This window comes from Serratia sp. Nf2 (assembly GCF_003028435.1).
GTDB classification, from domain to species: domain Bacteria; phylum Pseudomonadota; class Gammaproteobacteria; order Enterobacterales; family Enterobacteriaceae; genus Serratia; species Serratia marcescens_L.
This window is the reverse complement of sequence record NZ_PYTW01000006.1, coordinates 225,372-282,810: the sequence shown is the minus strand read 5'-3', so window position 1 is coordinate 282,810 and position 57,439 is coordinate 225,372. Positions and strand designations below refer to the sequence as shown.

The 57,439-nt window shown below is 56.3% G+C and carries 53 protein-coding genes and 2 pseudogenes (2 of these 55 only partly in view); 30 read left to right on the top strand and 25 right to left on the bottom strand.

From position 1 onward, the window contains the following. From mglB to C9411_RS15785, 5 genes are all read right to left on the bottom strand, one after another. Window positions 1-733, bottom strand: partial view of a galactose/glucose ABC transporter substrate-binding protein MglB gene (gene mglB / locus C9411_RS15805; protein WP_063988873.1) — the 5' portion only. 260 nt of this gene lie to the left of the window's left edge; 733 of the gene's 993 nt are visible here — the first part of the coding sequence; the start codon lies at window positions 731-733; its stop codon lies beyond the left edge, outside the window. A 264-nt stretch (window positions 734-997) separates the two neighbouring features. After that, window positions 998-2,035 carry an HTH-type transcriptional regulator GalS gene (gene galS / locus C9411_RS15800; RefSeq protein ID WP_107227452.1) on the bottom strand — a complete coding sequence of 346 codons (1,038 nt, stop codon included), beginning with the start codon at window positions 2,033-2,035 and terminating at the stop codon, window positions 998-1,000. 126 nt (window positions 2,036-2,161) lie between these two features. Then, window positions 2,162-3,334 carry a DUF418 domain-containing protein YeiB gene (gene yeiB, locus C9411_RS15795; protein ID WP_107227451.1) on the bottom strand — a complete coding sequence of 391 codons (1,173 nt, stop codon included), beginning with the start codon at window positions 3,332-3,334 and terminating at the stop codon, window positions 2,162-2,164. Between the two features lie 79 nt (window positions 3,335-3,413). Then, window positions 3,414-4,079, bottom strand: coding sequence for a GTP cyclohydrolase I FolE (gene folE / locus C9411_RS15790; RefSeq protein ID WP_004938969.1), 666 nt, complete (start codon window positions 4,077-4,079; stop codon window positions 3,414-3,416). Window positions 4,080-4,322: 243 nt separating this feature from the next. Continuing rightward, a complete protein-coding gene (locus C9411_RS15785) occupies window positions 4,323-5,480 on the bottom strand; it encodes a YbfB/YjiJ family MFS transporter (RefSeq protein WP_107227450.1) in 1,158 nt (385 codons plus the stop codon). Between the two features lie 105 nt (window positions 5,481-5,585). Between C9411_RS15785 and C9411_RS15780 the strand changes: the two genes are divergently transcribed. The 3 genes from C9411_RS15780 to fghA are packed head-to-tail and all read left to right on the top strand — an operon-like array spanning window position 5,586 to window position 8,518. Then, a complete protein-coding gene (locus tag C9411_RS15780; protein WP_107227449.1) occupies window positions 5,586-6,506 on the top strand; it encodes a LysR family transcriptional regulator in 921 nt (306 codons plus the stop codon). Window positions 6,507-6,536: 30 nt separating this feature from the next. Continuing rightward, entirely contained in the window at window positions 6,537-7,661 is a 1,125-nt protein-coding gene (locus C9411_RS15775) for an S-(hydroxymethyl)glutathione dehydrogenase/class III alcohol dehydrogenase (protein ID WP_063988868.1), read from the top strand. A gap of 14 nt (window positions 7,662-7,675) precedes the next feature. Then, window positions 7,676-8,518, top strand: a complete 843-nt coding sequence (fghA, locus tag C9411_RS15770) for an S-formylglutathione hydrolase (protein WP_077038636.1) — start codon at window positions 7,676-7,678, stop codon at window positions 8,516-8,518. A 38-nt stretch (window positions 8,519-8,556) separates the two neighbouring features. Here fghA and C9411_RS15765 read toward each other — a convergent pair whose 3' ends face one another. The 8 genes from C9411_RS15765 to C9411_RS15730 form a co-directional block, all read right to left on the bottom strand. Next, a complete protein-coding gene (locus C9411_RS15765) occupies window positions 8,557-8,871 on the bottom strand; it encodes a CcdB family protein (protein ID WP_107227448.1) in 315 nt (104 codons plus the stop codon). Window positions 8,872-8,873: 2 nt separating this feature from the next. Then, window positions 8,874-9,110 (bottom strand): type II toxin-antitoxin system CcdA family antitoxin, encoded by a 237-nt coding sequence (locus tag C9411_RS15760; RefSeq protein WP_029988820.1) that lies wholly within the window; start codon window positions 9,108-9,110, stop codon window positions 8,874-8,876. A 107-nt stretch (window positions 9,111-9,217) separates the two neighbouring features. Beyond that, window positions 9,218-10,126 carry a glutathione ABC transporter permease GsiD gene (gsiD, locus tag C9411_RS15755; RefSeq protein ID WP_172837460.1) on the bottom strand — a complete coding sequence of 303 codons (909 nt, stop codon included), beginning with the start codon at window positions 10,124-10,126 and terminating at the stop codon, window positions 9,218-9,220. 9 nt (window positions 10,127-10,135) lie between these two features. After that, window positions 10,136-11,056: a glutathione ABC transporter permease GsiC gene (gsiC, locus tag C9411_RS15750; RefSeq protein WP_038880960.1), complete on the bottom strand. Its 921-nt coding sequence runs from the start codon at window positions 11,054-11,056 to the stop codon at window positions 10,136-10,138. A gap of 52 nt (window positions 11,057-11,108) precedes the next feature. Beyond that, window positions 11,109-12,644 carry a glutathione ABC transporter substrate-binding protein GsiB gene (gene gsiB / locus C9411_RS15745; protein ID WP_107227447.1) on the bottom strand — a complete coding sequence of 512 codons (1,536 nt, stop codon included), beginning with the start codon at window positions 12,642-12,644 and terminating at the stop codon, window positions 11,109-11,111. A 23-nt stretch (window positions 12,645-12,667) separates the two neighbouring features. Beyond that, window positions 12,668-14,542, bottom strand: a complete 1,875-nt coding sequence (locus C9411_RS15740) for a dipeptide ABC transporter ATP-binding protein (RefSeq protein ID WP_107227446.1) — start codon at window positions 14,540-14,542, stop codon at window positions 12,668-12,670. Window positions 14,543-14,561: 19 nt separating this feature from the next. Further along, window positions 14,562-15,518: an isoaspartyl peptidase/L-asparaginase family protein gene (locus C9411_RS15735; protein ID WP_063988864.1), complete on the bottom strand. Its 957-nt coding sequence runs from the start codon at window positions 15,516-15,518 to the stop codon at window positions 14,562-14,564. 358 nt (window positions 15,519-15,876) lie between these two features. Further along, on the bottom strand, window positions 15,877-16,413 hold the full coding sequence (locus tag C9411_RS15730; protein ID WP_060421380.1) for a DUF924 family protein: 537 nt from the start codon (window positions 16,411-16,413) through the stop codon (window positions 15,877-15,879). A gap of 157 nt (window positions 16,414-16,570) precedes the next feature. Between C9411_RS15730 and moeA the strand changes: the two genes are divergently transcribed. Continuing rightward, a complete protein-coding gene (moeA, locus tag C9411_RS15725) occupies window positions 16,571-17,809 on the top strand; it encodes a molybdopterin molybdotransferase MoeA (RefSeq protein ID WP_107227445.1) in 1,239 nt (412 codons plus the stop codon). 2 nt (window positions 17,810-17,811) lie between these two features. After that, a complete protein-coding gene (gene moeB / locus C9411_RS15720; protein ID WP_107227444.1) occupies window positions 17,812-18,567 on the top strand; it encodes a molybdopterin-synthase adenylyltransferase MoeB in 756 nt (251 codons plus the stop codon). 194 nt (window positions 18,568-18,761) lie between these two features. On the opposite strand, the gene C9411_RS15715 is transcribed toward moeB, so the two are convergent. Next, window positions 18,762-19,073 (bottom strand): NIPSNAP family protein, encoded by a 312-nt coding sequence (locus C9411_RS15715; RefSeq protein ID WP_107227474.1) that lies wholly within the window; start codon window positions 19,071-19,073, stop codon window positions 18,762-18,764. A 473-nt stretch (window positions 19,074-19,546) separates the two neighbouring features. On the opposite strand from C9411_RS15715, the gene C9411_RS15710 reads away from it, so the two are divergent. The 8 genes and pseudogenes from C9411_RS15710 to C9411_RS15675 all read left to right on the top strand — a co-directional run. Then, window positions 19,547-20,791: a SidA/IucD/PvdA family monooxygenase gene (locus C9411_RS15710; protein ID WP_107227443.1), complete on the top strand. Its 1,245-nt coding sequence runs from the start codon at window positions 19,547-19,549 to the stop codon at window positions 20,789-20,791. 15 nt (window positions 20,792-20,806) lie between these two features. After that, window positions 20,807-21,193, top strand: a complete 387-nt coding sequence (locus C9411_RS15705) for a cupin domain-containing protein (protein ID WP_107227442.1) — start codon at window positions 20,807-20,809, stop codon at window positions 21,191-21,193. After that, the gene (locus tag C9411_RS15700; RefSeq protein ID WP_107227441.1) at window positions 21,186-22,730 is read left to right on the top strand and encodes a class I tRNA ligase family protein; all 1,545 of its coding nucleotides are present in this window, start codon (window positions 21,186-21,188) and stop codon (window positions 22,728-22,730) included. Before C9411_RS15705 ends, C9411_RS15700 begins: the two co-directional genes overlap by 8 nt. Next, entirely contained in the window at window positions 22,720-23,775 is a 1,056-nt protein-coding gene (locus tag C9411_RS15695; RefSeq protein ID WP_107227440.1) for an FAD-dependent oxidoreductase, read from the top strand. Before C9411_RS15700 ends, C9411_RS15695 begins: the two co-directional genes overlap by 11 nt. After that, window positions 23,772-24,992: an MFS transporter gene (locus C9411_RS15690; protein WP_107227439.1), complete on the top strand. Its 1,221-nt coding sequence runs from the start codon at window positions 23,772-23,774 to the stop codon at window positions 24,990-24,992. The genes C9411_RS15695 and C9411_RS15690 overlap by 4 nt, the downstream gene beginning before the upstream one ends. After that, window positions 24,989-26,230, top strand: a complete 1,242-nt coding sequence (locus tag C9411_RS15685) for an acetyl-CoA carboxylase biotin carboxylase subunit family protein (protein WP_107227438.1) — start codon at window positions 24,989-24,991, stop codon at window positions 26,228-26,230. The genes C9411_RS15690 and C9411_RS15685 overlap by 4 nt, the downstream gene beginning before the upstream one ends. Further along, window positions 26,227-27,114 carry an ABC transporter substrate-binding protein gene (locus tag C9411_RS15680; protein WP_107227437.1) on the top strand — a complete coding sequence of 296 codons (888 nt, stop codon included), beginning with the start codon at window positions 26,227-26,229 and terminating at the stop codon, window positions 27,112-27,114. The genes C9411_RS15685 and C9411_RS15680 overlap by 4 nt, the downstream gene beginning before the upstream one ends. A gap of 132 nt (window positions 27,115-27,246) precedes the next feature. Next, window positions 27,247-27,357, top strand: a pseudogene (locus C9411_RS15675) (molybdopterin-synthase adenylyltransferase MoeB); the annotation flags it as partial. A gap of 51 nt (window positions 27,358-27,408) precedes the next feature. On the opposite strand, the gene C9411_RS15670 reads toward C9411_RS15675, so the two are convergent. Continuing rightward, window positions 27,409-29,001: an ABC-F family ATPase gene (locus C9411_RS15670; RefSeq protein WP_107227436.1), complete on the bottom strand. Its 1,593-nt coding sequence runs from the start codon at window positions 28,999-29,001 to the stop codon at window positions 27,409-27,411. A 181-nt stretch (window positions 29,002-29,182) separates the two neighbouring features. Between C9411_RS15670 and C9411_RS15665 the strand changes: the two genes are divergently transcribed. The 3 genes from C9411_RS15665 to C9411_RS15650 all read left to right on the top strand — a co-directional run bounded on the left by C9411_RS15665 (window position 29,183) and on the right by C9411_RS15650 (window position 32,314). After that, the gene (locus C9411_RS15665) at window positions 29,183-29,827 is read left to right on the top strand and encodes a hypothetical protein (RefSeq protein ID WP_107227435.1); all 645 of its coding nucleotides are present in this window, start codon (window positions 29,183-29,185) and stop codon (window positions 29,825-29,827) included. A gap of 905 nt (window positions 29,828-30,732) precedes the next feature. Then, complete coding sequence (locus tag C9411_RS25620; protein WP_146158883.1) at window positions 30,733-31,641, top strand: hypothetical protein; 909 nt, start codon at window positions 30,733-30,735, stop codon at window positions 31,639-31,641. Between the two features lie 358 nt (window positions 31,642-31,999). After that, window positions 32,000-32,314 carry a hypothetical protein gene (locus C9411_RS15650; RefSeq protein ID WP_107227433.1) on the top strand — a complete coding sequence of 105 codons (315 nt, stop codon included), beginning with the start codon at window positions 32,000-32,002 and terminating at the stop codon, window positions 32,312-32,314. An 85-nt stretch (window positions 32,315-32,399) separates the two neighbouring features. Here C9411_RS15650 and C9411_RS15645 read toward each other — a convergent pair whose 3' ends face one another. Together C9411_RS15645 and C9411_RS15640 are read right to left on the bottom strand one after the other, a co-directional pair. After that, the gene (locus tag C9411_RS15645) at window positions 32,400-33,575 is read right to left on the bottom strand and encodes a hypothetical protein (protein ID WP_107227432.1); all 1,176 of its coding nucleotides are present in this window, start codon (window positions 33,573-33,575) and stop codon (window positions 32,400-32,402) included. An 18-nt stretch (window positions 33,576-33,593) separates the two neighbouring features. Next, entirely contained in the window at window positions 33,594-34,775 is a 1,182-nt protein-coding gene (locus C9411_RS15640) for a nucleoid-associated protein (protein ID WP_107227431.1), read from the bottom strand. A 960-nt stretch (window positions 34,776-35,735) separates the two neighbouring features. Here C9411_RS15640 and C9411_RS15635 point away from each other — a divergent pair. Then, a complete protein-coding gene (locus tag C9411_RS15635) occupies window positions 35,736-37,040 on the top strand; it encodes an MFS transporter (protein WP_107227430.1) in 1,305 nt (434 codons plus the stop codon). A 22-nt stretch (window positions 37,041-37,062) separates the two neighbouring features. Here the strand turns inward: C9411_RS15635 and cynR are convergent, their stop codons facing one another. Further along, window positions 37,063-37,962, bottom strand: coding sequence for a transcriptional regulator CynR (cynR, locus tag C9411_RS15630; protein WP_107227429.1), 900 nt, complete (start codon window positions 37,960-37,962; stop codon window positions 37,063-37,065). 114 nt (window positions 37,963-38,076) lie between these two features. Here cynR and C9411_RS15625 point away from each other — a divergent pair, with 114 nt between their 5' ends. The 4 genes from C9411_RS15625 (at window position 38,077) to C9411_RS15610 (ending at window position 40,280) form a co-directional block, all read left to right on the top strand. Next, window positions 38,077-38,730, top strand: coding sequence for a carbonic anhydrase (locus C9411_RS15625; protein ID WP_063988854.1), 654 nt, complete (start codon window positions 38,077-38,079; stop codon window positions 38,728-38,730). Between the two features lie 19 nt (window positions 38,731-38,749). Continuing rightward, entirely contained in the window at window positions 38,750-39,220 is a 471-nt protein-coding gene (gene cynS / locus C9411_RS15620) for a cyanase (RefSeq protein ID WP_063988853.1), read from the top strand. Between the two features lie 234 nt (window positions 39,221-39,454). After that, window positions 39,455-39,712: a YjhX family toxin gene (locus C9411_RS15615; protein ID WP_004939031.1), complete on the top strand. Its 258-nt coding sequence runs from the start codon at window positions 39,455-39,457 to the stop codon at window positions 39,710-39,712. A gap of 61 nt (window positions 39,713-39,773) precedes the next feature. After that, on the top strand, window positions 39,774-40,280 hold the full coding sequence (locus C9411_RS15610) for a GNAT family N-acetyltransferase (RefSeq protein WP_107227428.1): 507 nt from the start codon (window positions 39,774-39,776) through the stop codon (window positions 40,278-40,280). Between the two features lie 32 nt (window positions 40,281-40,312). On the opposite strand, the gene C9411_RS15605 is transcribed toward C9411_RS15610, so the two are convergent. Further along, complete coding sequence (locus tag C9411_RS15605) at window positions 40,313-40,810, bottom strand: ATP-binding protein (RefSeq protein WP_063988851.1); 498 nt, start codon at window positions 40,808-40,810, stop codon at window positions 40,313-40,315. A 168-nt stretch (window positions 40,811-40,978) separates the two neighbouring features. Then, window positions 40,979-41,887, bottom strand: a complete 909-nt coding sequence (locus C9411_RS15600) for a LysR family transcriptional regulator (RefSeq protein ID WP_233221917.1) — start codon at window positions 41,885-41,887, stop codon at window positions 40,979-40,981. A gap of 120 nt (window positions 41,888-42,007) precedes the next feature. Here C9411_RS15600 and C9411_RS15595 point away from each other — a divergent pair, with 120 nt between their 5' ends. Further along, window positions 42,008-42,739 (top strand): isochorismatase family protein, encoded by a 732-nt coding sequence (locus tag C9411_RS15595; protein WP_107227426.1) that lies wholly within the window; start codon window positions 42,008-42,010, stop codon window positions 42,737-42,739. Window positions 42,740-42,779: 40 nt separating this feature from the next. On the opposite strand, the pseudogene C9411_RS15590 reads toward C9411_RS15595, so the two are convergent. Then, window positions 42,780-43,118 (bottom strand): annotated as a pseudogene (locus C9411_RS15590) (antibiotic biosynthesis monooxygenase); the annotation flags it as partial. Window positions 43,119-43,285: 167 nt separating this feature from the next. On the opposite strand from C9411_RS15590, the gene C9411_RS15585 reads away from it, so the two are divergent. The 5 genes from C9411_RS15585 (at window position 43,286) to C9411_RS15565 (ending at window position 49,016) form a co-directional block, all read left to right on the top strand. Continuing rightward, window positions 43,286-43,969, top strand: coding sequence for a helix-turn-helix transcriptional regulator (locus C9411_RS15585; protein WP_107227425.1), 684 nt, complete (start codon window positions 43,286-43,288; stop codon window positions 43,967-43,969). A gap of 74 nt (window positions 43,970-44,043) precedes the next feature. After that, window positions 44,044-44,751, top strand: a complete 708-nt coding sequence (locus C9411_RS15580) for a glutathione S-transferase N-terminal domain-containing protein (RefSeq protein ID WP_063988847.1) — start codon at window positions 44,044-44,046, stop codon at window positions 44,749-44,751. 130 nt (window positions 44,752-44,881) lie between these two features. Then, entirely contained in the window at window positions 44,882-46,309 is a 1,428-nt protein-coding gene (phoA, locus tag C9411_RS15575; RefSeq protein ID WP_063988846.1) for an alkaline phosphatase, read from the top strand. A gap of 461 nt (window positions 46,310-46,770) precedes the next feature. After that, window positions 46,771-48,351 carry a malate dehydrogenase (quinone) gene (gene mqo / locus C9411_RS15570; RefSeq protein ID WP_063988845.1) on the top strand — a complete coding sequence of 527 codons (1,581 nt, stop codon included), beginning with the start codon at window positions 46,771-46,773 and terminating at the stop codon, window positions 48,349-48,351. A 206-nt stretch (window positions 48,352-48,557) separates the two neighbouring features. Further along, entirely contained in the window at window positions 48,558-49,016 is a 459-nt protein-coding gene (locus C9411_RS15565) for a helix-turn-helix domain-containing protein (RefSeq protein ID WP_107227424.1), read from the top strand. 73 nt (window positions 49,017-49,089) lie between these two features. Here C9411_RS15565 and C9411_RS15560 read toward each other — a convergent pair whose 3' ends face one another. From C9411_RS15560 to C9411_RS15545, 4 genes are read right to left on the bottom strand one after another with little or no spacing between them, the layout of a single operon-like run. Then, window positions 49,090-50,157 (bottom strand): fimbrial protein, encoded by a 1,068-nt coding sequence (locus C9411_RS15560; protein ID WP_204275812.1) that lies wholly within the window; start codon window positions 50,155-50,157, stop codon window positions 49,090-49,092. A 14-nt stretch (window positions 50,158-50,171) separates the two neighbouring features. After that, entirely contained in the window at window positions 50,172-52,766 is a 2,595-nt protein-coding gene (locus C9411_RS15555) for a fimbria/pilus outer membrane usher protein (RefSeq protein ID WP_107227423.1), read from the bottom strand. 12 nt (window positions 52,767-52,778) lie between these two features. Further along, a complete protein-coding gene (locus C9411_RS15550; protein WP_033646826.1) occupies window positions 52,779-53,465 on the bottom strand; it encodes a molecular chaperone in 687 nt (228 codons plus the stop codon). Between the two features lie 48 nt (window positions 53,466-53,513). Continuing rightward, entirely contained in the window at window positions 53,514-54,056 is a 543-nt protein-coding gene (locus C9411_RS15545) for a fimbrial protein (protein WP_033647475.1), read from the bottom strand. 514 nt (window positions 54,057-54,570) lie between these two features. On the opposite strand from C9411_RS15545, the gene C9411_RS15540 reads away from it, so the two are divergent. The 3 genes from C9411_RS15540 to C9411_RS15530 form a co-directional block, all read left to right on the top strand. Then, window positions 54,571-55,287: an EAL domain-containing protein gene (locus tag C9411_RS15540; RefSeq protein ID WP_047568560.1), complete on the top strand. Its 717-nt coding sequence runs from the start codon at window positions 54,571-54,573 to the stop codon at window positions 55,285-55,287. Window positions 55,288-55,308: 21 nt separating this feature from the next. Then, window positions 55,309-55,899 (top strand): LuxR family transcriptional regulator, encoded by a 591-nt coding sequence (locus tag C9411_RS15535; protein ID WP_004939094.1) that lies wholly within the window; start codon window positions 55,309-55,311, stop codon window positions 55,897-55,899. Window positions 55,900-56,084: 185 nt separating this feature from the next. Beyond that, on the top strand, window positions 56,085-57,439 hold the 5' portion of the coding sequence (locus tag C9411_RS15530) for an FMN-binding glutamate synthase family protein (RefSeq protein ID WP_063988840.1). Its footprint extends 271 nt past the window's final position; 1,355 of the gene's 1,626 nt are visible here — the first part of the coding sequence; its start codon is at window positions 56,085-56,087; its stop codon lies off the right edge, out of view.

Here is a 57,439-nt window from a genome sequence, read left to right as displayed (position 1 = left end):
TCAGCGCTTCCACCGCGCCCATCGCCATGGCGTCGTTGTTGGCAATCACCACTTCAATCTTGTTGGCGTTCGGGCCGGAGAGCCAGGCGTCCATCTTGTCTTTCGCCTGCGCGGTATCCCACATCGCGGTATCCATCTGCAGTTGCTGGGTCTTGATGCCTTTTTCGTTCAGCGTTTTCACCACGTAGGTGGTGCGCGCTTCGGCATCCGGGTGGCCCGGCTCGCCTTTCAGCAGCACGAACTGGATCTGGCCGTCTTTGTTCAGATCCCAGGCCGGGTTGGCTTTCCAGTGTTTGGCGATCAGCTCGCCCTGGATCACGCCGGATTCTTTGGAGTCGGTGCCGACGTAATATGCCTTATCATAGCTGTCCAACGCTTTGCGGGAAGGCTCTTTGTTGTAGAACACTACCGGGATATCGTTTGCGCGCGCCTTATCGATAACCACCGGTGCCGCGGCCGGGTCGACCAGGTTAATCGCCAGCGCTTTCACGCCCTTGGCCAGCAGCACGTCGATCTGATCGTTCTGCTTGGACTGGTCGTTCTGCGAGTCATTCATCAGCAGGGTGACGTCCGGTGAAGCCTTGGCGTCTTTCTCAATAGCCTTGCGCACCACCGACATGAAGTTGTCGTCGTACTTGTAAATCGTGACGCCAATACGGGTGTCAGCATGGGCTGCGGCGCCAAACATCATGGCTGCGGCCAGGGCGGCCAGGGTGAAAACCTTCTTATTCATTGTCAGTCTCCGGTTCTGTGTAGGGTATTACTCGTCTTTAAGCCAATGGTCACCGGCAGTGCGCACACCCCAGGCCAGGCGATTTCCACTCAACACCTGTCGTCCGTGGATCTTGTTATTTCCGAGAAATGCTGTGTCAGCGCGAGATAAAGGTTGCAGCGGCAAGGGCCTTTGCGCCGGAAAACGCCTAGAGCATAGACGGCGTGATGTTAATATTCTGTGAATTTTCTCACAGATTGAAAACGGTTACACAAGATTAAATCGTCAGAGAGTGACCGTCGCCTCACTTTGCCAAGGGGCGACAGAATGGCGCCGCACCAGCGTCGGCATGAACAGATGAGCGGCCTGCGGCTCCACCAGGCCTGCTGCGCCCTGCAATGCCAGCTCGGTGGCCAGCGTGGCCATCGAGACGATCGGATAGCGCACCGTGGTGAGCTTGGGGCTGGTGTAACGCGCGATGGGGATGTCATCGAAGCCGATCAGCGAGAAATGCTGCGGCACTGTGATACCGTTTTCTTTCAGCACCGCCATGGCGCCGGCAGCCATGGCGTCGTTGTAGGCGAACACCGCACTCAGCTGTAGATTACGCCCCAGCAGCTCCACCATCGCCGCCTCGCCGCCCTGCAGATCCGGCGAACCGTAGGCGCGCCAGTTGTCGGGCGTGGCCAGCCCGGCGGCGGTCATCGCCTGCGCATAGCCCTGCTGGCGCAGCGGCCCGTCTTCGATCGGGTGATTGGAGCCCAGATAACCGATGCGCCGATGGCCCTGCGACAGCAAAAGACGCATCGCCATTTCCGCGCCGCAGACGTTATCCAGCCCGACGCAGCGCGGCTCATAACCGGGGATAATCCGGTTGATCAGCACCATGCCCGGCACCTGTTCCAGAAAACCGATCAGTTCGGCGTCGCTCAGGGCTTTGGCGTGAACAATCAGGGCGTTACAACGCTGTCGGATCAGCACTTCGATCGCGTGGCGCTCTTTGTCCGCCTGATGATAGCTGTTGCCGATCAGCAGGTATTTGTGGTGTTTCTGCGCCACCGTGTCTACCGCTTTCACCAGCGCGCCGAAGAACGGGTCGGAGACGTCCATCACCACCACGCCCAGGGTATCGCTGCTTTGGGTCGCCAGCGCCTGCGCATTGGCGTTGGGGCGATAGCCCAGATCCGCCACCGCCTGCAGCACCTGCTCGCGCGTCTCCTTGCTGGTCAGCGCGCTGTGGTTCAGCACGCGGGAGACGGTCGCCACGGAGACCCCGGCGCGTTTCGCCACGTCGCGAATGGTGATCGGATGAACTGGAGGCATGCGGGATCCTGAAATCGGGGTAGTGGCCGGTGGCGCTATCCTACCCCGATTGGCCCGCTGCTCGCGTGAATTACGTCACAGGAAAGAAAACGTTTACATACATTTTTTTAACCTGCCGGCAGGCGCTCACTTCAACGCCCTGGGTTCCGCTGCGCCGGCGGCCAACTGCGTCAACCGGCGCCACAGCCACTCCATCGGCCCCTGCTCGAAGTAACGCAGCCACAGTGCGGAAAACGCCAGGTTGGCCAGCCAGACCAGCGGCACGAATGCCAACAGCTGCAGCCGGTCGAACTGCTCATAGAGACCGAAGCGATAAAACAGCGTGGTGCAGATCAGCGTTTGCAGCAGGTAGTTGCTCAGCGCCATACGTCCCACCAGGGTCAGCCAGTGGGCGATGCGCATGCGCGACAGCGTGGGCCAGAAACCGTAACACAGCGCCAGATAGCCCATCGCCTGCAGCGGGGCGCCCAGCTCGCGCGGGACCTGCAGCAGGAAACCGCTCCAGCGATAGTCCCAGTGGACCTGCCATTGCAGCGCCACCGCCGGCAGCTGGATCAGCACCGAAAGCGGCAGTAGCCACGCCGCCTGCCGCAGGTAATAGCCGGAGGAATAACTGCCGCGCAGCCAGCCGCTGCGCATCAGCCCGGCGCCGAACAGCATCAGCCCCGCCAGCTCCCAGCCATACTGCGCGCCGATGGCCAGCAGGCTGGACGAGAGCAAATCGGTGCGGCTGCGCCAGGCTTCGAAACCGCCCTGCAGCTTCCAGAACTTCTCGTACTGCAGCTCCGCCACGCCCGGCTGCCAGAAGCTGCCCGGTTCACCGTGCGAGATAAAACCGAGCAGCAGCAGCACCGCCACACCGATCAGGTAGAGCACCACGCCGGTTTTCAGCAGCTGGAAGGTTTCCCTGGCTTCGCGGATCATGCGCCAGCACACCAGGCCGATCAGCCCGTAGGCCAGCAGAATATCGCCGTCCCACAGGAAGATGGCGTGCGCAAGGCCGAACAGCACCAGCCACGACAGCCGCGCGCGGATCCAGCTTTTGCCGCGCCGCAGCAGCATTTGCAGCCCGGCGCCGAACAGCAGCGCGAACATCGCCAGGAACTTGGCCTGGGCGAAGAGATCGAGCAGCGCCCAGGTCCAGGCATCGCGCGACGACGGCATACCCAAATAGGCCGGGTTGAGGTAGGCGGCCTTCGGCAAGCCGAAGGCGCTAATGTTCAGCAATAAAATGCCGAGGATGGCGATGCCGCGCACGCAGTCCAACGTGGCGATGCGCGGCAGAGGGTGACTGTTCATTTTTTATCGCTGTCTTCCGCTCATGAAAAAGGCGCCCGCAGGCGCCTGTTGTCGTCGTGCGGGTCGCCCCGCAACGCCATCAGCCCTGGTGATGGCGCACCGCGCGCAGGAACTCCTGACGGGTGTTCTGGCTGGACTTGAACAGCCCCCCCAGCGAGGTGGTAGTCGTGGCGCTGGTCGCGTCGCGAATGCCGCGTGCCTTGACACAATAATGGACCGCATCGATCGATACCGCCACGTTATTGGTGCCGAGCAGAGTCTGCAGCGCCACCAGGATCTGCTGGGTCAGGCGCTCTTGCACCTGCGGACGCTGGGAGAAAAACTGCACGATGCGGTTGATCTTCGACAGGCCGATCACCGAGTCTTTCGGGATATAGGCCACGGTGGCCTTGCCGTCGATGGTCACGAAGTGGTGCTCGCAGGTGCTGGTCAACGTGATATCACGCACCGTCACCATCTCATCCACCTTCATCTTGTTCTCGATGACGGTAATTTTCGGGAAGTTGGCGTAGTCCAGCCCGGAGAAGATCTCGTCGACATACATTTTGGCGATGCGATGCGGCGTCTCCGCCAGGCTGTCATCGGACAGATCGAGATTCAGCAGCTGCATGATTTCGGTCATGTGCTCTTTGATGCGGCGCTTGCGCGTTTCGCGATCCAGCACTTCCCCGCGCAGCGGCGTCTCCAGACCACGCTCTTCCAGTGCCGCATGCACCAGCGCGGCTTCTTTACTTAATGATGTCATGTCTTTGTTCTCCTGCGGACGGAACCCGCCGGCGGCCTGGTAGGGCGTGCGGCCGGCGAATTGCTTGCTCTCGTGACGGCAGAGTTTTCGTGGTGGATAACGTGAACCCGGTCAAGATTTTGCCCCACTGTAGATGAGAGCGCGGCGATTATCCAGTGATAGTGCTTCATCCGCAGGTGAAATATTCGCATTTAGCACAATCAGGCCGGCTGCAGGATTCCACGTTTTTTGTATGGATTTTAATCACCGCATCGCCGTTTTTTGCGCCAACCGCCGCGCCGGGGTATTCACCATCAGCGCACCGGCCACCAACAGTGCCGCCACCGCCACGTACAGCGCAGGTTCCAGTCGATGGGTCAAGGCGGTCGACAGCGCCGACAGCATCGGCCCGACCAGTTGGCCGATCGCATAACCGGTAGTCAGCAATCCGGCCATGTAACGCGCATGGCGCGGCGCCAGTTCACGGCCGTGCTGAAGGGCGAGCTGCACCACGCAGAGAAAACCGCCGCCGGTCAGCAACGCCCCCAACGCCAGGCCGGCCACGCCCGGCACCACTTCGGCGCTCAGCACGCCCAGCGCCTGTATCCACAGCGTGATCGCCAGCCGGGTCTGGGTGGTCAGCCGGTGGCGGGTCAAAATACCGATAACGATCCCCAGTACCGCCGCGCCGCCGAACACCGGCCAGACGAACTGCGCAAACAGGCTGTCGGGAAAGCGCGCGGCCGCCATCTGCGACAAGAACGTCGCCGGCAGGATGTAGCCGAAACCGGCCAGGCTGTAGCTCCACACCAGGCGTTTGAGCGCCGGCGTCAGCAGCAGCGGCTCCGGGGCCACGTCCGGGCGATGCAGCTCACCGCTGCGCGGCAGAAAGGCGCTAATCCCCCCGACCAACACCAGTGCCAGCCCGCCATATACCAGCCAAGCCTGCGCCGCCGTCAGCCCCAGCGTGTTGATGCCCACCGCCAGCATGCCGCTGAGGAAGATACCGGCACCCGGCCCGGCGAACACCGCCGCACTCAGCGCCGGCCGGCCGTAGTGCGCCAACCGCTCGTTTGTCCAGGCCGCCACCAGTACCATCGCCCAGCCGCTGGCCCAGCCGATGACGAAACGCAGCGCACCGTGCGTCCATTCATCCTGCGCCAGCGCCGACAGCAGCGTCAGCGCCACCGCGCCCCACACGCCAAGCCACAGGCGCCGCTCGACGTGGCGCGTGGCGCGCATCGCGTCGTAGGCGCCGCACAGGTAGCCCAGGTAGTTGATCGCCGCCACCAGCCCGGCGCCGGTGAGGCTGAACTGGTGTTCCGCGATCATCAGCGGCACCTGGGGAGTGAAAGCGAAGCGGCCGATACCCATCGCGACGATCAGCGCGGCAAAACCGCTCAAGGCAATACGTAAAGCCATACCGGTATCCAAAAGGTTAAAAGAAAGTTGCCAGTATCATGCCGCAGTATTAAACTCACAAAAACTGAATAATAGTTATCAAGTTCATCACGAAACGAGAACATTATGGATCTGACCCAGCTTCGCATGTTCTGCTGCGTGGCGGAAACCGGCTCGGTCGCCCGCGCCGCCGAGCAGCTGCACCGCGTGCCGTCGAATTTGACCACCCGGTTGCGCCAGCTCGAGCAGGAGCTGGGCGCCGATCTGTTTATCCGCGAAAAACAGCGCCTGCGCCTGTCGCCGATGGGCCATAACTTTCTGTGCTACGCCAACCGCATCCTGGCGCTGAGCGACGAGGCGATGAGCATCACCCACGCCGGCGAACCGGCGGGCAACTTCGCCCTCGGTTCGATGGAGAGCACCGCCGCCACCCGCCTGCCCTCGCTGCTGGCGGCTTACCACCAGCGCTTCTCGCAGGTTTCGCTGTCGCTGACCACCGGCACCTCCGGCGAAATCGCCGATCGAGTGCGCGCCGGCACGCTGGCCGCGGCGCTGGTCGACGGCCCGGTGTCTTATGACGAGCTGAACGGCTGCATCGCCTATCCTGAACATATGGTGGTGATCTCCTGTCTCGATCACGCGCCGATCCACAGCGCCAAAGACGCCAACGGCGAAACGCTGTTCGCCTTTCGCGCCAGCTGTTCCTACCGCCTGCGGCTTGAGGCCTGGTTCAAGCGCGAAGGCGCGCGGCCGGGGCAGATCATGGAGATTCAGTCCTATCACGCCATGCTGGCCTGCGTCGCCAGCGGCGCCGGGCTGGCGATGATCCCGCATTCGGTGCTCAGCCTGCTGCCGGGCCATGAGCGGGTCCGGGTTCACACCCTGCCGGCGGACGTGGCCGACACCGCCACCTGGCTGCTGTGGCGCCGCGATGCGTTCGGGCCGAACGTGCGCGCGCTGAAAGAATTGATTATTGAACAGACGGAAACCACCGCTGTTGATGAAAGCACCCCCAACGATTTATCAGACGTTGTCGATATCGCCTGATTTAAAAAGAAAACCACTGAGGAGACTATGATGGAGATGATCAAAACCCGCGCCGCCGTTGCCTGGGGCCCGAACCAGCCGCTGAAGATCGAAGAAGTCGAGCTGATGCCACCGCAAAAAGGCGAAGTGCTGGTGCGGATCGTCGCCACCGGCGTTTGTCACACCGACGCCTACACCCTGTCCGGCAAAGATCCGGAAGGCGTGTTCCCGGCAATCCTCGGCCACGAGGGCGGCGGCGTGGTGGAAGCGGTCGGTGAAGGCGTCACCAGCGTGGCGGTCGGCGATCACGTGATCCCGCTCTATACCCCGGAGTGCGGCGAGTGCAAATTCTGTAAATCCGGCAAGACCAACCTGTGCCAGGCGATCCGCGCCACCCAGGGCAAAGGGCTGATGCCGGACGGCACCACCCGCTTCTTCAAGGATGGCAAGCCGATCTTCCACTACATGGGCACGTCCACCTTCTCCGAGTACACCGTGGTGCCGGAAATCTCACTGGCGAAAATCAACAAGGAAGCGCCGCTGGAAGAAGTGTGCCTGCTGGGCTGTGGCGTGACCACCGGCATGGGCGCGGTGATGAACACCGCCAAAGTGCAGCCGGGCGACACCGTGGCGATCTTCGGTCTGGGCGGCATCGGCCTGTCGGCGATCATCGGCGCGCAGATGGCCGGCGCGGGCCGCATCATCGGCATCGACATCAACACCAGCAAGTTCGATCTGGCGCGCAAGCTGGGCGCTACCGATCTGATCAACCCGAAAGACTATGACAAGCCGATTCAGGACGTGATCGTCGAGCTGACCGACGGCGGCGTCGACTTCTCCTTCGAGTGCATTGGCAACGTTAACGTGATGCGTTCCGCGCTGGAATGCTGCCACAAAGGCTGGGGCGAATCGGTGATCATCGGCGTCGCAGGCGCGGGCGAAGAGATCTCGACTCGTCCGTTCCAACTGGTCACCGGCCGCGTCTGGCGTGGTTCGGCGTTCGGCGGCGTTAAGGGCCGTTCGCAGCTGCCGGGCATCGTCGAGCGCTATCTGGACGGCGAATTCGCACTGAACGACTTTATCACCCACACCATGGGGCTGGAGCAGATCAACGAAGCGTTCGATTTGATGCACGAAGGCAAATCGATCCGCACCGTCATCCACTTCGACCAATAAGCCAGGAGGCAGAGATGACGTTGTCATTGGAACTTCTCGAAGAGCACCGCATGTTCGGCGGCTGGCAGCAGCGCTATCGCCACGCGGCGCAGAGCCTGAATTGCAACATGACATTCAGCATCTACCTGCCGCCGCCGCGTGATGACAACCCGCCACCAGTGCTGTACTGGCTGTCGGGGCTGACCTGTAACGACGAGAACTTCACGTTGAAAGCCGGCGCGCAGCGCATCGCCGCCGAGCTGGGCCTGGTGCTGGTGATGCCGGACACCAGCCCGCGTGGCGACGAAGTGCCGAACGACGAAGGCTACGATCTGGGCCAGGGCGCCGGGTTCTACCTGAACGCCACCCAGGCGCCGTGGGATCGCCATTTCCGCATGTACGACTACATCAGCGCCGAACTGCCGGCGCTGATCGAACAGCACTTCAGCGTCAGCGATCGTCAGTCGATCTTCGGCCACTCGATGGGCGGCCACGGCGCGCTGATGATGGCGTTTCGCAACCCGCAGCGCTTCCGCTCGGTATCGGCGTTCGCGCCGATCGTCAACCCGTGCCAGGTGCCGTGGGGCCGCAAGGCGTTCACCGCCTATCTGGGCAGCGACGAAAACCAGTGGCTGCAGTACGACAGCTGCCATCTGCTGGCCAGCGGCGCGGAAAAAATGCCGGTCCTTATCGACCAGGGCGACGACGACCAGTTCCTGGCCGACCAGCTGCAGCCGGCGCGGTTGGCGGAGCTGGCGCGCCAGCGCGACTGGCCGCTGACGCTGCGCATCCAGCCGGGGTACGATCACAGCTACTTCACCATTGCCACCTTCGTGGAAGATCACCTGCGCTTCCACGCCGAGCACCTGTTCCGCTGATAAAAAATCCGGGCGGTTATTAACCCGTCCGGATTTCTTCAAATACCGTCAAAAAGAAAGTCGATGGCGGCTTTTATCCTGCTCCGATACTGGGAAACATCACAAAACTCGGCCCCCAAAGCCCGAACCGGGATGCTGGCCATTTCATATGTCATCACGGCATACTCGTTGTCATCAATCAATCTGATCAGCGGGATCAAGCGCTCCGGCCGCGTACTCCCCGGGTATTTTTCAACGGGCAACAAAGGGATCACAACTCGACGATTTAATTGCCCAATGATATCGCTCGTCACATCAAGCAACAGGGGATAAACCGCGCTGTTTCCCCTATTCGCATACACTGTAAATTGCATCGCTAAAACGTCCTGTATTCGTCGCTAAAGCAACCATGCTCATCATTAAATCGGTTAAGCGCTTCAAGCGCCTCTCGGTTTTCTTCCTGCCATTTTATCCTCTCATGCTGACGCAACTCAGCATCTAAAGCAGCCGTTAGCGTCGCGCTGAGATTAATCCCCGCCTCACGCGCACGGCTCAACAAACTGCGTTCCAGCGTCATGGTCACACTTTGCGTCGTTCGTTGTTTTACTGGCATCGGCACCTCTCTCACTCATCTTCGTGCAAACAACACGGTTTATTGAACGGATAATAGCACTGAGACGTCATTTTAACCCGTTCAAATATGCGCCATACGTTAAAGCATCACCCCTTCAGCTTCGGATCGAGCGCGTCGCGCAATCCGTCGCCCAACAGGTTGAAGGCCAGCACGGTGATGAATATCGCCAGGCTGGGGAAGATCGCCACGTGCGGCGCAATCACCATATCGGCGCGCGCCTCGTTGAGCATCGCTCCCCACTCCGGCGTTGGCGGCTGGGCGCCCAGGCCCAGAAACGACAGGCTGGCGGCGGTGATGATCGAGGTGCCTATGCGCAGGGTGAAATAGACCACGATCGAAGACAGGGTGCCCGGCAGAATGTGCCGCAGGATGATGGTCCAGTCCGAGGCGCCGATGCTGCGCGCCGATTCGATATAGGTCAGGTGCTTCAGCACCAGCGTATTGCCGCGCACCAGGCGGGCGAAAGCCGGAATGCTGAAGATCGCCACCGCGACGATCACGTTGGCCATGCCGCTGCCCATGATCGCCACCACGCCGATCGCCAGCAGAATGCCGGGAAACGCGAACAGCACGTCGCAGACGCGCATCGTGAGGCGATCCCACCAGCCCTCATAGTAGCCGGCCAGCAGCCCCAGCAGGGTGCCGATCGCCCCGCCTGCCAGCACCGAGAACACCCCGGCCGCCAGCGAAATGCGCGTGCCCATCAGGATGCGGCTGAAGATATCGCGCCCTAGGGAATCCACGCCCAGCCAGTGCATCAGCGAAGGCCCCTCGTTCAGCCGGTCATAGTCGAAGTAGTTTTCCGCATCGAACGGTGCCAGATAAGGCGCCAGCAGCGCCGCCGCAATCAGCAGCAGCACGAACAGGCCGGCGACCAGCGCCGCCCGCTGGCGGCGAAAACGCCGCCAAAACTCGCCCCACGGCGTGCGTACCGCGTTAGGGTCGATAAGCGGCATCGCCTTCAGTGCGGCGTTGCGCCGCCAATGCTTAATCATGCCGCGTCCTCATTGATAACGAATCGCCGGGTTGATCGCCGCGTACAGCATATCCACCAGCAGGTTGATCAGGATGAACTCCAGCGAGAACAGCAGCACCTCGGCCTGGATCACCGGGTAATCGCGCATCTCCACCGAGTCTACCAGCAACCGCCCCAGCCCCGGCCAGTTGAACACCTTTTCCACCACGATCGAACCGCCGAGCAGGAAGCCGAACTGCAGCCCCATCATGGTCACCACCGGGATCATCGCGTTGCGCAGGCCGTGTTTCATCACCACCACGCTTTCCCGCACGCCCTTGGCGCGCGCGGTGCGCATGTAGTCCTCCTGCAGCACCTCGACGAACGAAGCGCGGGTGAAGCGCGCCATCACCGCTGCCACCGCCGCCCCCAGGGTGATCGAAGGCAGAATGTAGTGTCGCCAGCTGTCGGCGCCCACCGTCGGCAGCCACCCCAGTTCGACCGAGAACACCTGCATCAGCAGCATGCCGAGCGCAAAGGCCGGGAACGAGATCCCCGACACCGCCAGCGTCATGCCGAGGCGATCCGGCCAGCGGTTGCGCCACACCGCTGACACCACGCCGATCGCCAGGCCGAACGCCACCGCCCACAGCATGCTGGTGACGGTCAGCCAGAAGGTCGGCATAAAGCGCGAGGCGATCTCTTCGCTCACCGGGCGTTTGGACACCATCGAGATGCCAAAGTCGCCCCGCAGCGCGTTGACGAAGAAGTGCGCGAACTGCTGCGGCAGCGGCTTATCCAGCCCCAAATCCTTGCGCACCAGCTGCACCACCGCCTCGTCGGCCTCCGGCCCCGCCGCCAGACGCGCCGGATCGCCCGGCAGCAGATGGACGAACAGGAACACCAGCACCGCCACGATCAGCAGCGTCGGGATCAGGCCCAGCAGTCGTTTCAGAAAATAATTGAGCATCTCATTCCTTCCCCCGCCCGCCGCCGTCTGGCCGCAGGCGGGGATGGGCGCCTTATTTCAGATCGGCGTTATCAAAGTTGAACGAGGTATCCGGCATCACGTAGAACCCGCTCAGCTGTTTGCTGTTGGCCGACAGCAAACGTTCGGTCGCCAGGAAGATCCAGGGCGCGTCGGCCCAAATGCGATCCTGCGCGTCCTGATACAGTTTCTGCTTCTCGGCGCGATCGGTAGTCGCCAGCGCGTCGGTCAGATCCTTGTCCACCTGCGGGTTGCTGTAGAACGCGGTGTTGAACTGCTTCGGCGGCGCCGCCTGGGTAGAGAACAGCGGCGACAGCGCCCAGTCCGCTTCCCCGGTCGAGGCCGACCAGCCGGTGTAGAACATCCGCACGCCGGTGTCTTTCACCCCGACGCTCTCCACCTGCGCCGCACGCTGCCCGGCATCCATCGCCGTCACCGTCACTTTCACCCCCACCTGCGCCAGCTGCTGCTGGGTGAACTGCAGCACCTTCTGCGCGGTGCTGTGGTTGTGGGAAGACCACAGCGTGGTGGTGAAGCCGTTCGGGTAACCGGCCTCTTTCAGCAGCTCGCGCGCCTTGGCCGGATCGTACGGCCACGGCTTATAGCGGGCGGCGAAGTCAATGGCCGGCGGCACCGGGCCTTCCGCCGGCACCGCGTAGCCGGCGAACGCCACCTTGATCAGCGCGTCCTTGTTGATGGCGTAGTTCAGCGCCTGGCGCACCTTCGGGTTGTCGAACGGCTTTTGGGTGACGTTCATGCTGATGTAACGCTGCAGGATCGACGGCGCGGCCACCACGTCCAGCTTGGCATTGCCCTCCAGCACCTTGGCCTGCTCGTAGGGGATCGGGAAGGCGAAGGTCGCCTCGCCGGTCTGCAGCATCGCCGCGCGGGTGTTGTTATCCACCACCGGGCGCCAGGTGATGCTGTCGAGCTTCGGCAGCCCCGGCTGCCAGTAGCCGTCGAACTTCTTCACCTTGACGAAATCGGTCTGATTCCAGGTCACGAATTGATACGGCCCGGTGCCGACCGGATGGAAACCGATCTCCTTGCCGTATTGCTTCAGCGCCGCCGGCGAGATGATCGCCGCCGCCGGGTGCGCCAGGTTGTTGACGAACGCCGAGAACGGCGCCTTCAGCACGATCTTCACCGTATTGGCGTCCACCGCCTCGGTTTTGTCGATCATCTTGAACAGGTTGTAGCGCTTGAGGTGACTGTCCGGATTGCTGGCACGATCGAGGTTGATCTTCACCGCCTCGGCGTTGAACGCGGTGCCGTCGTGGAATTTAATCCCCTGGCGCAGTTTGACGGTATAGGTCAGGCCGTCTTTGCTGACCTCATAGCTGTCCGCCAGCACGTTCACCAGCTTCATGTCCTTATCGAAGCCGAACAGCCCCTGATAGAAAGACTTGGCCACCGCCTGCGACAGCGTATCGTTGGCGTCGTAAGGATCGAGGGTGGTGAAGTTGGAGGCCACGGCGATCACCGCGTCCTTCGCCGCCCAGACCGGGCCAGTTCCCGCCGCCAGCAGTACGGCGGCCAACAGCGCATTGCGTTTGAATGTGTGCTTCATGTCGCTTGTCTCTCCTGAGGTCTTTAAAAAGCACCGGCGATCGGGTGGCGGGCGACAAAGTGCCCGGCGCCAACCTGCACCAGCGGTGCGGTAACGGATTCATCGCCCAGCGCGCGCACCGGGCTCGGGATCTCATCGGCCGGCAGCGGCTGCCGTTTGTGGGCATGCGCGGGATCGGCCACCGGCACCGCCGCCATCAGCTTGCGGGTGTAGGGGTGCTGCGGATTGTCGAACACCGCCTGCCGTGGGCCGATCTCGACGATCTGCCCGAGGTACATCACCGCCACCCGGTGGCTGATGCGCTCCACCACCGCCATGTCGTGTGAAATAAACAGAAAAGCGATGCCGAACTCGCGCTGCAGATCGAGCAACAGATTGACGATCTGCGCCTGAATCGACACGTCCAGCGCCGAGACCGCCTCGTCGGCGATCACCACTTTCGGGTTCAGCGCCAGCGCGCGCGCGATGCAGATGCGCTGGCGCTGGCCGCCGGAAAATTCGTGCGGGTAGCGGCGCGCATGCTCCGGCAGCAGGCCGACGCGTTCCAGCAGCCAGGCCACCCGTTGCTCCGCCTCCCGGCCGCGCATCACGTTGTGCACCAGCAGCGGCTCCATGATGGAAAAACCGACCGTCAGGCGCGGATCGAGCGAGGCGTAGGGATCTTGAAAGATGAACTGAATATCGCGCCGCAGGTGCTGCAGCGCCGGCCCCTTCAACTGATCGATTCGCCGCCCGGCGAAGGTGATGGTGCCGCTTTGGCTGTCCACCAGCTTCAGCAGAGAGCGCCCGGTGGTGGACTTGCCGCAGCCGGACTCGCCCACCAGCCCCAGCGTCTCGCCGGGGTAAAGATCGAAACTGACGTTTTCTACCGCGTGCACCCGGCGAGTGACCCGATTGAACAACCCGCCGCGCAGATCAAAGCGCGTAACCAGATGCTCCACCCGCAGGATCGGCGCAGCGCCTGGCGGCACGGTATCCTGCGGTGCCGTATCCCCCTCGCCGTCCGGCAGCGGAAACTTCGCCGGCAGCGGCCGATCGGCCATCGCCCCCAGCTTCGGCACCGCCGCCAACAGCGCTCGGGTATAGGCCTGCTGCGGCGCGGCAAACAGCTCGCGCACCCGATTCTGTTCCACCTGCTCGCCGCGGCGCATCACCAGCACCCGATCGGCGATCTCTGCCACCACGCCCATGTCGTGAGTAATGAAGATCACCCCCATCTGCATCTCCCGTTGCAGCACACGGATCAGCTGCAGGATCTGCGCCTGAATGGTGACGTCGAGGGCGGTGGTGGGCTCATCGGCGATCAGCAACGCGGGTTTACAGGAGAGCGCCATGGCGATCATCACCCGCTGGCGCATGCCGCCGGAAAGCTGGTGCGGGTAGCGCCCCAGCACCTCTTTGGCCTCCGGAATACGCACCAGATCGAGCATGCGTAGCGCCTCTTGGCGCGCGCTGCGGCGATCCATGCCCTGATGCAGGCGCAGCGATTCGGCGATCTGCTCGCCGACCGGAAACACCGGGTTGAGCGAGGTCATCGGCTCCTGGAAGATCATCGCCATGTCGGCACCGCGCACCGTGCGCAGCGTGCTCTGCGAGGCGTTCGCCAGATCGAGCAGCGCGCCGTCGCGCCGGCGCAGCGTCATGGCACCGCTGACGATGCGCCCGCCGCCCTGCTCCACCAACCGCATCAGCCCCAGCGAAGTCACCGATTTACCGGAGCCGGACTCACCGACGATCGCCAGCGTCTCGCCGCGATCGAGATCGAACGACAGGTTGCGCACCGCTGCCACGGCGCCGTCCGCTTGAGGAAAGCTGATGCTCAGATCGCGCACCGTCAGCACCCGCTGCGGCGGCAATGACAACCCATCGCCGGCGGGCCGGAATGAAACGTCGGTCATACACCCTCCCGGTGAACGCTTAGCGATAAATCCCGACGGACGGCGCATCGCCGACATAACCAAAACCGCGATACATCCCCTCGCAGTTGAACGGCAGCGCGAGATTGCCGTGGCGATCGACGGCGATCATGCCGCCGCTGCCGCCCAGTGCAGGCAACTTTTCCATCACCACCCGATCGCTGGCCGCCTGCAGGCTGAGGCCACCGTATTCGATCAGGGCGGAGACGTCATAGGCCGCCACACCGCGCATGAAGATTTCGCCGGTGCCGGTGCTGGAGACCGCTACCGTCGCGTTGTTGGCATAGCAGCCGGCGCCGATGATCGGCGTGTCGCCCACCCGCCCGGCCTGCTTGTTGGTCATGCCGCCGGTGGAGGTGGCGGCGGCGAGGTTGCCCAGCGCATCCAGCGCCACCGCGCCGACGGTGCCGAATTTGCGATCGGGATCGAGCGGATCGCCGGCCTGCGCCGCGCCGTCGTGATCGAGCAATACCCGGCCCTGCTCCGCCTGGGCGCGGTGCAGCTGATCAAAGCGTTCCTGGGTAAAGAAGAAGTCAGGGGCGACCATTTCCAGGCCGTGGGCGGCGGCAAACTTCTCGGCGCCTTCGGCGGCAAACAGCACGTGTTCGCTGTTTTCCAGCACCGCGCGCGCCGCCAGCACCGGGTTGCGGATATGGCTGACGCCGGCGACGGCGCCGGCATCGCAGGTGCGGCCGTCCATCACGCAGGCGTCCAGTTCGTGAGTGCCCTGATGGGTAAACACCGAGCCTTTGCCGGCGTTGAACAGCGGGCACTCTTCGAGCAGTCGCACCGCTTCGGTCACCGCGTCCAGCGCGCTGCCGCCCTGTGCCAATATCGCCTGCCCAGCGGCCACGATCTCGGACAGCGCCTGGATATACAGCCGTTCTTTTTCCGCACTTAGCGCCGCCCGGGTAATTGCGCCCGCGCCGCCATGAATGGCAATCACTGGTTTGCTCATTTGCCTGACACCCTGTGTTAATCCCGCCGTTGCACAGCGAATAAGCTGAGCGCGGTATCATTATTATTTAGTCTTTTTCGACTCTATTTAGTCCTACAGTGGAAGTACAGCATAACGTCCACGTCCCGCTTTTAGCGTAGTCCGCTTAGACCATTTCGCACCTTGAAATAGCTTATTGGAATAAAAACAGCAGGTTATAAAAAGCAGCGAACCGCCGATCGTGCGGCTGAGATTATTGGTAATTTCGCGTGCGGAAATAGCGGCATGGCGTGAGGAAATAAACGTTCGCGCTGAATAACGCTTATTGTGGCACCCGACCTGCTGTTTTTTCCCCGGTCGGGCGCAGATGATCCGATGATTAAAAACCCGATCCAGGCTGCTGTAAAAAGGCCTCTTCTTCCGGCGTGCTGGTGCGCCCCAATATCGCATTGCGATGCGGGTAGCGGCCGAAACGATCGATGATCGCCTTATGGCGCAGCTCGAACTCCAACTGGTCGCCGTTGTTGAGCTCGGTGTACAGCACCAGCGCCTGCTGGTGGATCAGCGGCGATTCCGAATGCATGAATGGCAGATAAAGGAAGCCGCGCTGCTCGCGGCTCAGCCGTTCGCACTCGCCGCTGCGGATCGCCTCCTGCGCCAGGATCAGCGCCATGCCGTCGCAGGCGAACGACTGCGGCGTACCGCGGAACAGGTTGCGGCTGAACTGATCGAGCACGATCACCTCCGCCAGGCGCCCTTCGATGGTGTCGCGCCAGTGCGCCAGCTCCCCCGCCGCCGCCGCCCGCCAGATTTCGCCGAAACGGCTGTGCAGCAGACGATCGAAATCGTCGTCCTTTTTGAACCACATGATCGGTTCGATCTCGTCGAACCAGAACTCGATAACCTGTTTATGCATCATGATTCTCCTCTGTTTTACGCAGTTTATACCCGATCGCCCCGGCGCCGCAGTGCGAAAGATGGCGGGCATAACCCGTTCTCCCCCCCGGCGTTCTCTGCCATAATACCCGCACTTTGTCGCTATTTTAGCGCACCCTGATTACGGAGTTCCCTTTATGGATCATTGCCATACTTCCGATCTCATCTCCCTGGAGCAAGCGCTGGAAAAAATGCTCGGGCAGATCGCCCCACTACAGCAAACCGAATCCGTTGCCCTGACCGCCGCCGCCGGCCGCATCACCGCCGCGCCGGTGGTCTCGCCGCTCGACGTGCCGCCGTTCGCCAACTCGGCGATGGACGGTTATGCGCTGCGCCTCGCCGATCTGGCGGCCAATGCGCCGCTGCCGGTCGCCGGGAAAGCCTTCGCCGGTGCGCCGTTCGACGGCCAATGGCCGGCCAACAGCTGCGTGCGCATCATGACCGGCGCGCCGATCCCCGCCGGGGCGGACGCGGTTGTCATGCAGGAGCAGGCAGAAGTGAGCGACCAGGGCGTGCGTTTTAACGCGCCGGTTGAAGCCGGCCAGAATATCCGTCTGGCGGGTGAAGACATTCTCCGAGGCGCGAGCGTGTTGCCGGCCGGCGTGAAGCTGGGCGCCGCGCAGCTGCCGCTGCTGGCTTCACTCGGCGTCGCCGAAGTGCAGGTAATGCGTAAGCTGAAGGTGGCGGTGTTCTCCACCGGCGACGAATTGCAGCCGGTCGGCCAGCCGCTGCAGGCGGGCCAAATCTACGACACCAACCGTTTCGCGGTGCGCCTGATGCTGGAACAGCTGGGCTGCGAGGTGCTCGATCTCGGCATTATCCGCGACGATCGCGATGCGCTGCGCGCCGCTTTCGAACGGGCGGACAGCCAGGCCGACGTGGTCATCAGCAGCGGCGGCGTCTCGGTCGGCGAGGCCGACTACACCAAACAGATGCTCGACGAGCTGGGCCAGGTCAGCTTTTGGAAGCTGGCGATCAAACCCGGCAAACCCTTCGCCTTCGGCAAGCTCGGCCACGCCTGGTTCTGCGGCCTGCCGGGCAACCCGGTTTCCGCCGCCCTGACCTTCTACCAGCTGGTGCAGCCGCTGCTGGCGAAGCTGGCCGGCCACAGCGACTGGCGCCTGCCGCCGCGCCTGCGCGCGCGCGCGCTGACCCCACTGAAGAAATCGCCGGGCCGCCTCGATTTCCAGCGCGGCGTGTTCAGCAGCAACGCCGCGGGCGAACTGGAGGTCAGCACCACCGGCCACCAGGGCTCGCACGTCTTCAGCTCCTACAGTCAGGGCAACTGTTTCATCGTGCTGGAGCGCGAACGCGGTTCGGTGGCGGTGGGTGAAACGGTGGAGATCGAGCCGTTCAACGCCCTGCTGAGGAGCTGAGCATGCTGCCGGAATTGACCGACGCCGAAGCGCTGCGCTACAACCGCCAGATCGTGCTGCGCGGCTTTGACTTCGACGGCCAGGAGAAGCTGAAGGCCGCCCGCGTGCTGATCGCCGGGCTGGGCGGGCTGGGCTGCGCCGCCGCGCCTTACCTGGCGGCGGCCGGCGTCGGCCATCTGGTGCTGGTGGATTTCGACACCGTCTCGCTCTCCAACCTGCAGCGCCAGATCCTGCACCGCGACGATCGCATCGGCCAGAGCAAAGTCGCCTCCGCCAAGCGCGAACTGAGCGCCATCAACCCGCATATCCGCATCGACGCGATCGACGGCCGACTGGAAGATGAGGCAGTTGCGGCAGAGATCGCCGCCTGCGATCTGGTGCTGGACTGCACCGACAACGTGGCGGCGCGCGACGCCCTGAATCGCCGGTGCCACGCGCAGCGCAAGCCGCTGGTTTCCGGCGCGGCGATCCGCATGGAAGGCCAGCTCAGCGTGTTCACCTATCAGCCGGGCGAGCCCTGCTACCGCTGCCTGAGCCGGCTGTTCGGCGACAGCGCCCTCACCTGCGTAGAAGCGGGCGTGATGGCGCCGCTGGTCGGCACCATCGGCACCCTACAGGCGATGGAAGCCATCAAGCTGCTGGCCGACTATGGTCAACCGCTGCGCGGCAAGCTGTTGATGTTCGATGCGATGAGCATGCAGTTCCGGGAGATGAAACTGCCAAAGGATCCGCACTGCGAAGTGTGCGGCGGGGAATGACGAGTTCGTCATGAGTGCCTTGAGAAGTCGATGTTGGAAAATCGTGGCATAATATATTTTCCGATACTTTTATGTAAGTAAAGCACCTCTGAGCTATGCAGTTTTATCACAATTAAGCTGAAAAAATATGAGAATCGGCAACAAGCTCACCGGAATACATATGGGTTGCTGCTCTAATTATCACTGAGTGCGTATTAGATCAACGGATCAGCCGGCATGACCACACGATGGCTGCCGCTGATCATATTAACAATTGCGCTGCGTGGACCTTCACGCCAGCGGACATCCGAATAAAATTGAGTAAGCTGGCTTTCCATTTCTGACACGTTTAGAAATGACCGCACCAGATAATAATTATCAGGATCATGGAGTGAATTACCAAAGCGTAATACGTTCACCCCAATTTTCAGGTGCAGAGGTACACTCTGATCTTTCATCAGATCGTGAAATACAGCACCTGTTCCGGGTTTTAACGTGTATTGGAGCACTTCGATCACTGTTGTCATGCTGTTTACCACCTCATTACCTCTGTTCGTCATCATGACCTGATTAATATATCAAGCCTACCGATATGGTGAGATTACTCCTTCTGAGTCATTACTATACAGTAAAATTCCTTTCACTGCATGGGCAGTTATAATTATAAAAACCATAATAAACATTCATTAAATTTATAGCACCTTAAATTAATCCTGCTATTTAGCGTTTAAACAACCCTAAGAAATACTGTTCATACATGCGGATTATCCTGTCGCTAAAGCGCATTTCAAAATGTTACTCTGAAGTTAATGTTTGTGGCTTTATGTGTATTGTTTGAAAATTTATGGAGTGCTAGTTTCTCTTCACCATACAAATAACATGGTTGTTTAAAATAACATAATTAGCAGAAGAAGTTTTTTACAGGGAATGACAGGTGGCAATCATCCGCAATCAATAATGTGGAGTTTGTTATATACAAAATGGATTTAGGAAAAATTTTATGCAACACACCGACCTATTAATGATTGGCTGCGGCCCGTCAAACCTCGCTGTGGGTATCGCACTTGAAGAGTGTACTGAAACCCACAATATCAATTCGTCTCTTATTTTGGAGAAAAGCGACTCTGTTTGCTGGCACCGGGGGATGTTATTTCCCGAAGCGCAATCTCAGGTTTCCTTTCTGAAAGATCTGGTTACGCAACGCGATCCGACCAGCCAATTCAGCTTTCTCAATTTTTTGCACAAAACCAAACGATTGGACAACTTTGTCAACCTGCAGACGTTTAATCCCTACCGTAAAGAGATTTCGGATTATTTACAGTGGGTGGCAGATGGTCTGGCAAAAACACAGGTTGTTTACAATAGCAAAGTAGTGGCGGTGAGGCCGGAACTTGCACCGGAAGGGAAAATTACCGGCTGGCATGTAACCGTTGAAAATGGTGACAGCTATCTTGCCAATCACCTTATTTTCGGAGCGGGTCGCGATCTCAACATACCGGCAGTTTTTGAGCATGTGTCACCGGATAATGTGATCCACAGCGCCAATTACCTGACGGCCCTTGAACGCATAAATAGCGACAGCATTAGCAGCATCGCAGTGATCGGTGGCGCACAAAGCAGTGCAGAAATGTATCAATCCTGCATTGAACATTTCCCGGTAGCCAATATCACTATGATCATGCGATCCATCGGGCTTGTGAATTATGAAGGAAGCCAATTCACAAACACGTTATTTCAGAACGATTATATCAACACGTATTTTAATTGCGACAATACGACCCGCGAAAAGACTCTGGCGGCGATGCATACCACCAATTATTCCGGCGTGGCTCCATCAACCTTGTCAGGGCTCTACCGCTTCCATTATTTGCAGGATTTGCGCGGCGAGAGCCGGGCGGCGATGCTGACACAATGCGATCTTTTACATGCGGTAAATGATGACGGAGGCGTGTTGATCACCTGGAAAGATAACAAGACAGGCCTCACACACTCTGCACGTTTTGACGTGGTGCTGTTGGGCACGGGGTATAAGAATAAAACGCCTGAGCTCTTCGAAAGCTTGTCGAATCAACTCGATATCGAACAGATCCGTGTCGACCGCAATTACCGTGCTGTATTGCCCTACGCCCCTGGCGTTTCTCTCCATTTACAAGGGGTTAACGAAAACACGCATGGCATTGCTGATTCGCTACTGAGTGTGCTGGCTTTCCGTTCAAAAGAAATTCTTGACGACATCACGGCCTGATTTTAGGGAAATAAAATGCATTCCTTCAAACCACTTGATCGCATCAATATGCGATTCGAGAACAATCTGCACGCCCAACGCTTGATGCCATGGCCCGAGCTGAATGCGCCGTTTGAAAGCTCATGGTGCGTTATTGCACCCGGCACCGCCTCCACACCACATGAACATCACGAGTACGAGATCTTCATCGCCATTAAGGGGGAGGCCTTTATCGTTTGCGAAGGAAAAAAAACGCACTTTAAAGCCGGTGATACCGTGCAGTTTCCGCCATTCACCCGGCACTGTGTGCTCAATGAAAGCCATGAGCCATTTGAAATGTACAGCATTTGGTGGGACGCCGAGATGACCGTGCGTTTTGCTCAACGTCACCAACAAAAAAATCAGGTGCCTGACCATGTCTAAAACGCTCGTTATTGCTCCACCGCCCACGCCCAATGGCGATTTGCACGTTGGCCATATGGCCGGCCCCTATTTAGCCGGCGACATTTACGCTCGCTACCTGCGTTTGACCGGAGAGAGTGTCAATTACGCGACCGGCACTGACGACAGCCAAACCTATGTTGTCACCAGCGCTTACAAACTGGGCACGTCACCGGAAAATTTGTGCCGTCAGGCCGCCGATGATATCAGGCACAGTCTGAATGACTGGGGAGTCGAGCTGGATGGCTATGCCCCGTTCGACGACGGCTATAAAGAAATGGTGTATGCCTTTTTGTCTCCCCTACACGAGCAGGGCAAGTTCCGGCTCAAAACCGTCAGGCTGCCGTACTCGACACACCGCGATACGTTTATGGTGGAGTCGTTCGTATCCGGTGAATGCCCGACCTGCCTGGCGCAGTCCCGCGGTGGATTGTGTGAAAGTTGCGGACACCCCAACAACTTTGATGGATTAAAAAACCCGGTGGCGACATTGCCCCCCTACGAATCACTGGAATACAGAGAAACGGAGATCCTGGTGTTCCCGGTGGAAGCATACAGAGCCGAGCTGGAGCGTTATTACGCCGCGAAAAAAGGCAGCTGGCGCCCGCACATTCTTCAGCTGATGACGGAACTGTTCAGCCGAGAGCTGATCGATTTCCCTATCACTTACCCCATTGCCTGGGGATTGCCATCGCATTTCCCCGGCACGGAGGGGCAAGTGCTCAACGCCTGGGCGGAGGGAATGCCGGCATCGATGTACTGCAACGCCTGTGGCGAAAACACCGCGGCGCCGACGGATGCAACCTGGCGTGCAGAAACCGGCAATCGCCTGGCGTATTTCCTCGGCTTCGACAACTCCTATTTTTGGGGAGTGACACATCTTGCCTTGCTGATGGCGCATGAGAGTAAGTACCTGTTGCCTGACACCATCGTGCCCAATGAGTTTTACGAGCTGGAAAACGCCAAGTTTTCGACCAGTCGCGGCCATTTGATCTGGGCTCGCGATCTGGTAAAAACCCTGCCTCGCGACTATGCCCGTTTCTATCTTTGCCTGACCAGCCCGGAGCACAACCGGAACAATTTCAGCCGGGATGCCCTCAGTCAAATCCTTAACGAACGGCTGATTTCCGCCTGGAATGCGCTTGCCCGTGCATACGCCACACAACGCTGGGAATTGCGCCAGAATGACGATGAGGCCAATACTCCTCTGCTGGTCGACACCATGCGTCAGCGCCTGGCTCTGACCTGTCGTCTCGAGACGTTCAGTCAAAGCCGATTGGCTGACTGGTGCCTGCGCCATATTGGGCGCTTGCAGGAGCTGGTTGCGGAAGAAAGCGGCATCAGCCTGAAGGCAATAAATCAACAGTTACGGGTCCTCGTCGACGGTTTGGGGTTGATCATGATTGATCTGCACCACGCTATCGTGAATGCCAATCCGCTGAACGGCAGTGAACAATGGGCTTTGCCTGAACTGCCTCCGATCGCCACCTTCACCAACAGTGGGTCATATGCGTCCTAACATCGCCATCATTGGGGGCGGCATTACCGGCGTCATGACTGCGCTGGCTTGCGCCCGTAAGGGCGCAAGCGTTGAGCTGTATGATGCCGCCGCCATTCCGAACACCGCCAATCTTTCGTGGGCGCATGGTCGCCTGTGGAAACACGTGCACGAAAACAATGCCGCATTGCAACCGCTGGCTGCGCACTCGCTTGCTTTCTGGCGCCAACTCATCGACGCCGGCAGCGAAACAGTCGGTTGTCAGACGCAATCCATTCGTGTGGTGGATGACGCCGATTGTCGTCGTTTGGCGCAGCTGTATGATGCGCTGGCTATAGGTTATGACATCCAGGATCCCGTGTTGTCGACACAGAGCAGCCTGTTGCGCATGCCTAGTGCCAATCGGCGGCTCTTCGTCGGCCATGACGCCATTCTTCTCAATGCACAAAAGGTGTATGCGCATTTGTGCCAGGCGCTGGCAAACACGGGCAGCATCGTGTTGAAACCGCATACGCGCGTAGATCTCGGCACCATTCGGGAGGGGAGACATTTTAGCATTAACGGTGAGCGTAAAAGCTACACGGCGGTGATTTGCACGGCGAGCCGTCCTCTCACCCGACACATTGACCGGTCAGGTATCGCTCCGGCACCGCAATACCAGGTACACCTTGACGTGCACCTCAACGATGCCCGTGCGTGCTTGTTAAAGCCGGTGCTGACGATGGGAGATGAACAGCGATCATGGTGTGTACCGTCGCCGGAACGTCGGATGCTTAAAGTGAGTGCCAGTCGATTTTCCTACTCGATGCCGCCAGACAGTCACGACCTGCAGGCGTGTAAGCGGTATTTGCTTGACCGGCTACGCGTTAAATACGACCAGGTGGATGTCGTTGTGTCGCCCTACTTTGAATTGCCGGCTCAAAAACGGCAAGGCACTGCTTACTGGGGCCGACACGATGTCACCGGATGCATCGCCGTTGAAGCGTGCGATGCCTCTATTTTTAAGATCGCCCCGGCACTGTCCGAGCAAATCAGTCAGCATGTCATTCACGGAGTTAACGAATGAGTAATGAAACCATTTTTCTGAATGTCACACCCCGTCAGACCAGCAAAAGAAACGAAAATTTAATCCTTGCCGCGTCACTGGTTTCCACCCTGGGAAGCGGAATCCTCACCATCGCCAATGCGCTGATCATTTCACAGAGCATGGGAACGGCGAAAGCCGTGGGCACTCTGTTCATCCTGATTGCGCTGCCGCAAGCCTTCTTCTCGGTGTTGTTCGGTAAGTTGTCAGATACTTATGACAGAAAGAAGATCTGCATCATCACCAACGTGGTCAACGCAGCCATCGTCATTGGCGTTTTGGCAGGCATCAATACATTCACCGATCCCTCGATGGTCATTTTCGTCTGCAGCTTTATGCTGTCCATGACCATGGCCATGTTCTTCCCGGCCAATAATGCCATCATCAAAGACTCGGTTGAATCAGGCAGAATGGCTGCCTTCAATGCCAAACTCGAAATGGCGGTGCAAATTGGCGCCTTGACATCGGTGGCAATCGGCGGGTTCCTCATCCAACTGATTGGTGTGGATTTCGTGTTTGTGCTGAACGCCATCACCTTCATCGCCAGTGCGGTGCTGTTCTTCATGCTGACGCCGCGTGTGCAAGAGTCTGATGACGTGTCCGAAGGCAGCACAGTCTCTGAGGTAACGCCGGCTGCAAGCTTATCCACCGTGAGAAAACCCTGGCTGATGCTGCTGTATGGCGTCGGCAATATCATTGTGACGGTCAGCAATATGCTGCTGGTGCTGCTGGTCACCAAACACTTCGCCTCCGGTGCCGGCGTCCTGGGCGTGGTTGACGCGCTGGCCGGCGTGGGGGTGGCCATCGCCGCCGCCATGACGCCGTTCCTGCAGAAGCGTTTTTCCTTACTGACAATAGTCATGTTCGGCTACGTGGCGAATGCGGCATTTATCGCCCTGCAGCCGCAATTTACGCTGCCGTGGCTGATGGTGTTCTTCCCGCTTGGCGCGGTGTGTTTTGGTCTGGCGCGTATATCGTGCCGCACATTGATGTTCAACACCATCCCCTCCCATTACACCGGCCGTTTCTTCGGCTTCAGCAACGCAATTGGACTGACGTCAGCCGTCGTACTGACCTACGCCATTGGCGAACTGGTCGATAACACCACTGTACTTGCCGGTTATGTAGCACTGGCGCTGGCTGTGGTTCTTCTAGCACTCCTGGCATCCACCCTGGTCTTTAAAGGAAAAGTAAAATGAAATTATTGGCGATTGAAGTCGGACAATTTGGTGATTACTACAATTCACGCTACCAACAGGTGGAGCAGTACGGCATCGAGCTGTATGTGCTGTCCGGGGTGGCCGACAGCGATCACTGGCATGCCGGGCGATTCTTTATTTCCGATAGTATGGACATCAACGATTTGACGGCGCTGGCCGCTCAGCTGCATCAGGATTTTCACTTTGACGGGGTGTTCACCTTCGCAGAGAACAGCGTGATCGCCGCGGCAATGATCGCAGACACTCTGCACCTGCCGAGCATCCCGGTCGATGCGGCGGTAAAAAGTCGCAACAAGATCGCCATGCGCGAAGCCCACCGCGCCGGTCAGGCTCCTCACCCAGAATTTCGGCTGACACCGACGCTGCCTGAAGCACTGGAGGCGGCAGCCGTACTCGGTTACCCAGTGATCCTCAAACCCACACTGGGTTCGGCCAGCCAGTTTGTCTACCGCGTCGACACGCCTCAGCAAATGGCGGAGTTCTTCCCCAAAGCGCTGATCGGTATCACAGAAATGAGCCAGTTCAAAAATGAAGGGATCACGGACGTATTGGGTCCCAACTCACTGCTGGTCGAGTCGTACCTGGATGGGCGTGAATTCCTGATCGAGGCCTATTCCTGGGACGGCGTAACGGTGCTGGGATCCATAGTTGATCGTGTCACACTGGAAGGGAACTCGTTTGATGATGATGTCCATCATACGCCAACCGATCTCGATGGCCTGGATCTGCAGCGCGTGCACGAAGCAGTGCATGCCGGTGCCGTAGCACAGGGACTGACGCGCAGCGTGATGCACGCAGAGATCAGACTCCATCAGGGAAAGCCCTACATCGTTGAGATTGCCGCTCGGCCCGGCGGCGGCGGCCTCGATTTTATGGCCCGGATCTCCGCCGGTTATTGCCCAATAAAAGCAGTTATTGATGTGGCGATTGGGCAGAAACCGGACTATCTGCGTTATTCGCCAACCGGTAAACATACGTTCGCGCTTTGCCTGATCTCCGCGGCTGGGCGCATCGACACCATCAGCGTCCCTGAACACGTCACACAGGATCCGAACACTTTCATGCTGAAAATCATCTCACCGCTTGGCAGCGTTATCAAACGGCCGCCGTTGGGGAACGACATTATTGGCTTTCTGGGCGTTAAAGGGAGCAGTCGGCAGGAGACGGAAGAAAAGGCAATGAGCTACAGCCAGCAGGTGATTGTGACGACACGATGAAAAAAATCGGACTGGCCATTGCGTTAGAGAAAGACGCCAATAGCCATACATGGACCTTTATTGAGGCTATCAATTATAGCCTCAAACATTTCCCCGAATTCAAACAAAACACGTTGAAAATCGTCAACGACGAGAAATCAGCGACAGGAGGAAAACGCGCCGCTGCTGAGTTAATTGAATGGGGCGCTGACGTGGTGGTCGGGCATTTTTCCAGTTTTGCCGCTTTGGCGGCATTACCGTTATACACCCGACAATCCGTTCCCTTGATCCTACCGGCTTCGACAGCGTGTGAACTTGGCGAATATAACAAATTTAACAGAACCGAGGTATTGAAATACCAGAAAGATGACGCCGCCTTGCTGGCCTATTGTGCTAATGACAGCATTATTAATTGTCAGGGTGGGAACGTTTATATTGTGATGCAGGATAACCTTTATGCCAATCGGATGAAGGAGCGCCTCCCTATACTGGCCGATGTTCGGATTATCCGGGAACCGCCGCTGCGAGTAGAAAAAGGGGACACGTTTATAATCATTGGCTACAGTGACTTTGCGTCAGCAGCCATCAAAAATCTGTCTCAGACACAGGTCTATCGGATCCTGTTGGTTGATGACTCGGATGGTGTTGAAGTCCATAAATCATGCATTCTACGACCTCAACGTTTGTCACGTGTTCGCTCGGCATCGCATATTTCTCGGCATGGTATGAAACGTCCATACTGGAATGAAACCTTGCTGGCATTATCGCTAGCCTGCAGCATTACATCTCAACAGGAAGCCGAATATGGGGAGGGATTAAGTTTCAACACCTATCTTGGATTACAGGACTTCGATAAATTTAATTGCTATGGCGATTGCATATTGATCTCAGAAGACCTGCTCTAGTCGGCTGTTTGAACGCACAGGCTACATCTGAGCGTCTTATCGAAATAATGCAAAGTTTGTAAAATATTGCCTTACGTAAATCCTTTGTATAACGCCAAGGGGGCCGAGGCACTTAGCTTACTATGAAAAATGTACAGTCAGCCGCTGCGCGGCAAGCTTTTGATGTTCGATGCGATGAGCATGCAGTTCCGGGAGATGAAACTGCCAAAGGATCCGCACTGCGAAGTGTGCGGCGGGGAATGACGGATAAAAAAAGGGCGGGATAATTCCCGCCCTGATGCGTTGCCACGAGGGTTACACGATGCCCTGGCTGCGCAGATAGTCTTCGTAGTTGCCGGTAAAGTCGATCACCTTGTTCGGGGTGATTTCCAGAATCCGGGTTGCCAGCGAGCTGACGAACTCACGGTCGTGAGAGACGAAGATCAGCGTGCCTTCGTACATCTCCAGCGCCATGTTCAGCGATTCGATGGATTCCATATCCAGGTGGTTGGTCGGTTCGTCCATCACCAGAATATTCGGGCGCTGCATCATCAGCTTGCCGAACAGCATGCGGCCCTTCTCACCACCGGACAGTACCTTCACGCGCTTCTTGATGTCGTCCTGGCTGAACAGCAAACGGCCCAGCACGCTGCGCACCGCCTGCTCGTCGTCTTTTTCCTGCTTCCACTGGCTCATCCAATCGAATACGCTGAGGGTGTCGTCGAACTCGTATTCGTGATCCTGCGCGTAATAACCGATACGGGCATTTTCCGACCACTTCACGGTGCCGCTGTCCGGCTGCGCATCGCCCACCAGCGTTTTCAGCAGGGTAGTTTTACCGATGCCGTTGGCGCCCAGCACTGCAACCTTCTCGCCCACTTCCACCATCAGGTTCAGCTTGTTGAACAGCGGGCCTTCGTCGAAGCCCTTGGTGAGCGCTTCCACTTCCAACGCGTTACGGAACAGCTTCTTGTCCTGCTCGAAACGGATGAACGGGTTCTGGCGGCTGGAGGCTTTCACCTCTTCCAACTGGATCTTGTCGATCTGGCGAGCGCGCGAGGTGGCCTGCTTGGACTTGGAGGCGTTGGCGCTGAAGCGGCTGACGAACGATTGCAGCTCACTGATCTGCGCTTTCTTCTTGGCGTTGTCCGCCATCAGACGCTCACGCGCCTGGGTGGCGGCGGTCATGTATTCGTCGTAGTTGCCCGGATAGACACGCAGCTCGCCGTAGTCCAGATCCGCCATGTGGGTGCAGACCATGTTCAGGAAGTGACGGTCATGCGAGATGATGATCATGGTGCTGTTACGCTCGTTCAGCACCTGCTCCAGCCAACGAATGGTATCGATGTCCAGGTTGTTGGTCGGTTCGTCGAGCAGCAGGATCTCCGGATCGGAGAACAGCGCCTGCGCCAGCAACACCCGCAGCTTGAAGCCCGGCGCGATTTCGCTCATCGGGCCGTAGTGCTGTTCCACCGGAATGCCGACGCCAAGCAGCAGTTCGCCGGCGCGCGCTTCGGCGGTGTAACCGTCCATCTCGCCGTAGGCGACTTCCAGATCGGCCACTTTATAGCCGTCTTCTTCGCTCATCTCCGCCATGGCGTAGATGCGGTCGCGCTCTTCCTTCACCGCCCACAGTTCGGTGTGGCCCATGATCACGGTGTCCAGCACGCTGTATTGTTCGAAGGCGAACTGATCCTGACGCAGTTTACCCAGGCGCTCGTTCGGATCAAGGAACACGTTGCCGCCGGTCGGTGCCAAATCGCCGCCGAGGATTTTCATAAAGGTGGATTTGCCGCAGCCGTTGGCGCCGATCAGGCCGTAACGGTTGCCGCCGCCAAATTTAACAGAGATGTTTTCAAACAACGGCTTGCTGCCGAACTGCATGGTGATGTTGTTGGTGCTTAACACAGCGCTCGCTCTTTATACATAGGGAATGTGATTTGGCGCGCATTATGCCACAACGAGGTTCAGAGATCGCGGGAAGTTTTGGTGACATTTTGAGCGGTGGGTTCACACCGTTTGCCGGTGGACATTGGCTTGCGTACAAAAAGTCTGCTAGATTCGGCGGTTCATATTGAAAAGGATTTCTATGAAAAGCGCAAAGCAGATAGCCAACGACATGGCGGATGCCGTAAACATTGACAGCAATTTAGTACGCGGGTTTGCACAAGGCTTTATCAGTGTACCGGTAGATTTCTACTACCTGGGCTACGACTATATTGATACTGAAAACAGATGGTTAAACTCGCAAGATAAAGAGCGATTTATCAGACTCATCAAGTCAGGCATGGCCAATAAAGCGAGCATCGAAAAAGTGGCTCATATCTTCATCGAAAATTTCGCCAGCAAAGTCAATTTTGAAGATGTTAAGGACATGACCATAAGAACATCAGGAAAACTCATCGGCAAATTCGCATTTAATCAGTTAGCCACCGCAAACATGGGATATATATTCTCTAAACAAATAATCCCACGGCTTGTCTCGGGTGTTGCCGTTGGCTCCATTCTTACCGCTGGGGCAAGCATATCGCGCTCTGTCTATACATCACGCGACTTGAGGGCAAGAAACCCACGGATGTATGATCAACTCAGACGCCTGGGAAACCTCGATCTGCTGTACTTTCTGTTAGAAAACAAAGTCCGACCATTCGAGGATGCCGTCTCAGTTTGGGAAAGAGATCGAAAGAAATTCAGCCAAATTTGTCAGTACTTTTTTGCAAAGGTTAACGTATGAAGAACTTTATGCTAGCGGCTTTATCCAGAATTATTCAGGGCATAGGGTGTGGAGTGGTAGTCCTCTCGCTATTGGCCATTGCCTGGTTCGTATTTTACTCCGACGACAATTTTAAGTATCTGTGGGTTGCGACCTCCATAGCTGGAGTTTTCTTAGGGTATTTCATTTTCAGGTTTGCGGTTAAAAAAGTGTACGATGAAAGTCCTGAGTGAACAGTGTAATTTAAATTAAATAAAGACAGTTATCATATTGCTTTCAATGCTAATTACTGACTCTCTTGCCGATGAGCTGTAATTAACTCAGCTACATTCTGCACGCAGACTACTATCTTTGCGACGTATCTACCCCAGATAATTAGATGAGCCAAAGCTACGAAAGTGGCGGAAAGCCATTAAAACCTATCTATCCCATTGTTATAGAAAGAAGATAGTTCGAATGGGTTGCTTCTGGCCCCACTCACTTTGGTTGTAATACTCGCCAGGGGACTTGTGAAGAGCATGCCAAAACTTATGCAGGGAATACCAGTTAAATGGCAAAGTCCATCCCGAAAAACTAACCAAACAAATTAATAACACTGTCAATAATAAATACTTTTGACTAATAGCATAATCCACGGTCTGATAAGCAACAAAACATGATGCTTGTTAGATGAAAAATGAACTTCAGATCAAATTTGACCAATATATTAGAGAGTTACGCAATGAGCATGTCTGGTCATAGGAATAGTTCGTTGATAAGTGTGAACTAGATCTCAATTATATAAGTGGGATTGAGTGTCGAGTTAGGAATCTCACCTTAGAAGTGATAAATTTACTTGCTATCGGTTTGTCCATAACAATAAAATATTTTTTAATTCCTTTTAAAATCACACTAGTGGAAAATAAAATTAATTTGAGGAATACTTTATGAAGCAGCAATCACTTTCCATTACGCCTATAGCAATAAAAGAAGTAGATAACATTAGCATGGGCATTCTCCCAAATGGAGAAACATTCCTATCTCTCCAAGGGCTAGCTAGATTTTGCGGTATGGCTCCGAGCTCAATAATTCAATTAGCACAAGACTGGGAAAAAGGAGAAGCTCAAGGGCGTCAAAGGGGAAGGCAATTAGAAGAGCTAATAAAAGAATGGACGGAAACGGAACAAGCTCCAGATAGTTTATATGTACAATTAAGTAGTAACAATTCAATAACAGGGACTATACACGCAGTTCCTGAGCAAATTGTTATGGCCATAACCGACTATTATGCTCATTTTGCACAGGTTAAAAAAGATGAAGCCATAATAAACTATCGAAAAGCAGCAAAATTTGGTTTGCGCAAATATATATATGAGCGTCTGAGCTATAAAGAAACAGACGCCATATCAAAGAGCTGGTCATTATTTCAAGAGCGGATTCTTTTAAATGAGACCCCGCGAGGGTACTTCACGATGTTTGATGAGGCAACATCGATAATAGCCTCATTAATAAGAAATAATATTATTGTCGATGATTCCATTATGCCAGATGGAAGTTTAGGAAGCCATTGGGGTCGTTATTGGAGAGCAAATTCCCTTTCGGAAAAATATGGGGAACAAATAAAAATAAGACATAACTTCCCTGAATCTTATAGACAGTTAGACCCGGAAATAAATGCATACCCTCACAGTGCGCTTTCAGAATTTAGAGGGTGGTTTGAAGACGTGTATCTGCCTGAAAAATATCCCGAGTATGTAAAACGGAAAGTCAAGGATGGAAAAATAATGCTAGAGTCTATTCCAGTATTACTATCAGCAGTAATGCCTCCAGACGTTTCAGAAAAAAGATTGCGTTAAACACTACGTTTCAGAGCTCATTTTAATTTTTATAGTGAGTTCTGAAAACACATAGCAGTAAAAATAAATTTAACTTTATTTATTATCTGGCTAATTTTCACAATCTATTAACCCCTTCCATAAAGGCAGCATTAAGTAATTACATGTGAGACTCTAAAAATATTATCAACTTTATATTATTGAAGATATTCCACAAAACCAGCTCAGATATTGATTTTTAAATATCATTTAGAATAATATATCCATGCATCGTATTAATAATGAAAATTTGCCAAGCGTATCACTGTAAGAAATAAAATCAGAGTTATAATTTTATTCTTCTACTACACATGTAACTTTTTAATACAAAGGATGCTATATGTCCACATATGAAATCATTAAAGATGCAATTGAAAACCAAAAACAAATTGTTGCTACTTATCAAGGACACATTCGTGAACTTTGCCCACATGCAATTGGTACTAAAAATGGCAGGGAGCAAGCATTATTCTATCAATTTGGAGGACATAGTAGCAGTGGCAGGATTGTCCCTGGTTCTCCATCCAATTGGAGATGCCTGCCAATAGATGGATTGAGTAACATTAGTGTTAGAGATGGTACTTGGCATACAGCCGGCAATCATAGCAGAACTCAATCTTGCATTGACTGGATTGATGTAGAGGTCAATTTATAACAATAATAACTGGCAGTTACCACTGCCAGTTATTTTTTTATAATCATGAATAAAACTCAGTATAAAAACGCCTCTCCAAAAAAAATTAAGAACTAGCGGTGAAAATCCACTTAATAGCCAAGTATACTAATGCAATCCACAACATACTCTTTGCCATAGAATTAATACTTTCCAGCCGTCGCTTAGCATTATCTATCTTGCAATAAAGTTCTGAAGACAATTTATCCGCAGCATATTTCACCTCAACATCTTCATCAAACTTAGCATATCGAGAGAATGCATCCATTAGATTTTTCTTTAACGAAATGTAAGATTCAAAATGGACATCATTGGACATCTTCGTGATAAAATAAACCATTAGCAAGCCAATAAAAATTAAAGCCGAATCTAAAAACCCACTAGCTTTAGCTAAGCCACCAATAGCAATTAAAGCACCAGGGATAGTGAATGCTTTGTTTTGGCTTGATGAAACAAATTCATTTATTTTCGATGTGTACTCAAGATTTTTTTGATCTAATTCATTTAATATTTTATTGACAGAGAATCTTTTTGTATAAAGATCCAACAACTCATTATATCTTTTATAGAACTTAGCACTTCTATTAATCAAGGATGTGATATTTTTATTATCATCATCTCCCAAAATATCCAGTAAAGCAGCTCTCATTATAGAGACTCTTTCTGGAGATTGGGCATCATCTATAGATAATACTTTGATGAACTCTAATGCATTTTTAAGATTAGTATCGCAACCTTCTTGTCCTAAGATATCCTTTAACGAGCAGGACATGTTTATGAATAACTCTTTCCCTCCAGAGTCATTAGGTACGAAAATAACACAATCCTTGTCTACATGATAATTTGATATTTTTGCAACTACATTCTTCCATTCTAAATAGCTTTCGATACAAACAATTTTCTTCTCATCTGATGGAAAGTCATTACCATTGAGAAGATAATAGATTTCTGGTAATGAGCTATTATTTCTCACATCACGCCAGAGATCGTCTATAGACTGATAAAACGGACATTTACCATCTAGCCAAGCATTTGCCTGCAGTGAAAAACCAATTTTATTGGTGCCAACCCTCGGAGATTTTAGCACACTTATAAAACCTATTGCAGTAAGTGCATTTTTTATTTCATTTATTTTAGTTGCATTTTCTCCAGTCAGCTCTATGGTCACAATATGACCATCGATATCCACATCTGATTGAGAAAGAATCTCTATTATGAATTTAAAACTTAACTCCTTATCCATAACAACCTCTCAACTTTGTTACTCCTTAACAAAAGCATCTAAGTTATCTACTTCTTGGTCCGAGAGTTCGATAATTAAACGACGAGCTTGCTTATCAAACGTAACTGGTTTTCCATCATTTTTTCCGCCTAGCACATTTCTAGAAATTTTACACGAGTAATTCCCATTCTCATCTTTCAAATCTATAGAAACAGCTTTCTTTACTGAATGCACTGTTGGTTCGAAAACCTCATCAACTTTATACTCATTTAGATTAACAAAATCTTTGAATTTCCCTTTCCCTTTGTGGTCATTAGGAAGAATTCGATCAATTTGCTCTTGTATATCTTGGATTGTTATTTTTTTATCGTGCATGTCTTTAGATTTTTTATGAACAAACTCTTGAATTTTTTGATCAACGGCATCTTCCTCCGACATGGACAGATTTAAAGTTTCAATGAAGTCTTCCAGTGCTCTAAAAACCTCTGAGATACTTCTTTGATTATCTATTTTAGGATCACATCCCAAAGCTCTTTTGAAAAATTCGCTTTTCGACTTCCCGGAAATAAACCCAACATAAGATTCCCCATTGTTTTCAGGATAACTAGCCTCAAATAATGTTAGATCAATCATGGCTGCTTGTCTTAATGAGTCGATATCAATAGATGTTAGCTGTTCAGGCACTAAGTTATCATCGAACTCAAAGACACCTTTCTTATCTACCATCAAAACCAGCAAACGCCCTAGCCCAGCCATATCATCGTCAGTTTTGTAATGTATAAAAATCAAAGCACCACCAACTAATGTCGATTTTTCTGCATTAGCCTCTAGTTTCATTTTTTTCATTATTGCGCTAACGAAATCTTCGAAACCAAAATTATCATTAATATATCTAGTGAAAGCATCAGGCGTTGACAATGGGAGAGTATCTTTTTTTATAAAACCGTGTAGTTTACCCTTCCGTCTAAATTTGCTTTCTATCCTTTTCAAAAAAAGCTGTACATCACCTTTACCTAAATGCCAAAGAGCCCCCATATCATGGTCGAATAGTACAGCTCCTTCTTTCTTAATCAGCTCCGCTGTTAAAGCAAATTGGGGGCTATACCTCAATGGGGTTGTAATTAGTGCTGACTCATAGCCACAAGAGTTACATAATTGATTTTTTATATATTCTGTATCACCACACTCAGGACAGGCGGTTGTGTCTTGTTCGTTTAACATAATGCTTCCTTTCAATATAATTAACACTAACAACTAATTACGATATGTATTAACTATATTAATGGCAATCAAAAGGATTTTGCACTGTTCTTTTAAACAGTGAAATTGCTGCGCCACAACCAAAACACTGTACATAAACACAGTATCGTGTAATTAAAAGATTTACAAGTGACTTTTGACTGAAAAAAAATAAATTCAAATTGAATAATTTATACGGAATTAATTTTAAATATAAAACAACACTGTGATGTTATTAGCGCTTAACACAGTGCTCGCTCTTTATACATAGTGAATGTGATTTGGCACGCATTATGCCACAACGAGGTTCAGAGATCGCGGGAGGTTTTGGTGACATTTTGAGCGTTTCCGACGGATGAGTCATACCTGCATTTAATAACGCCGATGAAAGTCACAGGAAGGCTTCACGCAGCAAGCCGTACAATAACTGGAACAAATTCACCAAAAATATTAATTAGCGGTATTAATTAAAATAAAAAATGAATTTCATTCTCGCCAGATACCGCACCAGGTAAGAATAAATCGCACCTGAATACCTCTTGAAAATCATTGATACAGTCAACGCACCTCTATTTAATTCTATTTCTTGCCGACTATCGCCACATATTCTGCTATACGCGACATTTTGTGACCCTCCTCTTAAATGCCAGGATTTTTTCAATGATTAATGCGCGACAGCTCACTAAATCGGTACTGTACCACCTCACCACTACACGGCATAACTTCCAAAAAAATATATAAATACAAAAAGTTAAAAAAATCAAACCACCATTATCCCATTAATCGTCCTCATATTGCATAGCATTGTACATACAAGTATATGTAAACGTGACGTTGCCATTTTGTTGGCGTTTCGGGTCTCGGTTATCGCCGCACCGGATAACGCCGTCTGTGGCCAGAAAATAATAACAACACACCGTCCACCTATCGCGAGAGATAACGATGAACACTGCTGAAAAAACCTTGCCCAAAAGCCAAACGGCAGAGAAAGGCGCGGTAAATTACAAAGTCATTGTCGGCGCCAGCCTGGGCAACGGCCTGGAGATTTTCGACTTCACCGTGTACAGCTTCTTTGCCGCCATCATCGGCAAACTCTATTTCCCCAGCGACAGCGCCTACGGTTCATTGTTGATGTCGGTGGCGGTGTTCGGCGTCGGCTTTATCATGCGCCCGCTGGGCAGCATGGTGCTGGGCGCCTATGCCGATCGGGTCGGCCGCAAGGCCGCCATGCTGATGACCATCGTGCTGATGGGCGTCGGCACTGCCCTGATCGCCTTCGCGCCGACCCATGCGCAAATCGGCGTTCTGGCGCCGGTGCTGATCGTAGTCGGCCGCCTGATTCAGGGCTTCGCTGCCGGCGGTGAAGTGGGCTCAGCGACTACGCTGCTGCTGGAGTCGGCCGGCGCCAATCAGCGAGGCTTTTTCGTCAGCTGGCAGGCGATCAGCCAGGGCGTCAGCGCCCTGCTCGGCGCCTCTTGCGGGCTGGCGCTCACCTATTTTCTGCCGGAAGAGGCGCTTTATGCCTGGGGCTGGCGCGTGCCGTTCATCATCGGCCTGCTGATCATTCCGGTCGGCGTCTATATCCGTAAGCACCTTGAAGAGACCTACAGCGGCGAACAGCCGGATCGTGCGCGGATACCGTTGAATCCGGTATGGGATCTGGTGAGCAACCATGCTAAAGACCTGTTGCTGGGTGTGCTGGTCATCATGTCCGGCACCGTGATGGTTTATGTTGTGCTGCTTTACATGCCGACCTACATGATGCAGACCTACCACATCGCCGGCCCGACCGCCTATCTGTTCAGCTGCATCGCCTCCGTGGTGCAAATTGTGGCAGTCTATTACGCCGGGCGCTATGTCGATCGGATCCAGAATTACAAAAGGCCGCTGCTGTTCTCGATCTTTGCGGCACTGATCCTGATTTACCCGACCTTCTGGTTCCTCAGCGCCACGCAAACCCTGTGGCTGGCGATTATTTTCCGCATCCTGCTGATCGGCGCGCTAGGCATCAACATGCTGGCGAGCACCATGCTGATCGTCTCGGCGCTGCCGCGCCACGTGCGCGCCACCGGCACCTCGATGATTTACGCTTTCGGCGTGACGCTGTTTGGCGGATCGGCGCAGCTGATCGTCACCTGGCTGCTGGAGACCAGCGGCAACCCGCTGGCGCCGGCGTGGTACGTGACCGGCATGCTGACCGTCAGCCTGATAGCCACTCTGCTGTTCCGGGAGCGTCATAAAGAATAGCGCATGCTGCCGGGCCACGTGGCTATTGGCTGCCCGGCGTTGGCGTAACACTCTGTTCCTGCAAGACGGCAATAAACGCCTGCGCGGCGGCGCTGCGGTAAGCGCCTTTGCGCTGCAGCCATACCGCCTGCCGCACCGGCATAGCGTTGGCCAATGCCACTTTTTTCAACTGCCGGTTCTCGCGCGCAATGGCGGCCGGCAGCAGCGTGGCGAGCTGCCCACGCCGCACGATCTCGACGATGGCGCCCAGCGCGTTGGCCTCCACCGCCACCTGCGGCCGAAATCCCAGCTGCGTGCAGTAGCGATCGATAAACTGGCGCGTGGCGAAGTCGCCGCTCAGCAAGGCCAGCGGCAGATGTTGCCACTCCGCCAGCGTCAGCGGCCGGCGATGCGCCGCCAGGGGATGGTCGGCGCCGACCATCAGCTCCAGCGTCTCGCTGAATAACGCCGCCGCTTCCACCTCCGCCGACTGCGCCATCTCGAAGGCAATGCCCAGGTCCAGCCGATCCTGCGCCAGCAGCGCCTCGATTCGCTCTTGCGCCATCTCCTCAATGCTCAGGGTAATCCCCGGATAGCGGCGGTAGAACGCATCGATCGCCGGCCCCACCAGATAGGCGGTGAAGGTCGGCGTCATCGCCAGCCGCAAATGGCCGCGCGCCAGCGTCGCCACGTCATGGATCGCCCGCGCGCCGGCGTCCAGATCCTGCAGCGCCAGCCGCGCATAGCGCATCCACGCCTCACCGGCGTCGGTCAGGCGCACGGCTCTACCGCTGCGATCGAACAGCGGCGCCCCCAGTGTGTCTTCCAGCTGCTTGATCTGTTGAGACAGCGTCGGTTGCGAGACGTGCAGCACTTCGGCGGCGCGGGTGAAGTTGCCCTGTTCAGCAACGGCCAGAAAATAACGGATGTGTCGCAGCAGCATGGCGCCCCAACTATTAGTAAAACCTATAGCTGGCATTATAAATGGGTCTTAGACCCTATAGCCAGAAGCGTTCATCATGCCGCCATCGCATAACGACACCCAATGGAGAAACGGATGAAAGAGGTGATTGAAGGCTTCCTGAAATTCCAGCGCGAAGCCTTTGTTGAACGCACGGCGCTGTTTCAGCAGTTGGCGACCCGCCAAAACCCGCGCACCCTGTTTATCTCATGTTCCGACAGCCGCCTGGTGCCAGAGCTGGTCACCCAGCGCGAGCCGGGCGATCTGTTCGTGATCCGCAACGCCGGTAACATCGTGCCTTCTTTCGGCCCCGAACCCGGCGGGGTTACCGCCTCGGTCGAGTACGCCGTCGCCGCGCTGGGCGTGGAGGATATCGTGATCTGCGGCCATTCCGACTGCGGCGCGATGACCGCCATCGCCACCTGCCAGTGTCTGGAGCACCTGCCGACGGTCGCCGGCTGGCTGCGTTACGCCGATTCCGCGAAGGCGGTCAATCAGGCTTATCCGCACGCCTCCGATGAGGCCCGGGTCGCGTCGATGGTGCGCGAAAACGTCGTCGCCCAGCTCAACAACATCAAAACGCACCCTTCCGTCGCCCTGGCGCTGGATCAGGGCCGCCTGACGCTGCACGGCTGGGTCTATGACATCGCCAGCGGCGCTATCGAGGCGCTGGACGGCGAAACCCGCCGCTTCGTGCCGCTCACCACCCATCCCGACGTGACCGCCACCCCGGCGATCGCCCGCTTTTAAGCCAACAAAAGGAGCTAACATGACACACTCTCTGCACAATGCCGCCCCGCGCTCAGCGCTCACCGACACCATCATGGCCGCCAAGATCCGCCATAACCTGACTTTCGACGCGCTGGCCGAGGGCACGGGTCTCAGCCTGGCGTTCGTCACCGCCGCGCTGCTGGGGCAGCATGCGCTGCCGGAACCGGCGGCGCGCACGGTCGCGGCCAAGCTGGGGCTGGACGAAGAGGCGGTGCTGCTGCTGCAAACCATCCCGCTGCGCGGCAGCATTCCCGGCGGCGTGCCGACCGATCCGACCATTTATCGCTTCTATGAAATGCTGCAGGTTTACGGTTCCACGCTGAAAGCGCTGGTGCACGAGCAGTTCGGCGACGGCATCATCAGCGCCATCAACTTCAAGCTGGATATCAAAAAGGTCGCCGATCCGGACGGCGGCGAACGTGCGGTGATCACCCTGGACGGCAAATACCTGCCGACCAAGCCTTTCTAATTGGCCTTTCGCCGGCGGCCCGCCGCCGCCGGCAAATTGACAGCCAACCGGCCATTGGCTACATTATCTGCGCTGAAACGCCGCCCTGGCGTTTTTCACTGCCCGAGGCCTGTATGTTGGAGATTGTAACCACCCGATAGTCGCTTCCTTGCCGTATGGCGAGGGACTCTGACGTATCCGACGCGCGTTTGCGCGGGGATGCGCGTATCTGGGGTTATTACAGGATCTCCCAACATGAACATTTCCAAAGCGGAACAACGCGTGCTGCACGTGTTGGCCAAAGGCGGCTATATCGCCTTCACCCGCAACGACGCCGGTCGCGTCACCCACGTCGAATGCTACACCCGCGAAGGGCTCGGCCTGGCCGACTGCTCGCTGGCCGTCTTCACCAAGCTCAAAACCAAACGCCTGATCCTCTCTCGCCAGGGGCGCCCTTATCGCGTCACCTTCGCCGGGCTCAAGGCCGTGCGTGCGCAGCTGGATAACCGTTAATCATCGATACCGGCCGGGCAGGCAGCCCGGTCGACTCAGCCTTGTTGATCAGGAGACAACCATGAACATCACTTTACGCCACGAAACGCCGGCCGACGTCGGCGCCATCGCCACCCTGACCGCCGCCGCGTTCCTGCATGCCGAACACAGCAGCCACACCGAGCAGTTTATCGTCAACGCGCTGCGTGCGGCAGGCGCTCTCACCCTGTCGCTGGTCGCTGAGCACAATGGCACACCGATCGGGCATGCGTCCGTCTCACCGGTCGTGCTCAGCAACGGCGGCGCCGGTTGGTACGGGCTGGCGCCGGTGTCGGTGCTGCCGGCCTGTCAGAGCCGGGGGATCGGCAGCCGGCTGATCCGCCAGCTATTGGCCGAACTGCAAGAACGGCACGCCGCAGGCTGCGTGGTGCTGGGCGATCCGAACTATTACGGCCGTTTCGGCTTCCTGGCGCAAACGGCGCTGACCCTGCCGGGCGTGCCGCAAGACTACTTCCGCGCCATCACCTTCCAGGGCGCGCTGCCGTGTGCAGAAGTCGCCTTCCACAACGCGTTTAACGCCGAAGCCTAACCCTGTTGCCGGCGCCGTCATGGCGCCGGTTTTCAGTCCTGTTCGCCATAACGCAAGACGGTCATCCCTTCCTCTTCCGCCGGGGGAACAAAGTACTGTGCCAGGCGCTCAAACTCCGTTTCGCTCAGTGTAAACGGATGCTCGCCGCGCGCGTTTCTCAGCGTTATCCGGCTCAGGCACTGCGCATGGCTGACGTCGAGAAAGTGCAGGCAGTGTGCAACACCGGCCTCCTCCGCCAATGCTTTGGCCCAGCGCCGCCTGTCCGGCGTATTCATCGGGAAATCGAGCGCCACGGACCAGCCGCCGCGCAGCAGCTGAACGAGGTGCCCGCCCAACGCCCGCCGCAACCGGTCGGAACAGCGCGCATAGTCTTGCAGGCTGGCCATCTCCTGTTCATACAGCGTCGCCAGCCACGCATCTTCGACCAGCAACAGCGTTTGCGGTTGCTGCGCCAAACGCTGCGCCAGCGTCGATTTGCCTGCGCCGGCCTTGCCGCACATCAGGTGTAAAACTGCAGGGTAGGTTTTCATGGCGTTCTCCGGTCGTTGCCGGAAGGGGATAAAAAAACCCGCCTGCCGGCGGGTTTTTATTGGCGACACACGCGCTATCCCACCCTTTGGAGAAGGGTGATAATAATTTGCGCGAATGGGCGATAGGATTTTTTCATAACTAATGAATATGACAACCGTGCGCCGTTGTCAATTCGCCGTCATCAATCCCTGTTCTCGCACAAACTCGGTGAATAAACTCACTTTCTGCTGCACATGCCGGCGCGTCGGGTAAACCGCGAAGACCTGATGCGCTTCGGCAATCTGTTCAGGGAACAACCGCACCAGCCTGCCGGCGGCGATTTCGGGATCCGCCACGAACGACGGCAGCGAACCGATGCCCAGTCCCGCCACCAGCATATCCCGCAGCATCAGGCTGTTGTTGGCGATCAACCGGGGAGTGAACGCCACGCTCAGGCTCTCCTCGCCGGCGGTGAACTGCCACTGCCCCGGCCTTTCCGCCAGGGAATAGGCCAGACAGCTGTGCCGCTGCAAGTCATTCGGCGTTTGCGGCACACCGTGCTGTGCCAAATAGCCGGGCGCGGCGCAAATTCGCTGGTGCACTTCACCCAGCGCCCGGGCGCTGAGGGAAGAATCCGGCAGCCGTCGGCGAATGCGCAGGGAAATATCGAAACCGGCCGCCACCACGTCCAATACCCTGTCGTCCAGCGTCAGTTCCACCTGCAGCTGCGGGTAACGTTGCATAAACGGCGGCAGCAGCGGCGACAGCACCGTCAGGCCGAACGAAAGCGGCGCATTGACCCGCAGCGTGCCGGAGACCTGCTGCGCGCTGGCGGCAACCGTCTGCTCCAGCGCGTCGAACTCGCCGAGCAATCGGCAGGCTTCCTGGTAATAGAGCTGCCCGGCTTCGGTCAGGCTCATGCTGCGAGTGGTGCGCACCAGCAACAGCGTCCCCAACCGGTTCTCTAACTGCTTAATCTGCTTGCTCAACGCCGCCGGCGTGATCGCCAGATCCTCCGCCGCCTTATAGAAACTGTTGCGCTCAACCACGCGGCGAAAGGCGCGCATCGTCAGTAGCACGTCCACATTATGTCCCATAAGTTAATTATTAATTCAGTAAACCATAGATTATTAACCAAATAAACAACAGTAGACTTTATTCAACCGCTTCCCTGAGTGTGAAGTGAATTTAATGTACTGATAAAAATGGAGTTAATAATGAAAAAGACCCTGTTCGCCCTGATGCTCGGCCTGACCGCCGCCACCGCCCCCGTCGCCGCGCTGGCGCAATCCCCCGCCGCCGACAGCCGCCAGGCGGGTTATGTGCAACCGCTGACCGCCGACAACAGTCTGCTGCTGCTGGTCGATCTGCAGGACATGTTCGGCATGACCATTTCCTCTATCGATCAAACCAATCTGGTGAATAACGCCGCCGGTATCGCCAAGGCCGCCAAGGTGTTCAACGTGCCGACCATTCTGGCCTCGGCTAACGCCAAAAGTTTCGCCGGGCCGGTATTCCAGCAGGTGACGCAGGCACGCCCGGATCTGCAGGTGTACGATCGCACCGCCATCAACGTCTGGCAGGATCGGCGCGTGGTGGATCTGATCAAACAATCCGGCCGCAAGAAAATCATCATCGGCGGGCTGTGGACCGCCAGCTGCGTGATGCTGCCGGCGCTGTCCGCCCTGGGCGAGGGTTATGAGGTTTATATCCTGTCGGACGTCACCGGCGACATTACGCCAGACAGCCAAAACAACGCCATGCAGCGTCTGATACAGGCGGGCGCCACCCCTATCAACTGGGTGGCATTAATGCTGGAATGGCAGCAGGACTGGAGCCGCAAGGCCACGGCGGGGGGCGTATTGCAGATCGCCCGCGACCACGGCGCCGCCTGGGGAATGGGTGCCAGCTACGCCGGAGCAATGAAAGTGGGCAGCGAAGCGAAATAACAGACGAAAGCCCGCCGCCGGCGGGCTTTTTTCGGGTGTGGTGATAACAACGGCTATCCTGTGGCGCCTGATCGCGACTCTCCAACCCGTAATCCCGCACCACCTCCGCCACCCGCAGCCGGTACTGCGCCAGCACCTCGCCACGGCCGCGCGCCTGCGCCGCCCGGTGCTGCTCGAGATTGCGCCACTGCTGCACCGCCGCCTCGTCGCGCCAGAAGGAGAGCGACAGCAGGCGCGCAGGATCGGCCAGGCTTTGAAAACGCTCGATGGAAATGAATCCGTCGATCTGCGCCAACAGCGGCTTCAGCTCCGCCGCCAGCGTCAGATAGGTATCACGCTGCCCATCGGCGGCCTGCAGTTCAAAAATCACGGCGATCATTATCGTTTCCTCTCAACGGTAACATTCAGGTACGCGCACATTGTAGCCACCGCACCCATTCCAACGCCCGCTCATCAATATCCAGCGAACACAGACGCACTGGCCCAGAGTGCGACAACCACAGGCTAGCAATGGACGCGCAGTCATACTTCGTCTAACCTCGAAGTATGCATGACATCGACATAGAAGATCGTTTAGCGGCGCTGAGCGCCGCCATCGCCGACCGCACCCGGGCGCGCATGCTGTGCCTGTTGATGGATGGGCGCGCCTACACCGCCACCGAGCTCAGCGCGGCGGTCGAGGTCGCCCCGTCCACCGCCAGCGCGCATCTGGCGAAACTGCTGGAGCAGCGGCTGCTCGCCTGCGTCAAACAGGGGCGCTACCGCTATTTCAGGCTGGCCGGCCAGCCGGTGGCCGACGCGCTGGAAGGCCTGATGGCGCTGGCGGGCGTACCGCGCCCGTCGGTGAAAAGCAGCACGCCCACCACGCTGCAATATGCCCGCACCTGCTACGACCACATGGCGGGCGAGGTGGCGGTGAAGCTGCACGATCGGCTACGTGCGCTGAACTGGCTGACCGGTGAGGAAGACTACCGGTTAAGCGACGCCGGTCAGGCCGCGCTGGCGCGGCTGGGCGTCGATTGCTCCCCCGCCCCCACCCGCCGCCGCTTCGCCTGCGGCTGCCTGGACTGGAGCGAACGCCGCTCTCACCTCGGTGGCGCACTGGGCGCCGCGCTGTTGGCCGCTTTTATTCAACGCGGCTGGATCGTCCGCCGGCTCGACAGCCGCGAGCTGCAGCTGACCCCCGCCGGTAAAAAAGCGCTGGCCGCACATTTTGAGCTCACGGTGTAACCCGGCGGCGGGGTAGTTTTACTGCAATACTCAAGGGGTACGCTTAAGCGACCCCGCCAACCCGAGGAGTTTCCATGCTCGATTCCACCCAATTCCCGATCGTCAAACGCTGGCCGGCTCAGCACCCGGAACGGCTGCAGCTCTACTCTCTGCCGACGCCGAACGGTGTCAAAGTGTCCATCATGCTGGAAGAGATCGGCCTGCCTTATGAAGCGCACCTGATCGACATCGGCAACAACGAAACCTGGACGCCGGAATTTCTGGCGCTGAACCCGAACGGCAAGATCCCGGCGATCATCGATCCCGATGGCCCCGGCGGCCGGCCGCTGCCGCTGTTCGAATCCGGCGCCATTCTGCTCTACCTGGCGGAAAAGAGCGGCCGTTTCCTTCCGCAGGATCCGGCGCAGCGTTACGAAACCATTCAGTGGGTGTTCTTCCAGATGGCCGCCGTCGGCCCGATGTTTGGCCAGCTCGGTTTCTTCCACAAATTCGCCGGGCGCGAGTATGAAGACAAACGGCCGCTGGAGCGCTACACAAACGAATCGAAACGCCTGCTCGGCGTGCTGGAAACGCGCCTGGAGGGCCGCGATTGGATCATGGGCGCGGACTACACCATCGCCGATATCTCGCTGCTGGGCTGGGTGCGTAACCTGATCGGCTTTTATGAGGCGCGCGAGCTGGTGGCGTTCGACAGTTTCCCGCGCGTCGCGCAGTGGCTGGAGCGCGGTCTGGCGCGGCCGGCGGTACAGCGTGGGCTGGCTATCCCGGCGCGCGCGGCCTGACGCCAAACGGGGTGGCCGCCGGGCCATCCCGTCTTTCGCTGTCATAAAATTGTCATCCCTCTGCTCTACTCTCCTTTCGTAACAATTTGATGTTATTTACATTGTTGTATTACGACAAGGAGCTTACCCCATGCAACCTGCTGTATCCCTGATCGCCGGCGCCGTGCTGTCCGCCCTGCTCTGTTCCTCCGCCACCGCGACGGAAACCTCAGCCAATGCCGATGGCCTGACCGAGCGCGCCGCGCGCGGCACCCTCACCGAGCCGGGCGGCGCCCGTCGCCTGGCCGGCGATCAGACCGCCGCGCTGAAGGCGTCGCTGTCGGACAAAACGGTGAAAAACGTGATCCTGCTGATCGGCGACGGCATGGGGGATTCCGAGATCACCGCCGCGCGTAACTACGCCGAAGGTGCCGGCGGTTACTTCAAGGGCATCGACGCCCTGCCGCTGACCGGGCAATACACCCACTACTCGCTGGACAAGAAAACCCACAAGCCGGATTACGTGACCGACTCCGCCGCCTCCGCCACCGCCTGGGCCACCGGGGTGAAAACCTATAACGGCGCGCTCGGCGTCGACGTAAACGGCAAAGACCAACCAACGCTGCTGGAGATCGCCAAGGCGGCCGGCAAGGCCACCGGCAACGTCTCCACCGCCGAACTGCAGGACGCCACGCCGGCGGCGCTGGTGTCGCACGTCACCTCGCGCAAATGCTACGGCCCGCAGGAAACCAGCGAGAAATGCGCCGCTAACGCGCTGGAAAACGGCGGCCGCGGCTCCATCACCGAGCAACTGCTGAAAACTCGCGCCGACGTCACGCTGGGCGGCGGCGCGAAGTCCTTCAATCAGCTGGCGAAAAGCGGCGAATGGCAAGGAAAATCGCTGAAGGATCAGGCAGCAGCGCAGGGTTATCAGTGGGTGAGCAACGCGGATGAGCTGCAGGCCGTTACCCTGGCCAATCAGCAAAAGCCGCTGCTGGGCCTGTTCGCCGACGGCAACATGCCGGTGCGCTGGCTGGGGCCGAAAGCCAGCTATCACGGCAACCTCGACAAGCCGGCGGTAACCTGCGAAGACAACCCGGCGCGCACCGCGGCCACGCCAACGCTGGCGGCGATGACCGAAAAAGCGATCGCGCTGCTGAAAGACAACCCAAACGGCTTCTTCCTGCAGGTAGAGGGCGCGTCGATCGATAAGCAGGATCACGCCGCCAACCCGTGCGGGCAGATTGGTGAAACCGTCGATCTGGACGAAGCGGTGCAAAAAGCGCTGGCCTTCGCCCGCGCCGACGGCAACACGCTGGTGATCGTCACCGCCGACCACGCGCACGCCAGCCAGATCGTCGCTGCCGACGCCAAAGCGCCAGGCCTGACCCAGACACTGACCACCAAAGACGGCGCGCCGATGACCCTCAGCTACGGCAACTCGGAAGAAGAGTCGCAGGGGCACACCGGCACCCAGCTGCGCGTCGCGGCCTATGGCCCGCACGCCGCCAACGTGGTGGGGTTGACCGATCAGACCGATCTGTTCTTCACCATGCGCGATGCGATGGGCATCAAGTAACCACCTTGTGAATCATGGCCGCCCGTAGCGGCGGCCATTTATTATTGGTTACCGATGTATATTTGCAATTTAACCGCAATTATTGTGTGATAACGAAATAACGTTTAATTGCGCGGCAATTAGCCCCTGAAAATAACGCGGTTATACGGCCCTTCCCCCCTCTCTGTTTATTCCTGCGACAGCAACCGACCTATTTTTGCTTATATTCATTTTTTTTAGTTACAAAAGTAGTTTTTAACATTCTCGCAAACAATAATACCCCGCCAGTAACGTGAACCGATCAATTTGCATCCGGACGGCCTGCAATAGTTCACTTTTCGTTAAAAACCCTATTAACAAAAAGGCATTATCGCTGCCTATCGGCTCACGCCGGGCGGTCGGCTTCACTATTTTCCAGGGTAACTCCCGCTAAATTCTTTCACCTGCAATGAGTAGAATTTACACACAAGAGATTTAATTCAATGAGAAAATTACTCGTCCTGATTTTCAGCCTCAGCCTGTTTAGCGTTACGCAGCAGGCAGCGGCTGAAGAGAAGAATAAAACCGTCGACGTGGTGTTGATCGGCGGCGGCATCATGAGCGCCACCTTGGGTACCTATCTGCATGAGCTGGAGCCGACCTGGACCATCGACATGTACGAGCGCATGAACGGCGTGGCGGAAGAGAGCTCCAACGGCTGGAACAACGCCGGTACCGGCCACTCCGCCTTCAGCGAAATGAACTACACGCCGGAAAAAGCCGATGGCACCATCGATATCAGCAAGGCGGTGAAGGTCAACGAGTCTTTCGAAATCTCCCGCCAGTTCTGGTCTTATCAGGTGAAGAACGCTGTCCTGAAAGATCCGAAATCCTTCATTAACAGCGTGCCGCACATGAGCTTCGTGTGGGGTGACGATAACGTCAACTTCCTGCGTAAACGCTACGCGGCGCTGCAGCACAGCACCCTGTTCCGCGGCATGGAATACTCCGAAGATCCTGCGCAAATCAAACAGTGGGCGCCGCTGGTGATGAACGGCCGCGATCCGGCGCAGAAAATCGCCGCGACCCGCATGCCGCTGGGTACCGACGTTAACTTCGGCGTGATCACCCACCAGCTGGTTGACGCGCTGAGCGCCAGCGACAAGTTCAAGCTGAACCTGAGCCACGAAGTACGCGACATCAAGCGCAACGCCGACCAGACCTGGAGCGTGACCGTTGCCGATCTGAACCGCGACGGTAAAGAAACCACCGTTAACGCCAAGTTCGTGTTCATCGGCGCCGGCGGCGCGTCCCTGACCCTGCTGCAGAAATCCGGCATCCCAGAAGCCGACGGCTACGGCGGCTTCCCGGTCGGCGGCCAGTTCCTGGTCACCACCAACCCGGCGATCGCCAACCAGCACCTGGCCAAAGTGTATGGCCTGGCCAGCGTAGGTTCGCCGCCGATGTCCGTGCCGCACCTGGATACCCGTATGCTGGACGGCAAGCGCGTGCTGCTGTTCGGGCCGTTCGCCACCTTCTCCAGCAAGTTCCTGAAGAACGGTTCACTGTTCGATCTGCTGCACTCGCTGAGCACCTCGAACCTGATGCCGATGACCCACGTTGGTCTGGATAACTTCGATCTGGTGAAATACCTGGTCGGCCAGCTGATGATGAACGACGACGATCGCTTCGCCGCGCTGAAAGAGTACTTCCCGGACGCCAAGCAGGAAGACTGGAAGCTGTGGACCGCAGGCCAGCGCGTGCAGATCATCAAGAAAGACGCGGATAAAGGCGGCGTGCTGCAGTTCGGTACCGAAGTCGTCAGCTCTGAAGACGGCAGCATCGCCGCTCTGCTGGGCGCGTCACCGGGCGCTTCCACCGCTGCGCCAATCATGCTGCACCTGATGGAAACCGTGTTCAAAGACAAAGTGGCGACGCCGGAATGGCAGAGCAAGCTGAAAGAGATCATCCCGTCCTACGGCCACAAGCTGAACGGCGATATCGAGATGACCAACAAGATCCGCGGCTACACCAGCAGCGTCCTGGGTCTGAACTACATTGAAGTGAAACCGGAAACCAACTGATTTTCCACTCGTTTCCTGCTGGAAAGGCCGCTTTATGCGGCCTTTCTTTTATCCCCCTGCGATTCAAAGAGCATTTTTGGTCACCTTTTTACCCCCGGTTTACCCTTGCGTAACGGCGCACTCACGCCTATTATCAAAGCATATTCTTGGATAATTAAGCTAAGTCACTGTGACCTGAATGTCGTTTTTGCGGGAGAACTAAAACCATGGATCGCGTCAATATCATTCACGATTTACTAGACTGGATTGAAACTCATCTGGACCAGCCGCTGCTGCTGGATAACGTCGCCGCCAAGTCGGGCTACTCCAAATGGCACCTGCAGCGCATGTTCCGCAGCACCACTGGCCACGCGCTCGGCAGCTATATCCGCGAGCGGCGCCTGTCGCAGGCGGCGCAGGCGCTGCGCTCCACCCCGCGCCCGATCCTGGATATCGCCCTGCAATACCATTTCGATTCTCAGCCTTCGTTCTCACGCGCCTTCAAGAAACAGTTCGGCAAAACCCCGGCGGTCTATCGCCGCACCACTCGCTGGGACGTCGCGGAATGGCCGGCGCAGCCGGTAGAGCTGGAGGCCGAGCCACGCCACGATGCCCCCACGCTGCCCCGCTGGTACGCCGGCAAACCGCCGGAAGGCGTTTGCACCACCTGGATGGGGCTGCGTTGATAAACGCGGCATAACACGTAAAAAGGGTTCAGTTCTCGCGAACTGAACCCTTTTTTATTGAAGCGACGCCGGATTATTTGAAGGTGACGTCGACGTTAGCGGTGGCATTGAACACCCCGGTCTTCGGCGTATTGGTCAACCACTTCAGGTTCGCAATAAAGGTCTCTTTCACTTCGTTCTGCTTATCCTGCAGCACGCCGCCGAAATCCACGTTGGTTTGCAGTGGGATCGGTTTTTTACTGGTGTCGCGCTGCTGCGTCAGGAAGATCGCCACGCCCGGTTGAGTGGTTGGCAGGATCTGCGTGTTGTCTGACGGATCGGCGTTGGTGCTGCTGAAACTGGCCTGCAGAGATTGGCCGGCACATTCGCCGCCGCTCAAGGTAGCCTTGATATCGAACGGCACCTGCTTGGCGATGGTGCCGGTTTTGGCGCTGGAGCTGGTTAGCACGCCGAAATCGACGCTGGCGCCGTTGTTGGCCAACACGGTGATCTGCGGGTTGCACTGGATCACGCGGATCTTGTCCAGTCCCTTGATGTAGGCGTTAAAGTTGCTGTCTTTGGTGGCGTTCAGCCCCAACTCACCATCGATCTGGAACAGCGAAGCGCGCGCCAATGGCGGGAAGTTACCCGCAGGCGGTTTCACCCCGGTGGCTTTGATATACACCGAATAGGTGGCAGTCACCGCCTGAGGATCGGCTTTTCTTCTGTTACTACCCGGTTTGGTCCCCGGCCCCAAATCAGGGCCCGTCGGCCGGTTGGAGCTTTGCTTCAGGTTGATCGCGTCATAATCACGCCCGTTGATCGATACCCCAATCTCCAACGACTTATCCAATGCGCCGAACGAGTTCTGCGGGTTCCAATAGATGTAAGCGTTCTCTCCACGCGGGTAGTTGTCGGTATCCCAGCAGGTAAAGGTGGAGGTAAAGTTCTGCGAACGCCAAATCAGGTTGCCTTTAACGAAGTCGCTGGCGGCCAGCACGATCGGGCGGCCGACATCGATATCCTGCGTCACGCTGCCAACCGGGTTTTTTGAACCCGTCGAGTTGCCGAAACGGCACTGCATCGCCGCCGCCTGTTGCGCCATCGCCAACCCCGCCAGCCCCACCACCGACAGAAGTGTGTTACGTGCTAATTTGCTCAAGTTCATGGTGTACCTTACAGTTTTTGGCATTGCAGGGTCAGTTCCTGATATCCCATGGCCGCTTGTTTGTCGCCCACGTCCGCCGGAATCGGCAGTACGCATTGCTGATCGGCTTTCGGACCCCATTTGATCGTCAGTTTCTCACCCGCTTTCACGCCGGAAACATAGGTTGCGCCCTCCAGGCCCACGGTGCCGCTGTTACGGCCGGACTCGTTGAACACACCGGCGCCGATGGCCGGGTAACCGTTATCACCCAGACGAGCGTGAATCAGCAGGCTGACGCCCTTGAAGGTATCGAAACTCACCTTCACCACCGATTTCTCGGTCGGCACCACTTGCTTACTGGCCACCGGCACATCCAGGCCCGGGCCGAAATCTTCGGTGCGCAGCGCCACATAGTTGTAGCGGTACGGGTTGGCCGACGGCACAACCGCATAACCGAAGCGATCGATGGTCACGCCCGGCTGGTTTTCCAGACGCACGCCTTTGGCGTCTTTCGCTTCCACCAGCAAGATGGTGTTCTGCAACGGCTGCGTCAGAGTCGCGCCGCCGGAGTGCACCAGCAGGCCGCCGGAGAGGCCCAGCCCTTCCTGACGGTATTTCGAGCTGTAGGCATAGCTACCGTCGATGTTACCGATGCTGCTGCTGTAGCCCAGGTTCAGGTTGCTGCTCTGACCGGAGGACTGCGTATGCCCGGTGGAAACCGAGTAGTTCATGCGACGATCATCCAGCAGGGTGCCGCTGATGCCGGTCGAGTAGCTGTCGCCGCTCTGCTTGCTGTGCGCCGCGCTGAAGTTGGCGGTGGTTGAGTTGTTGCTCTGGCCCCAATCCAACGGGATTGACATCGTGAAGTTCACGCTGCGATCGGAATAGCCGTACTGGCCGCGCGTATCCTGCAGATAAACGCCGTAGGAAATGCGCTTGAAGCCGTCGTTGTAACCCAGTTGAATCGTGCGATCGTTACCGGACACGCCCCAGTAGTTCTGGTGGCTCACGTTGGCGTACAGGCTAGCCCCCGCCCACAGCTGCTGGCTGAGCGACAGCTCGACGCGTTCGCGCTTGTTGCCGTAGCGTGCGGTGTATCGGGTGCGTTTCTGGTTGTTGCTCCAGGAAGGCTGGCCCGGCTGCAGATCGTTCGGATCCCAGTAATCATTGGCATAAATGCCGTTGCGCCAGCTGTTGCGTTCCTGGACCGCATCGCTGAGATCATAGTAACCGGAAGTCGCATAGCGATAGCCCGCCAACTGGAAGTTGGTGCCCATCTGGTTGAGCGATTTGGAGTACAGGAAACGGAAGCTCTGCCCCTGCTTGCGATCGCCGTTCGCCAGCTCGGTATCGGAGATCGAACCGTCCACGGAGATGGCACCCCACGATCCCAGGCTCTTACCGATACCCACGGCAGCGGAACGGTAGTGCTCGGCGATGATGGCGCCGCCGAACGGCGTCAGGCCATAGTTCATGCCGTATGCCGCAGTACCCTGAATCAGCTTCGGCTGATAGCCGCCGTTACCGTTGTGGTATTTACCGGCGGTCAGCTGGAAATTCCAAATGCCTTCGCGCAGCATGTTGGCCACGGAAGAGTAGGCGACGCTGAACGTTTTGTGCGAACCGTCGGCCTCGTTGACGGTCACCTGCAGGTCACCGTTGTTAGTATGCGGATAAACGTCGTGGATCTCGAAAGGACCCGGCGCGACGTTGGTGCTGTAGATAACATAACCGTTCTGGCGAATCTCGACGCGGGCATTGGTTGCCGCCACGCCGCGCACCACCGGCGCATAACCGCGCAGGCTGTCCGGCAGCATGTCGTCAACGCTGGAGAGTTGTACCCCACGGAACTGGAAGCTGTTGAACACGCTGTTGTTGGTGCTCGCCTGCCCCATCACCAAACGGCTGCGCCATGGCACGATGTCGGTCTCTGCCCAGGAAGAGACGTTGGTCCAGTTGCTGCTGCTGCCACTCTGTTTGTCCCAGGTGGAGTTGTTGCGCAGGCGCCATCTGCCTAGGTTAAGGCCGCTGTTCAACGCGAGGAACATGTACTCGCTGTCGTCAGCGTCATCTCTGCGATAGCTGTTCTTGTTGTAGTTGAAGTTATAGTTGGCGAACAGCGCGTTGATGCCTTCATCGTACATGCTTGGCGGGATCGCGCCGATAGCGCTCAGATCCATCATGGTCTGAGGTACGGAAATGTTAATCTGCTGCACCGCCGCGTCATAGCTGACGGTGGCGTCTTTAACCAACGCAGGCAGATCAACGCAGCTGCCGGCCTGCAGTGTTTCCGGCAGTTTGATGCCGTAGTTGCGCAGGTCTTCAACTTTCAGGCAGGGTTGAGACGCGGTCTGGCCTTTAACCTGACGAAAAGTAACATCCTTATGATCGACCTGAGTCAGGTTGACGTAGATGTCGAATGGGTAAACGCCTGGTTGCAAAGCATCGCCCTGAGCGACCGCTTCCGCGTTGCTCAGGTTTTCATCGCCGTGAATAAACGACATGTTAAACTCTGCCAGCGCTGCTTCACTCCAGAACATCGGCGCACTGGCGGCAATGATTGCAATTCGGATCAGCTGTGTCAGCCGCGTCGCTCCGCCTGCTACTTTTCGTTGATTTGCCATTCCCTGTCTCTCTTATTGTACTGGAACGTCCTTGACTTCCGTTCTACCGCCAAAATCGTTGATATAACTGAAAGCAATCTTGTTGCCGACGCTGACGCCCGCTGGAATGCTGATCGATAGGCGATCTTTCGGGCTCACCATGTTGGCGTCCACATCCACGGTCTTGCCTGCGCTGTTTTTCAAATGCAGCGCCCCAAAGGTAATATGCAGCGGGCCATCGTTAATCACTTGCAGACGTGAACCTTCACGCTGCCAACGCAAGTTTTGTACTTGCTCGTCCAGCGTCGTTTTCAACGCCACCGGCCGGTAAAAAAGTTTGATTCGAGTACGCACCGCAACCTGCAGCACGTTTTCTTGCTTCGGCGCCGGTGGAATTTCCTGCACGTTAATCCACAGCAGGGTTTCTTTATCCTGAGGTAAACCATTACCGGAATAGATAAAGCGCAGAACTGCAGTTTTAGCAGCGTCCAATTTCAGAATCGGTGGAACGACAACGACAGGCAGATTTTTCGGCACTTGGTTTCTGTCACCGGTGTCCAGCCAGGTCTGCACCATATAAGCTTCTGAAGCATCGTTATGAATCGGCAGAGAGGCGGATTTGTCATCGCCTTTATAAATCACGCGAGTGGCATCTACCTGGATACCGGCGTAGCTGTTAAAGGTGCCCAGCATCAGCAGAGCAGCAAAGAACTTTTTCATCGGTTTCCTCTACGGGCCATCCTTGGCCGTGTATGTCCTGAAAGACGATTATTTGTATTCGATAGTGAACGGGCTGGTGGCGTTAGCCAGACCTGCAGTTACGTTGCTATCGAATGAACGGTAACGAGCCTGCAGGTTGAAGGTCGCTTTACCGTCAGCAGCGATGGTGACTTTCGCTACGTCGTCGTTGATGTTGGAACCGTCGCCGATAGCGAATGGCTTGCCATTGTTATCGGTGATTTCGATACCCACGCCGGTAGCTGCAGCGCCGGTGCCGCCAACGTTGCTTACGGACAGCAGGTCTGGGTTGCCGGCAACGGTGTTACCGTCGAAACGCAGGCTGTAATCGCCGGCATCACATTTTTCCAGAGAGATCTGGAAAGCTTTAGAAGCGGATTTAGAACCCACGGTTGGGAAAGCAGAAGTTGGGTAAGTACCCAGGTAAACTTCTTTATTCTGAGTATCGCTAGTTACCTGGCAGGTAGACTGTTTGATTTCACCGGTGAATTTAACAGTGCCGTTTGCTGCCATTGCGTTGGAAGCAGTTGCAGACAATACCAGGGCGGCCAAAGGCAATAATACTTTTTTCATTTCCAGCTCCATAGAACAATAAAATAATCGATTCAGTGGCGGGCTTATATATATATTGCCGCCACTGAGCATACACTCAGCGATAGCACTCCCTTGCTGAAAAGGAGCGTTGCCTCGATGAACTCATTGCCGGACGAAATATAGACTAAGCATATTCTTAATGTTAAATCGTTTAAAACATTCATAAGGCCCCTCTTGATAGGAATAAACTATCGGCGGATACCTATCGATCGATGTTGACGATTCATATGAATAGGAATAATCTGTGTTTGGGAAAGCTGCAGAGTTCAAGATTTTGCATTAAGGCCTGAAAATCAGAATATTATCCCGAATATTTACATTTAGTAACAGATTGCGACGTTTGGACTTTGGCACGAATTACGCGTTAAATGGTCTGTCGACACGCTTCGGCCATCCTGACGCTTTAAATAAGAAATTTACCAATAAAATCGGAGTAACTTTCTTTTTAACCATTTAAAATCAACAAGTTAAATATCAATCCAAGGATTGGGAAATGAGCAGTTCTTTCAGAGAGAAAAATAACGGCATTAATTATGTTTTTCAGCCAATGTTCGCGAAATCGGGACAATTGCTGGCCGTTGAATGTCTGTCTCGCTTTACGTTTAATAGTGAGTACGCCCATTTTTCTCCCGAACAGTTCTTTCGTCACGCCGACAGTGCCACCCGGATTGAGATTTTGATGGATCAGATCAATCTGATCGATAAATACAAACACTGGTTTCATGAAAACCAAGTGATAGCCACGTTGAATGTTGACGACTATTCCCTGCAATCGCTGGCGAATACTCACTTTGCCGAAAGAATTAATGCCCTGCGCTGTATTCATTTTGAGATCAGCGAGAATTCAACCCGGCTGGTGAAAGATCGCGTACACGGCGATCCGTCATTGAATAGTTATTCATTTTGGCTCGATGATTTTGGTTCTGGCTATGCGGGTTTCTCCGCGTTGTACAACAGCCAGTTCCGCTTCGTTAAGCTCGACCGTTTTCTGCTTTGGGACTTCATGAAAAAGTCCGGCGGCGAGGGCTTGATGCGCGCGTTACTGCGCTTTTTTTACCTTAATCATTACAAGGTAATTATCGAAGGAGTTGAAACTCCCGAACACAAGAAATGGCTGGATGAAATGCCATATTACGCACTGCAGGGAAAGCTGTGGAAGGAATCCAGCATCAAGGATTTGAACTCGCTTCTTACAGCTGAATACTTTTAACTCGGTATTGGTGTTTGCCCTATGTCTAAAAACAACGTTCTTGTGATTAGTGAGTGTAAGTACAGCTATGTTGGCCTGTCGGTGCTGCTGAAGAAACACTACGGCGCGTACGATATCCGCCTGTTTTCCGATTTCATGCACGGCGGTGCCAAAGCAGAGAAGATCACCAAGCACGATATCGCGCTGATTTTCACCTCGCAAAATCTGGAACAGAGCGTCAACGTGATCGAAAGCCTGGTGTCCCTGCACCAGCAGTACAACAGCAAGACGCGTCTGCTGGTGTTCTATGACGACGAGCGCGTGGTGAAGCTGTTGTCGATCCTGGGGATTTCCGTTGAGTTGGTCTCTACCCGCATTCCGCTTTATTCGCTGCAGGAAAAAATCCAGCGGCTGCTGGAAAGCAAAGAACCGGGCGGCATCAGAGTGCAGAAAACCCGCGAGCTCAGCCCGGCGGAAAGCGACGTGATCTTCAATCTGCTGCGCGGCGACAGCCTGTTGCACATTGCCGAAAAACGCGGCACGCACCCAAAAACCATCTTTTCGCAGAAATACAGCGCGATGAAAAAGCTGCGGCTGCGCAGCATGAGCACCATCTTCGTCGCCGGCAAATAACCTGCCCTGGCTTGTTGCGCGGTACGCCGCGCGGCAACCAGCCCTCCCCCGCCAAGTTAAATTAATGTAACAACCGGCGACAAAGCAGCAACAGACACACAACATCTCCTCCTGTTGGTTACGATTTGCACACGGATTATCCGTGAGTCATGTCGTGTGGATTAAAATAAACATCAGGAGATGTTATGAAGTCGTCCTTATTCAGCCGCTACACCTGCTTTGTGCTGAGCATCTTGCTCACCCTGGTTTTCTTGATCATGATGCGCAACCATCCGTGGTTCTGGCTGCCGGCCCTGGCCTGCGGTGGCTTGATGGTGCTGGGCATCTATGATCTCACGCAGCAACGTCACGCCATCTGCCGCAACTACCCGATCATCGGCCGCCTGCGCTTCTTCTTCGAGTTCATCCGCCCGGAACTGCGCCAGTATTTCCTCGAACAGGATAATGAAGAGATCCCGTTTTCACGCACCCAGCGCACGCTGGTGTATCGCCGGGCGAAAAATGAGATGGGCGACAAGCCGTTCGGCACCCTGCTGGACGTCTACCAGACCGGCTATGAGTGCATCGGCCACTCCATGCGGCCGGTGGAAGCCGCCGACCCGACCAGTTTCCGCATCACTATCGGCGGCGCCGACTGCCACCTGCCCTACTCCGCGTCGATCTTCAACATCTCGGCCATGAGCTTCGGCGCGCTCTCCGCCAACGCCATTCGCGCGCTCAACCTCGGCGCGGCCAAGGGCAATTTCTACCACGACACCGGCGAGGGCAGCATCAGCCGCTATCACCGCGAAAACAACGGCGATCTGGTGTGGGAGCTGGGCAGCGGCTATTTCGGCTGCCGCACCGCCGACGGCCATTTCGATCCGCGGCGCTTTGCCGAACAGGCGCAAAGCCCGCAGGTGAAAATGATTGAAATCAAGCTCAGCCAAGGCGCCAAACCCGGCCACGGCGGCATTCTGCCGGCGAAGAAGGTGGATGCGGAAATCGCCGCCACCCGCGGCGTGCCGGAAGGGGTCGATTGCATCTCGCCGGCCTCGCACAGCGCCTTCACCACCCCGCTGGAAATGATGCATTTCATCCAGCAGCTGCGCGAACTGTCTGGCGGTAAGCCGGTCGGTTTCAAGCTGTGCATCGGCCACCCGTGGGAATTCGTCGCCATCGTCAAGGCGATGCTGCACACCCGCATCCTGCCGGATTTCATCGTGGTGGACGGCAAGGAAGGCGGCACCGGCGCCGCGCCGCTCGAGCTTTCCAACTATATGGGCATGCCGCTGCGCGAAGGGCTGCTGTTCGTGCATAACACATTGGTAGGCTGCGGCCTGCGCGACCAAATCAAGATAGGTGCCAGCGGCAAGATCATCAGCGCCTTCGATATCGCCAGCGTGCTGGTGCTCGGCGCTGACTGGGTGAACTCGGCGCGCGGATTTATGTTCGCCGTCGGCTGCATCCAGTCGCAAAGCTGCCACACCAACCACTGTCCAACCGGCGTGGCGACGCAAGATCCGCTACGACAGAAAGCGCTTGTAGTGCCGAACAAGGC

Coding starts and splice junctions, on each gene's coding strand:
- C9411_RS15705 (WP_107227442.1), top strand. CDS start 20,807: ATGCATTCCTTCAAACCACTTGATCGCATCAATATGCGATTCGAGAAC.
- cynS (WP_063988853.1), top strand. CDS start 38,750: ATGACACACTCTCTGCACAATGCCGCCCCGCGCTCAGCGCTCACCGAC.
- C9411_RS15615 (WP_004939031.1), top strand. CDS start 39,455: ATGAACATTTCCAAAGCGGAACAACGCGTGCTGCACGTGTTGGCCAAA.
- galS (WP_107227452.1), bottom strand. CDS start 2,035: ATGCCTCCAGTTCATCCGATCACCATTCGCGACGTGGCGAAACGCGCC.
- C9411_RS15730 (WP_060421380.1), bottom strand. CDS start 16,413: ATGCATAAACAGGTTATCGAGTTCTGGTTCGACGAGATCGAACCGATC.
- gsiB (WP_107227447.1), bottom strand. CDS start 12,644: ATGAAGCACACATTCAAACGCAATGCGCTGTTGGCCGCCGTACTGCTG.
- C9411_RS15780 (WP_107227449.1), top strand. CDS start 5,586: ATGGATCTGACCCAGCTTCGCATGTTCTGCTGCGTGGCGGAAACCGGC.
- moeB (WP_107227444.1), top strand. CDS start 17,812: ATGCTGCCGGAATTGACCGACGCCGAAGCGCTGCGCTACAACCGCCAG.
- C9411_RS15740 (WP_107227446.1), bottom strand. CDS start 14,542: ATGACCGACGTTTCATTCCGGCCCGCCGGCGATGGGTTGTCATTGCCG.
- cynR (WP_107227429.1), bottom strand. CDS start 37,962: ATGCTGCTGCGACACATCCGTTATTTTCTGGCCGTTGCTGAACAGGGC.
- C9411_RS15645 (WP_107227432.1), bottom strand. CDS start 33,575: ATGGATAAGGAGTTAAGTTTTAAATTCATAATAGAGATTCTTTCTCAA.
- mqo (WP_063988845.1), top strand. CDS start 46,771: ATGAGAAAATTACTCGTCCTGATTTTCAGCCTCAGCCTGTTTAGCGTT.
- gsiD (WP_172837460.1), bottom strand. CDS start 10,126: ATGATTAAGCATTGGCGGCGCAACGCCGCACTGAAGGCGATGCCGCTT.
- C9411_RS15650 (WP_107227433.1), top strand. CDS start 32,000: ATGTCCACATATGAAATCATTAAAGATGCAATTGAAAACCAAAAACAA.
- C9411_RS15715 (WP_107227474.1), bottom strand. CDS start 19,073: ATGACAACAGTGATCGAAGTGCTCCAATACACGTTAAAACCCGGAACA.
- C9411_RS15605 (WP_063988851.1), bottom strand. CDS start 40,810: ATGAAAACCTACCCTGCAGTTTTACACCTGATGTGCGGCAAGGCCGGC.
- fghA (WP_077038636.1), top strand. CDS start 7,676: ATGACGTTGTCATTGGAACTTCTCGAAGAGCACCGCATGTTCGGCGGC.
- phoA (WP_063988846.1), top strand. CDS start 44,882: ATGCAACCTGCTGTATCCCTGATCGCCGGCGCCGTGCTGTCCGCCCTG.
- C9411_RS15700 (WP_107227441.1), top strand. CDS start 21,186: ATGTCTAAAACGCTCGTTATTGCTCCACCGCCCACGCCCAATGGCGAT.
- C9411_RS15640 (WP_107227431.1), bottom strand. CDS start 34,775: ATGTTAAACGAACAAGACACAACCGCCTGTCCTGAGTGTGGTGATACA.
- C9411_RS15545 (WP_033647475.1), bottom strand. CDS start 54,056: ATGAAAAAAGTATTATTGCCTTTGGCCGCCCTGGTATTGTCTGCAACT.
- C9411_RS15555 (WP_107227423.1), bottom strand. CDS start 52,766: ATGGCAAATCAACGAAAAGTAGCAGGCGGAGCGACGCGGCTGACACAG.
- moeA (WP_107227445.1), top strand. CDS start 16,571: ATGGATCATTGCCATACTTCCGATCTCATCTCCCTGGAGCAAGCGCTG.
- C9411_RS15760 (WP_029988820.1), bottom strand. CDS start 9,110: ATGCCAGTAAAACAACGAACGACGCAAAGTGTGACCATGACGCTGGAA.
- C9411_RS15585 (WP_107227425.1), top strand. CDS start 43,286: ATGCATGACATCGACATAGAAGATCGTTTAGCGGCGCTGAGCGCCGCC.
- C9411_RS15765 (WP_107227448.1), bottom strand. CDS start 8,871: ATGCAATTTACAGTGTATGCGAATAGGGGAAACAGCGCGGTTTATCCC.
- C9411_RS15775 (WP_063988868.1), top strand. CDS start 6,537: ATGGAGATGATCAAAACCCGCGCCGCCGTTGCCTGGGGCCCGAACCAG.
- C9411_RS15540 (WP_047568560.1), top strand. CDS start 54,571: ATGAGCAGTTCTTTCAGAGAGAAAAATAACGGCATTAATTATGTTTTT.
- C9411_RS15580 (WP_063988847.1), top strand. CDS start 44,044: ATGCTCGATTCCACCCAATTCCCGATCGTCAAACGCTGGCCGGCTCAG.
- C9411_RS15710 (WP_107227443.1), top strand. CDS start 19,547: ATGCAACACACCGACCTATTAATGATTGGCTGCGGCCCGTCAAACCTC.
- C9411_RS15685 (WP_107227438.1), top strand. CDS start 24,989: ATGAAATTATTGGCGATTGAAGTCGGACAATTTGGTGATTACTACAAT.
- C9411_RS15625 (WP_063988854.1), top strand. CDS start 38,077: ATGAAAGAGGTGATTGAAGGCTTCCTGAAATTCCAGCGCGAAGCCTTT.
- C9411_RS15665 (WP_107227435.1), top strand. CDS start 29,183: ATGAAAAGCGCAAAGCAGATAGCCAACGACATGGCGGATGCCGTAAAC.
- C9411_RS15595 (WP_107227426.1), top strand. CDS start 42,008: ATGAAAAAGACCCTGTTCGCCCTGATGCTCGGCCTGACCGCCGCCACC.
- C9411_RS15695 (WP_107227440.1), top strand. CDS start 22,720: ATGCGTCCTAACATCGCCATCATTGGGGGCGGCATTACCGGCGTCATG.
- C9411_RS15600 (WP_233221917.1), bottom strand. CDS start 41,887: ATGGGACATAATGTGGACGTGCTACTGACGATGCGCGCCTTTCGCCGC.
- yeiB (WP_107227451.1), bottom strand. CDS start 3,334: ATGAACAGTCACCCTCTGCCGCGCATCGCCACGTTGGACTGCGTGCGC.
- C9411_RS15610 (WP_107227428.1), top strand. CDS start 39,774: ATGAACATCACTTTACGCCACGAAACGCCGGCCGACGTCGGCGCCATC.
- C9411_RS15535 (WP_004939094.1), top strand. CDS start 55,309: ATGTCTAAAAACAACGTTCTTGTGATTAGTGAGTGTAAGTACAGCTAT.
- C9411_RS25620 (WP_146158883.1), top strand. CDS start 30,733: ATGAAGCAGCAATCACTTTCCATTACGCCTATAGCAATAAAAGAAGTA.
- C9411_RS15735 (WP_063988864.1), bottom strand. CDS start 15,518: ATGAGCAAACCAGTGATTGCCATTCATGGCGGCGCGGGCGCAATTACC.
- C9411_RS15565 (WP_107227424.1), top strand. CDS start 48,558: ATGGATCGCGTCAATATCATTCACGATTTACTAGACTGGATTGAAACT.
- C9411_RS15550 (WP_033646826.1), bottom strand. CDS start 53,465: ATGAAAAAGTTCTTTGCTGCTCTGCTGATGCTGGGCACCTTTAACAGC.
- folE (WP_004938969.1), bottom strand. CDS start 4,079: ATGACATCATTAAGTAAAGAAGCCGCGCTGGTGCATGCGGCACTGGAA.
- gsiC (WP_038880960.1), bottom strand. CDS start 11,056: ATGCTCAATTATTTTCTGAAACGACTGCTGGGCCTGATCCCGACGCTG.
- C9411_RS15785 (WP_107227450.1), bottom strand. CDS start 5,480: ATGGCTTTACGTATTGCCTTGAGCGGTTTTGCCGCGCTGATCGTCGCG.
- C9411_RS15680 (WP_107227437.1), top strand. CDS start 26,227: ATGAAAAAAATCGGACTGGCCATTGCGTTAGAGAAAGACGCCAATAGC.
- C9411_RS15690 (WP_107227439.1), top strand. CDS start 23,772: ATGAGTAATGAAACCATTTTTCTGAATGTCACACCCCGTCAGACCAGC.
- C9411_RS15635 (WP_107227430.1), top strand. CDS start 35,736: ATGAACACTGCTGAAAAAACCTTGCCCAAAAGCCAAACGGCAGAGAAA.